Source organism: Longimicrobiales bacterium, from assembly GCA_035764935.1.
Taxonomy (GTDB): domain Bacteria; phylum Gemmatimonadota; class Gemmatimonadetes; order Longimicrobiales; family RSA9; genus DASTYK01.
In genome coordinates this window covers 1-46,889 of sequence record DASTYK010000187.1, presented here as the reverse complement: position 1 = coordinate 46,889, position 46,889 = coordinate 1, and the positions used below count along the sequence as shown (strand labels likewise).

Sequence of the window (46,889 nt, the reverse complement as noted above, 5' to 3'; positions counted from 1 at the left end):
TTCGGTGACGAGCTCAAGCCGAACGCTGCCGCCGCGGTGCGTCACCTCAAGTACGAGGGCGTGCGCTGGATCACGGTTCTATCGGGTGATCATCCCGACGCCGTGCGCGCCATCGCGTCCGAGATCGGTGCCGACGAGGTGCGCGCCGGCCTGCTGCCGCACGAAAAGGTGGAGGCGGTGCGCGTGCTGCGCGAAAGCTCCGTGGGTGTCGCAATGGTCGGCGACGGCGTGAACGACGCACCGGCGATGGCCGCCGCCACGATCGGCGTCGCCATGGGCGCGATCGGAACCGACGTCGCCATCGAGACCGCCGACGTCGTGCTCATGAGCGACGACATCGAGAAGGTCGATTACGTCATCCATCTCGGGAAGCGCGCCCGCCGCGTGGTGCGGCAGAACGTGTTCTTCAGCATCGGCTGGATGGCCATGCTCGTCGTCGTGGCGCTGACCATCGGAATTCCGCTGCCGCTCGCGGTCGTCGGACACGAGGGAAGCACACTGCTCGTCGCCGCCAACGGGCTGCGCCTGCTCGGCGGCAGGCCGCACCCGCCGGTGGTGCCGCCCGGCGCGCGGCGGCGCGTGCACGGCCCGCGTCGCACCCCGACAGTGAGCCGACCCTGAACCGGTCGAGGATCTGATGCGCCCACTCGCCGCGTGCTGTTGCGTTCTGCTCGTCGCTGCCGCCATACCCGCGTCCGCTCAGGCGCCGCCTATCGGCCATGGCAGCGCGCTCGAGCGCCTGACGCGTCCGTTCGACGCGGGCGCGGCACACTACTCGAGCTACGATCGCACCGGCGGCAACGACGACTGGGTCGCGATCGCGCCCGGCGAGACCCCGACGCTAATGGAGCACGACGGTGCCGGCGTCGTGCGACGCCTGTGGGTGACCGTCTCGCCGCGCAATGATCGTGAGCTCCAGCGTCAGATGATCGTGCGCGCGTACTGGGACGGCGAGGCCCAGCCTTCGGTGGAGGTGCCGCTGTCGGATTTCTTCGGGATGGGCTTCGGCGAGTGGAAGGATTTCACGTCGCTGCCGCTCAACATGACCAGCGGCGGTTACAACAGCTACTGGCCGATGCCGTTCCGGACGGGCGCGCGCATTACCATCACGAACACCGCACGCAGGGCCGCAGAACGCTTCTACTACAACATCGACGTCCTCACGTACGATCGACTGCCGGACGACGTCCTGTACTTCCACGCACAGTACCGGCAGCATCTCACCCAGGCGGGCAGCCCGGTTGCGGTCCTGGAGGCGCGCGGTCGCGGCCATTACGTGGGGACACTCGCGTCCATGCAGCCGCTTCAGGGGAGTCACCTCGGCTACCTCGAAGGCGACGAGCGGATCTACATCGACGGTGAGCGCCAGCCTTCATACATCGGCACCGGGACCGAGGACTACTTCTCCTCCGGCTGGTACTATGACACGGGCGAGTACAGCGCGCCGTACCACGGAGTCACGATCAAGGACGAGGAGAAGGGCCGCATCAACACCTACCGCTGGCACATCGAGGACCCGATCCCCTTCCGGCAGAGCTTCCGGTTCGACCTGGAGCACGGTGGCACCAATGACCAGCCTGGCGTGGAGTACGCGACCGTGGCGTTCTGGTATCAGACCGAGCCGCACGCGTCCTTTGTGAGTCTGCCACGCGACCTGTTACCGCTCAGCCGCCTGGCGACACCGGAGATCGAGGCGGAGGCGTTGCTTTCGTCGGCTTCCGTGACGGGCGGTGAGCTGCAGGTCCAGCAGATGGGTGCGTTCGACAGCGGCTGGGGCGGTGAGGCACAGCTCTGGTGGGTCGGTGCGCGACCGGGAAACCGGCTGTCGCTGCAGCTCCCGGTGCCGGCCGCGGGTACATACGAGCTCGTCGGCTTCTTCACACGTGCGAACGACTACGGGATCTTCCAGCTCAGGGTGAACGACGAGCCCCTGCAGCCGCTCGTCGACGGGTTCTCACGGACGGTCGAGCCGACCGGGCCGATCTCGTTCGGAAACGTGCGCCTGGCGGCCGGGACCGCCACGGTGGTGGTGGAGCTGCTGGGGAAGGATGCGAGATCGTCGGGCTACTCCGACGGGTACCTGGTCGGGATCGACGGGTTCGTGTTGCGGCGCGCGGAGTAGCGGCCACTCACGCCACAAGGATCCGGAGCACCAACGCGCCCGCCGCCAGTACCAGCATGACCAGCGGCGTGCCGGCGTTGCTCGCGTCGCGATGCACGAAGTGGGCGGTGAGTGCCGCCAGGAAATAGATCACCAGCCCCGCAGCGGCAGCGATGCCCAGCGGACGGATGAACACTCCCGCCACCAGGCCCGCCGCACTCACGAACAGTACTGCCGCCAGTGCGTCGAGCCGCTCCTCCGGTACCCCCACCCGGGCATAGCTCGCCACGACATCGCCTCGATGCGACAGCTTCCGGGCACCCGCATACACGAGCAGGGAGACCAGGAGGAGCGAAACGAACAAGTAGGCGTAAGACACGACGTGCCTCTCCTGACGGCTGTATGAGCGGAGTCAGTGTTCATACAGTAGACACCGGAGAGGCCTGATCTGTGACACGATCCGGCGGCGGTTCCGGACGGTGGCGTCAAAGCCAGCGCCGGGCGCCACCGGCTTCGTTAGTCGCTTCGCAGCGACTCCACCGGATTCACCGCGCTCGCCCGCCGTGCCGGCATGTAGCTCGCCAGCATGCCGATCGCGAGCATCATCAGCGACATCAGCACGAACACGATCGGATCGACAGCGCTGATGCCGAACAGCAGTGCGTCGAGCAGGCGTGTCGATGCCAGGGCTGCCGCCGTCCCCAGCACGACGCCGATCAGCACGACGCGTGCGCCTTGCGAGACCACGAGGCGCCGCACAGCACCCGTCGTCGCACCGAACGCCATGCGTACGCCGATCTCGCGCGTGCGCTGCGCGACGACGTAGGACAGCACGCCGTAGAGGCCGATGACGCCGAGCAGCAGCGCCAGTCCGGCGACGACGGCGAGTGTCAGCATCGTGAAGGAGAGCTGGATCATCGAGCGCTCGGCCAGGAATTCCATGGTGTACTCGCGGTACGCGGGCGCCTCCGGCGCGACCTCGCGCACGAGTGCACGGACCTCGGGCGTGAGCCGGTCCGCACGCGGCGACTTCACGACGTAGGCAGGCGACCCCATTGCCCAGGTGTCGGGCGCCGGCCCGGTCAGCGGCGCATACACCAGTGCCGAGCCTTCCTCGCGCCAGTCGTTCTGCTTCACGTCCTCGACCACGCCGACGACCTGGAACGCGACAGGTCCATCCGGCTGCACCCAGCGCAGCCGCTGCCCGACGGCGTTGCGCCCCGGCCAGAAGCGCTCGGCAGCGGAGCGGCTGATGATCACGCTGTTGTTCGGCCGCACGGCCTCGTCACTCGTGAACGCGCGACCCGACAGCATCTCGATGCCCATCACCTCGAAGTAGTCGCCTCCGGCGAAGTTGACATCGAGAAGTGCGCCGCCGCTCTCGTCCGTCATGTCGTCGCTGAGGAAGCGTGTGCCGCCCGTGCCTTCGTCCAGTGGCAGGTTGTTGACGATGCCGACGCCGGTCACGCCGGGCAGCCCGCGCAGCCGCTGCATGAAGTCCAGGTGCATGGCGCCGAACGAGGGCCCGTCGACCAGGTGCTCCTGGTCCGGTGCGAACTGGAAGGTGTAGATGTCCTCGATCTCGTAGCCCGGGTCCACGCTGCGCAGCCGGTCGAAGCTCTGCAGCAGCAGTGCGGCGCCGATCAGCAGCACGAGCGCCAGCGAGGTCTGCCCGACGACCAGCACGTCGCGCCCCAGTCGGCTGCGGCCGGTGGAGCCGCGCCCCCCCTCCCGCAGCCGCACCAGGTCGGGTGCGGACGCGCGCAGGGCCGGCACCAACCCACACGCGAGCCCCGCAACCAGCACGAGCACGAACGCGGCGGCAATGGTGGTGCCGTCCAGGCCCACGCTGCTCAGCCGTGGAATGCCGTCCGGCGCCGCACGAACGAACAGTGGCAGCGTCACGGCGCTCAGCAGGACCGCGAGCACACCAGCGGGCAGCGCGACCAGGAACGCCTCGGCAAGCTGCAGGCGCACGAGCGCACCGCGACCGGCGCCGATCGCGCGACGCACGGCCATGTCGCGGCGCCGTGTCTCCGCGCGCACCATGAACAGGTTCGCGACGTTGACGCACGCGATGACGAGCACGATTCCGACTCCGGCGAGGAGCACCCAGAGCGACGTCCGCGTAGTCGTGCCCACGACGCGATCGAGCAGCGGCTCCACGATCGCGCGGTGCTGTTCCATGACACGGGCGTAGTTCGGTGAGCCGCCAAATCGTTCCGGCAGCTCCCGTGACAGCTTCGTCAGCTCGTCGGCGAGACCGGCGTGCGTGACGCCCGGCTTCATGCGGCCGATCATGCCCAGGCCGAACTGACCTGGCTGCACGTCCTCCAGCTCGAAGACCGAAGCGACCCACAGCAGCGTCTCGTCCGATGGGAACGTGAACTCGGGCGGCATCACGCCGATGATGCGCTTCATCCCGTCCGAGACGAAGTACGATCTCCCGATCACGGAGGGATCGCGCCCGAACCAGCTGCTCCAGAGTCGATCACTGATGACGACGACGTCGTCACCATCCTCCGCCACCGGCAGGCGCCCGAGCTGCGGCTGGATGCCGAGCGTCGTGTAGATCTCGTTGGTCGGCCATGCCATGGGGATGCGCTCGACGCGGTCGTCGGTGCGCAGCGTCGACGTGCCGGCCGCGAAGACGAACACGTCCTCGAGCAGCTGCGACTGCTCGCCGTAGTGCAGATAGAATTCGAGGCCGGGCCCGAACTCCTCCGGCAGGTCGGAACCCGGTGCGGTACCCAGGATCGCGACCAGCCGGTTCGCCGCAGGGAAGGGAAGCGGCTCCAGGATCACCGTCTTCACCACGTTGAACATGCCCGTCACCGCGCCGAGCGCGAGGGCGAGGGTCGTCATGGTCGCAATGAGGAAGCCGGGTGCACGCAACAGCGCGCGCCAGGCATGGCGGATATCGCGCAACTTGTCCTCCGGGCAGCAGGTCAGGCGGATCGGCGGGACGACCCCGCACGGATGCACGGGCGCGCGGTGCGCGACAATGGCGCTGGGGCGGATGTCGTGAGATGCGACGCCGCACGCGCTGCGGTGGGGTCCGGCGCTCGGCCTTGGCGAGCGGGACCAGCGGGACGCACCGGCCGGTGATGCGCCCCGCCCCTGATGTCTACCTGTCGATCCGCTCGAACCACACACGCGGCGTCCGCACGATCGACATGTGCAGCCCCGTGACCGTGTCCCGCGCATCGCGCGCGAACTGGAGATGCAGCGGGATCTCCACCCCGGCGAACGCGTCGTCGCCGACGGCGCGCAGGCGAACGTCTCCGTTTCTGTGGTGCGTTGCGACCAGCGTGTCGCCGCGCAGCTCGACCATGTACACCGTCGCCGCCTCGTCGCTGAAGTAGCGACCGGTGTATGCCCGCAGCTCGTCCGTTGAGGGACCTGCCACCAGCCGGTGCAGCGCGAACGTCTGACCGCTGAAGGAAACGGTGGCGCTCTCGACTCTGCCGTCGCCTGCGCGCCGGAACGCCAGTCGGTCCACCTTCGTCGGGTCGTTTGCAGTATGATGATCTGGAACTGAAGCATGCAGGTCGGGTGGCGCGAGGGGAAAGTTTCAGCCTTGCCGGGATTCCGCCGGCGGAACGTCGTAACGAACAGGCGGGAATCCCGACAGAACGGTAGGTTGAGCCATGCGACGTACGCCCCGCCGCGCGACGTCGTTGCTTCATCGATCCGGTGCGCGGAGCACCCGAACCCGATCAGCAGATCATGCAGAAGCTTACCGACGACCTGTTCAAGGCCGCCCGCCCGCTCTGGGACGCGCAGCTCGAGCACCCGTTCGTGCGCGGCATCGCCGACGGCACGCTGGATCCGGACGTCTTCAGGAACTGGGTCCGCCAGGATTACCTGTACCTGAAGGAGTATTCGCGCATGTTCGCGTGGGGTGCGGCGAAGTCCAATCGCCTGGATTCCATGCAGTGGTACGCGAAAATTCTCGATCTGACGCTGAACCTGGAGATGGGGCTGCATCGTGCGTACGCGGAACGCTTCGGCATCAGCCCGGACGAGCTGGAACGTGAGCCGGTGTGGCCGACGACGCGTGCGTACACGGACTTCCTCGTGCGCACCGCCGCGGACGGCGACATGGCCGACCTGGTGGCCGCGCTGCTGCCGTGCGCATGGGGCTACGCGTACGTGGCGGCTGACATGGCGAAGCTGGGCACACCCGCGGACGCGCGGTACGCCGACTGGATCGCGATGTACGTGTCGGAGGAGTTCATCGCCGCCCGCGACTGGCTGATCGAGGAGATGAACCGGCTCGGCGCAGGCGCTTCGGGGGAGAAGCGACAGCGGCTGATCGACATCTTCGTGCTGTCGTCCAGGTACGAGTGGATGTTCTGGGAGATGTGCTGGCGGCGTGAGGCGTGGGCGCCAGACGAGGTGCAGGGAAGAGAAGCGGCCGCGGTCACGCGATGACCGGCTCATGAACGCGATCACGTTCGCCGATATCGAGACGCTGCACTACGGCACCGTCCCCGATCCCATCCTCCGCGACGACGCAGACGTCATCGTGCGAGTCGAGGCCGCCGGCATCTGCGGCTCCGATCTGCATCCGTACCTCGGACGCGAGCGCGGACTCGACCCCGGCACGGTCATGGGTCACGAGTTCACCGGGCACGTGGTCGAAATCGGATCGGCGGTGAAACGCTTCGGCGTCGGTGATCGGGTCGTTGCGCCGTTCACCACCAGCTGCGGAGCGTGCTGGGCGTGCGCCGTCGGCCTGACGGCACGCTGCGTCCGCGGGCAGCTCTTCGGATGGGTGCAGAACGGCACGGGGCTGCATGGCGCACAGGCGGAGTTCGTGCGTGTGCCGCTAGCGGATTCGACGCTCGTGCGTGTACCCCACACCCTGCCGGATGCCGGCGTCGCACTGCTGGCCGGCGATGTGCTCGCGACGGCGATGTTCGCTGCGGAGATGGCGCAGGTCGGTGCAGACGACGTCGTTGCGATCGTCGGCTGCGGTCCTGTCGGCGTGCTCGCGGTGCGGGCCGCGATTGCGCGCGGTGCCCGCCACGTCTTCGCGCTGGACGCGGTCACCTCACGCCTCCAGCTCGCTGCAGCGTTCGGTGCAACGCCGCTGTCGATCCGCGAAGATGATTTCGTCGCGCGCGTGCGCGAGGTGACGGATCGCCCGGGTGCGGACTGCGCCATCGAGGCCGTCGGCTCTCCCGAGGCGACACGCACGGCCGCGGACATGCTGCGGCCGGGCGGCAGGCTCGCCGCTGTCGGAGTACACACGGAACCGAGCCTCGCGCTTTCGCCCGGTGAGCTGTACGACCGCAACCTCGCCTACGTGGCGGGAAGATGCCCGGCGCGACGGCTGCTCCCTGATGCGCTCGTTCTCGCCGGACGCGAGGTCGACCTGCTCGCACGCCTGATCACGCACCGGCTGCCGCTGGCCAGGGGCGTGGACGCGTATCGAGCCCTGGCAGCGCGGGAGGAAGGGTGGGGCAAGGTGGTGCTGGAGATGTGAACGTGTCGCGGAACGCCTCCACGCAGGGTCGAGAGGCGCCTGCATCCGGCCTCGCGAATGTTCTATCTTGACGGCATGGATCACACCAAAGCGCACGTCGGCCGCTCCGCCGACGCAGTCGAGCCGCTCGTTCCTCTCCTCCGCGACCGCCGCATCGTCGTCCTCGCCGGCGCCGGCATGAGCACCGAGTCCGGTATCCCCGACTACCGCGGCGCCGGTGCGCCGAGCCGGCGCGCTCCCGTGCAGTACCAGGAGTTCGTGCGCAGCGATTCGGCACGCGCACGCTACTGGTCGCGCAGCACGATCGGCTGGCCGCGCATGCGCGATGCGCTGCCGAACAGCGGACACCAGGCGCTCGCCCGGATGGAGGAGGCAGGCCACGTCACCGGACTCATCACGCAGAACGTCGACGGGCTGCACCAGGCCGCCGGCAGTCGCAACATGGTCGAGCTGCACGGCTCGCTCGCACTCGTTCGCTGCATCGCCTGCAGCACGCCCGTGGCACGCGACGACTTCCAGCAGCGCCTGCTCGAGCTCAATGCCGACTGGCCACCGCTGCTGTTTCCCGACATGGTCGAGATCCGCCCCGATGGCGACGCGGAGCTGCCCGAGGAAACGATGGAGGACTTCCGCGTGCCGGCATGCGACGTGTGCGGCGGGATCATGAAGCCAGACGTCGTATTCTTCGGTGAGAACGTGGCGGCACCCGTACTGGCGGACGCGTGGCGCGTGTTCGAGCAGGGCGACGTCCTGCTCGTGACCGGTTCCTCCCTCGCCGTGTACTCCGGCCGGCGCTTTATCGACCGCGCAATGCGCGACGGTGTGCCGATCGCCGTCGTCAACCGCGGACCCACACGCGCAGACGACGTCGCCGAGGTCAAGGTGGACGGCTCACTCGGCATCGTGCTGCCCGCACTGGCGGACGCGCTCGCTAACGTGCGCTGAGGCACATCCTGGCGCCCTTTTCCGGCCACAGCCGCGACAGATAAGGGCAGGGCGATGGCCGGTTCGGCGCCGGTCCTCGCCCTGTCGCGTTTCGCCCCCCTTGTGTCCGCCGGCGGCTCCCGTTATCTACAACCATATGGTTGTAGGTCACCGCGCACTCTCCGATGCGGAGCTCGATCGACTGTTCCGCGCACTCGCCGACGCAACGCGTCGCGACATCGTCCGGCGTGTGCTCACGGGAGAGCCCGCATCGGTGTCGTCGCTGGCCGCCCGCTACGACATGTCGTTTGCGGCGGTGCAGAAGCATGTGGCGGTCCTGGAGGAGGCAGGTCTCGTGACCAAGCAGCCGCACGGCCGTGAACGCCGCGTCCGCGGCAACCCGGAGCAGCTGGCCCGGGCGCGTGAGCTGCTCGCACAGCTCGAGGAGCTGTGGCGGGCGCGGTTCAGTCAGATCGACAGACTCTTCGACAACCCTGAAGCGCAGGAGTGATGATCATGCCGATCAAGGATGTACGTTCCAACCCCGAAGATCTCACGCTCACTGTCACTGCCGAGTACCCGGTGACCGTGGAGCGTCTCTGGGACGCCTTCGCGGACCCGCGGCAGTTCGAGAAGTTCTGGGGGCCTGAACAGTGGCCCGCCACGTTCACGCGACATGACATGGCGCCGGGCGGCCAGTCGCTCTACTACATGACGGGACCCGATGGGACCCGGTCGCACGGCTGGTTCCGCTTCCTTTCCGTAAATCCCTGTCGCGGTTTCGAGGTGGAGGACGGCTTCGGCAAGGAGGACGGCACCCCCGACGAGTCGATGCCGACCATGCGCATGGTCTACACGTTTGCGTCCCTGCCGTCCGGCGGCTCCACGTTCACGTCGGTCGCATACTTCCCGAGCCTCGAGGCGATGGAGAATCTCGTCGCGATGGGAATGGTCGAGGGCATGAAGTCCGCTCTGGGTCAGCTCGACGACGTCCTGGCCGATCTTTCCGCCTTCGCTGCCAGCCGTCCGACGGAGGCTCAGATTCTGAGCGACACACAGGTGCGCATCAGCCGGGTGATCCGGGGCAGCGTGGAGCAGGTGTGGCGCGCGCATCACGAGCCCGCGCTCCTGCAGCGCTGGCTGCTCGGCCCGGAGGGCTGGACGATGCCCGTCTGCGAGCTCGCTTCGGAGGTGGGCGGCCGCTACCGCTACGAGTGGGAGAACACGGACGGCAGCCAGCGCTTCGGCTTCGAAGGCGAGGTGCTGGAGTCGGAGCCGCCGTATCGGGAGGTGACGAGCGAGCGCATGACCGGCATGGATGGTCCCGCGACCACCAACGAGATGACACTGACGCCGGTCGGAGCAGGCACACTGCTGAGCATCGTCATCACGTACCCGAGCGCCGAGGTGCGCGACGCGGCACTCGGGACGGGCATGGTCGGCGGCATGGAGCAGAGCTACGCGCGGCTGGAGGACAGCGTGCTGGAGGCGGCGGTGGCGTAGCTCGAGGCGCTACATTCCGCGCATGGCGCGCCTCCTGTTCGATTTCCCCGGCTGCGACGGCACCCCGCACCGCCGCATGTTCGAGCGGCCGCTCGAGGTGCTGCAGGCGACGTCGCTCGAGCAGGTCCTGCCGGCGTTGCATGCAGCCGGGGAAGCCGCACGCTCTGGCTGCTGGGTCGCGGGCTTCGTGTCCTACGAGGCTGCGCCCGCATTCGACGATGCACTCTGCACGCACGAGCGCGGGCACCTCCCGCTGCTCTGGCTCGGCATCTTCGAGTGCGGGCACCCGGCACCCGCCGCGGCTGCGGCGCCACAGGCCCCTGCGCTCCAGTGGATGCCGGCCACGACGGACGCGCAGTACGACGTTGCCTTTGCACGCATCCGCGAGGCGCTCCTGGCCGGCGAGTCGTACCAGGTCAACTACACGACGCGCCTGCATGCGACGCTGCCCGCCGATTTCGACGTCGATGCAGCGTGCGCGGCCCTGCACCGCGCGCAGGGGCACGGCTACCATGCGGACCTGGACCTGGGCGCGGTGCGCATCCTGTCGGCATCACCCGAGCTGTTCTTTGCGCGCAGCGGGCGCACCATCACGACACGCCCCATGAAGGGAACGCACGCGCGCGGCCGCTGGTCGGGCGAGGACGAAGAGCTCGCACGCTCACTGCGCGCGTCGGAGAAGGAACGGGCGGAGAACCTCATGATCGTGGACCTGCTCCGCAACGACCTGGGTCGCATCGCCCGCACGGGCACGGTGCGGGTGCCGTCGCTGCACGTCGTGGAGCGCTATCCCACGGTGCTGCAGATGACTTCGACCGTGACTGCGGAGCTGCGCGACGATTGCAGCCTCGTCGAGATCTTCGGCGCGCTCTTTCCCTGCGGCTCCGTCACCGGCGCACCGAAGATCTCCACGATGCGGCTGATCCGGGAGCTCGAGCCTTCACCGCGGGAAGTGTACTGCGGCGCGATCGGTATCATCGAGCCCGGAGGCGACTGCACGTTCTCCGTTCCCATTCGCACGATGTGGATCGATCACGAACGGGGCGTTGCCGAGTATGGCGTGGGCAGCGGCATTACGATCGACGCGACAGCGTCGCGCGAAGCCGAGGAGCTGAAGGAAAAGAGCCGGATCCTGTGGGCCGCGCAGCCGGACTTCTCGCTCATCGAAACGATGCGCCTGGAAGACGGACGGATCGCACGCCTGGAGCGACACCTGGCACGACTGGCGGAGTCGTGTGCGTACTTCGGCCGGCGGTTTCCCGAGGAGGAGGTGCGGGAGCGGCTCGCGGCGCTTTGCGACGAAGCGCCGGGCGCCGGCAGCGTACCGCAGACCGGACCGCGACGGCGTCGCGTCCGGCTCACGCTGTCCCGAACCGGCGCCGTCGGCGTCGACGTCGCTCGGCTGGATGACTTCGACTGCGGACCCGACCTGGTTCCCGCCGAAGGCGCTGGTGGCGGGATGGAGTCCTCGCACGGCGATGCGCGCCGGCGATTCATCGGCATCGCACCCCGCGCGATCGACTCGCGTGACGTCTTCGTCTATCACAAGACATCGCTGCGCTCCGTCTACGAACACGCTCTGGCAGCAGCGCCCGGCTGCTTCGACGTCCTCCTCGGCAATGAGCGCGACGAGGCAACCGAGTTCACGCGCGGCAACCTGGTCGCGCTGATCCAGGGCGAGCTGATCACCCCGCCGCGAACGGCCGGGCTGCTCGGCGGGTGCCTGCGTGCCGAGCTGCTCGAGCAGGGCGTCGTGCGGGAACGCACCATTCCTCTCGATGACGTGCGAAGGGCGGAGCGGCTGTGGTTCGTGAACAGTCTGCGGGGCGCGATGGAGGTGACGGTTGAGCCGCGGGCCATCGCAGGTGCGGAAGCCGCGGAAGTCGCGTAGCTCGTAGAAGTCGCGGATGTCACGGCCATGAGGGGCCGCGTCCGCAACCGGATTCGAGGGATGGTGCTGCCGCCGACACACGGGGGATTCACAGCCAACGTTGCTGGCGTTCGCCCCCGCCGCGACGCGTGCAACATTGCCTTCGATAATCAAAGCCAACGTTGCTGGCGTTCGCTCCCGCCGTAACGCGCGCAACGTTGCCTTTGATTATCCAAGCCAACGTTGCTCGCATTCGCCCCCGCCCCGACTCGCGCAACATTGCCTTCGATCTCGCCGCTGCCGGGAGCTCGCGACCCTCATCCTGCCCGCGAGCAGCCACGAGCCTGCTGCGGGGCATCCTCCTGGCACGCGGCGAGCATCAGCACCGCAGCCAGCCTGTGGATCGACGCGCGGATCATGTTCCCGCCCGGATCATGCCGGGGAAATCCTACCGACCGCGCCGCTGCTGCTCCTCGTGCAGGCAGGCGCGCTCGGCCCGCTCGCGCTCCAGGCTGTTGCGGGACCACTCGGTCGGGATGGCCGCCATGCACTGGTTGTAGGTCGGATGATCAGCAGCGCGGAAGCTCGGTGCGCTCGTGGCGGTCCGGATCAGCGCGACCACGACCAGCACGATGACGAGCACAAGCAGCACTGCGGTCAGTTTGCGTCCGGGCACGGCCAGCTCCGTAAACTGTTGGAAACAATCGGCGCTCGCGGGTAATGTAGGACCGATGAGAGGATTTGCGAGAGACCTGGCGCGCCGGGCACGTGCGGCTGGCGCTGGCTGGACGGCTGGCCTGCTGATCGTGCTTGCGGCGGCCTGTGGCGCACCCGCGGGCTACGGTGACGGCAACGAGGGAGCAGCTGCCGGCGCGCTCACCGAGCGGCCGGGCGGGCCAGGCTCGGCGGCCAGCGCTGAGCTCCGCTCGAGCGATCCCGCGCTGTCGGGCGGCGAGGTCCGCTCGCCAACAATCGACCTGCCGCTGGTATCCGTCGACGGCCGCCTGCTGACCCAGGTGACCGTGGAAGGCGTGGGAACGCACTGGTTCATCATCGATACGGCGGCGGGCAGGTCACTGATCTCGGCGGACCTGCGCCGCGAGCTGGACGTCCCTGACTCTGATGTCCGCCTCTCCCTGGTGACGGGGGCCACGGGTCAGAGCATCATGGAGTTCGTGCGCCTGCCCGCGCTGCACGTCGGCAATGCGGCCCACGAGACGCCCTGGGTCATTGTCGCGGACATCCCGGACTTCCGCAGGTACGGCGAGCGCGAGGTGAACGGCATCCTCGGCGTCGATGTGCTCGCCGACTACGACGTCGTTTTCGATGTTCCGAGTGGGGTGCTGCGGCTGCACCCGCGCGATGGCAGTGCGGAGCAGCGGCTCGGCTCGGCCACCAGCGGTGTTCCGTTCCACTCCAGCGTGGCCGATGGCTTCATTCAGTTCACGGCGGTGCTGCACGGCGACTCCGTCCCCGCGCTGCTCGATACGGGTGCACAGACCGGCACGATGAACTGGCGGGCGGCCGCGCTTGCTGGTGTCGCTGCAGACAGTGACGGAGTTCGGGAGGATGCGCGCGGTGCGCGCGGGATGAACGGCCGCAGCATGGCCGCACACCGCTACACGTTCGACAGCCTGTGCATCGGCGGGCGCTGCCTGCCGCCCACCGAGCTGCGCATCCTCGATCTGCCCGTATTCGACGCGATCGGCGGCAAGGACGCTCCGGCCGTGCTGTTCGGCGTCGACGTGCTGTACGACTGCGCCCTGCTGCTGTCGTACAGCACGAAACGCCTGCACGTCTGCGTCTAGCCGCTGCTCACTGCTCGGGCGACGCCTGCGCCCCCCACGGCTCGTCCGCTGTCGGACCGTACATGGACGGGACCGGCACGTCGAGGAGTCGCAGGTACACGCTGAGCTGGCCGCGATGGTGCACGAGGTGGTTGATGTGCTGCCGCACGACGACCTGGCGGGGCAGAGTCAACAGCACCTGGTCCCCCATCTTCAGCGACCATGGCACGGACATGTCGCCGTCCTTCGCCTCCTGGATCGCCAGGCGCGCCTCCTGGACACCCCGGTCGAAGCGTGCGAGCAGCGCTTCCGTCGTCTCGAAGCTGTAGCCTCCGCCCTTCGTCAGGTCCAGCTCGGTTTCGCGCAGCATCGTGGTCGTCCATGACGGCATCGACGCGACGAGCTGTGCCAGGTGTCCGAGCGGGAATGATTTCGGGTGCGGCTTCCACTCGCCACGGTGCGCCGGCACGCGCTCCAGTGCCCGGCGCGTCGTACGCATCTCCTCGTCGAACTCGGGCAGCAGGTCCCGGATGAAGCTCATGCAGTCCTCCCGGTTGTATCGCAGGGTGAATGTTACCGTGGGGCGTTCGTGCGCAGCCGATCACGGAACTGCGCATGACAGGCGACGCATCCGCGCTGCACCTCGTTCAGCAGCGTGAGCACCCGCTCGCTGCTGCCGCCCTGCGCGGCTTCGTGCAGGCGCACCGATGCCTCGTGCACCTCCTCGTCCAGCCGCTCGAACTCAGCCATTTCCTCGCCCAGCGTCGCCTGGATGCGCGCGATGTCATCCTGTGCGATGGGCGGATGATGCGCGATCGCCTCCGCAGCGTGGGCAACCAGGACCGTGCTGTCCGTCATCAGCGCGTGCGTCAGCGCGATCATGTCCGTGCCGAGCTGCTGCATGATCGGCAGCAGCGGGCGCGGCTCGCCCGTGCCGGCATGCGCGTGCACATTGTCAGCGGAGGCACGCTGCGCTGCATCGTGTGCATCATGCGACGCACTGTCAGCGACCTGCGTCGCGCCCGGCGTGCTCACTGGTGCATTGCCGACCCCTTCCGCCTCCTCTCCGCCGGTGTCGCACCCTCCCACCATCAGGGCCAGTCCCACTGCCGCCGCAAGCTCCACGAATCCGCGCATCATGCCTCTCTGCTGAAATCAACCTTCATCACGGACGAACTGCACCTCGCCCTCGATCTTCACCTTGTTGGCGACCAGCACGCCACCGGTTTCCAGCGCCTGGTTCCACTTGAGCCCCCACTCGCGACGGTCGATCTCGCCGCGGAACGTGAAGCCCGCGCGCGTCTTGCCCCATGGATCCGTGCCGCGCCCGAGATACTCGCAATCCAGCGGGATCTCCATGGTCGTATCAGCGATCTGGAGGTCGCCGACCACCTTGAACGTGTCGCCTTCCTCCTTCGGCGGCGAACCTTCGATCCGCTTGCTGCGGAACGTGATCTCGGGATACTTCTCCGCGTCGAAGAAGTCTGCACTGCGCAGGTGCTTGTCGCGATCCTCGACGCCGGTGTCGATGCTGGCGACGTTGATCCGCACGTCCACGCCCGCGTCCTTCGGGTTGTCGCGATCCCCGCGCAGCGTGGCCTGCAGCTCCTTGAAGCGGCCGCGGACCGTTGTCATCATCATGTGCTTCACGGAAAATTCGGCGCTCGAGTGCGTCGGGTCGAGCTGCCAGGTGGGCGTTCCGACCTGCTGCGCGGTTCCGGCCATGGGTGCCTCCATCTGCGTGGGTTCAGCGTCTCCGCATCGTGTGCTGGAGACCGCGCACGTGAGGCGAACGGCATGCCAGCCGGCCCTCTTCGAAGCGGGTTTGCGGTTGGTGGGGCGGGCCGCAATACCAGAAACGGGGCAAACTGGCTATCTTTGTGGCTTCCTGTACCCCCGGAGGAGCATGGTCCCCAACGACGGTCCGCCCGAAGAGTTCCTGTTCGAAACCGCTTCCCTGTACCAGCGATCCGGCTTCAAGAGCGGCGAGCTGCTGCGTGAGGCGTTCCCCGGCCTGGGCGGATCCGAGCTCAGGGAGCTGCTCGTCGACGTCGTGCGCGGCTACGTGCTGCCGCAGCTCGACCAGGACGTGCAGGTGCTGCAGATCCCGAGTGTCCACAACCCGGTGCGCGCGACCAATGTCAGCGGGCAGTCGGTGACCTGGACCGCCGAGTTCGGCACCGGACCCGCCCTGACGCCCAAGGTGGTGCGCGTCTCGACGGCGGACATCTACACGGCCGCGCGCAAGCGGAAGATCGCCATACCGCAGGAGAACGACTGAGATCGGGGTGCGGCTCGCGATGAAGCGACGTCCGCGCCGCGCCATGCTCGCGCTCACCGTCGCACTCGTCCTCGCCGTCGGCTTGCTCGCGGCCGCCGTCCTCGGTCGCGAGCCCTCGCACGAGCGCACCTGGAACCTCGCCCAGTCGCGGCTGCCGATCGTGCGCACGGATGGCGACCTGGTCCGCATCAGCAACATCCGCGATTTCCGCCACGCTCCTGACGGCACGTCCGAGGCGCGCTGGACCGAGGGTGAGTACGACCTCGCACAGCTCGAGCGCGTGTGGTTCGCGCTGTCCCCGTTCATTCCGCGCTTCCGGGGGATTGCGCATCCGTTCCTGTCGTTCGAGTTCGCCGATGGGCGAACACTGGCGGTGTCCGTCGAGGCGCGCAGGGAGGAAGGTGAAGAGTACTCGCCGCTGCGGGGATTGCTGCGGCGCTACGAGACGATGGTCGTGATCGGCACGGAGCCGGACCTGCTCGGCCTGCGCGTGATCGCGTGGGACGACCCGCTATACTTCTTCCCGGTGCGCGTCACGCCAGCACAGGCGCAGCACCTGTTCCGCCGCCTGGTCGACGACGCGCAGCGCATCGAGCACACGCCGACGTGGTACAACACGCTCACCAACAACTGCACCAGCACGATCGTCGATGCCGTCAACGAGCTCGCGGCAGACGACGCCGCCCTCGGGCCGCTCGTCGGTCTGCTGCCGGGCTACTCGCTGGATGCCGCTTACGAACGTGGCTGGATCGATACGGACCTGTCGCTCGAGGAGACCCGGCGCGCGCGCCGCGTCAATGAGCGGATCGCTGCGGCCATCGGCGATCCCGACTTCTCGCGCGCGATCCGGACCAGTCCCATCGGTCGGTGACGCGCCTCAGTTGACGCCCTCGAAGCGCGGCCAGATCTGCTGCAGCGGTGCGAGCGGCTCGCGCGCGATCGTGATCGGAACATCCCGTTCTTCTGGCACGCCCCACGGACGACGCACGCGCGTGAACTCCTGCGCACTGCGGAAGTAGCTGCCTTCCAGCTCGCTCGCCTCTTCGCCCGCCACGATCGTGATCTCGCCGGGCAGCTCACCGGGTCCCCAGAACCAGTAACTGCCGACCGGAGCGATCGCGTCCGGCAACGCATCGCCGCCGAACCAGTCGATCGCACCCGCACGGCCGTAGTTGGTCGCGAGCACGACGGCGCGCTGCTGCTCTTCCGGCGAGAGCGAGGCCCACGCGGCCTCGACCGCAGCGACCTGCTCCTCCCAGCCGAGCATGTCCGCGTAGTCCTGCGGCAGCGAGATCACCGCGCCCGTGTTCGTCGTCGTTCCGGCCCCAAGCCAGCCGGCATAGCGCGCCATGGGTTCGGGGGGCAGAACGGGAAGCCCGAGCGGCAGCGTGATCGCGCCCCATCCGACGACGAGAAGCCACAGGATCGCCACGGCGGCAGTGCGCGCGCGCACGCGACGGGCGCTGCGTGAGGACGTCGCATGCTGCAGCCGGACGTCGAGGCGACCCAGGCCGATGCCGATCAGCGCCGGCCAGATCGGCGCGATGTAGTAGGGCTTGCCGCGCGCAAGCAGCATCAGCACGAATGCAGCCAGTGCGGCGATCACGACCAGGCGGAGCCCGTCGTCCTCGTGCCGGGCCGGTGTGGGTGCGGCGCCGCGGACTCGCAGGGTGGTCAGTGCCGCAGCGACGGCGAACAGCAGCACGGGTCCCACCATGAGGAACTGCTCAGCGAAAAACGCGACGGGGGAAACGTGCACGAGCTGCACGTCCGCCAGGTCCTGGACCTGCTTCAGGAACGGCCAGCCAAGCACGATCTGTCCGATGATGCTCGGGCTCCCCACGAGCAGCGCGAGCATGCCCGCGAGCCAGGGCCAGCGCGTGCGCAGCGCACGCCGCTCGGGTGTCGCGAGAATCGCCACGAGGATCGCAGCGCCGAGTACCAGGATCGTGAACTTGGTCAGGAGACCCAGCCCGAGCACGGCGCCCAGCGTGAGCCAGCAGCGCCGTGGCTCCGCGGCAGCCGGAACCAGGGCGAGCACCCACAGCGCGGCCGTCCACCAGAGCTGGTCGAAGACGACCGGCTGGAAGAGGGAGCCGGTGCGCAGAAATACCGGTGCGGTCGCGATGCAGAGCGCCGCGATCGCCTGGACGGCGTGCCCGCCGCCGCTGCGTCGCGCGAACGCTGCCGCAAACACGACCAGCGCCGCGTGTGCCGCCGCGATCGGCACGTGCGTCAGCAGCTCGATGTTGCCGAAAAGGGTGAATGCGCGTGCGACGATCGCGATGAATGGGGGAAAGTCCATCGCGAACAGGCGCAGGTGCTCGCCCATCGCATAGTACAGCAGCGCGTCCCGATGCGGCCCGTACGGGCCGAATGCAACGACCGCCAGGTGAACGACGAACGTGAGCGCAGCGACAATCTTGCCCATGGAAATCCTCGCGCCCACGTTTGCAGTGTTTCGCGGAATATATCTCTCCACCTCGCAGATGACCCGCGGTCCAGTGACCTGCGGGCCGCCGACGAAAGGACAGGCCATGCCACAGGAACCGGCGTCCGCGGCCCTCTTCGGCGCGGTGCTCCAGGAAAGCGTGCGGGATGCCGCGGCCCGGCACGGCACCGACGCTGTCCGGCACGCCCTCATGGGCTGGTTTCTGAAGCACGAAGCGGAGATACGCAGGAAATTCCCGCCCGACAGCCGGGAGGTCCGGCTGCTCGATGCGTATCGCGCCGAGCGGGCCGGCACGAGCTCCTGAGCCAGTTTCCAGACACCGGGTCGCAATCCGCTCCGCACCACCCCGGGCCGCTCCGCGCGGCGTGTCGCCTAGCCTGGCCTCCGTTCGTCTTAACGCGTGGCTCTCGACGGACGCCACCAGCACCACCGACACGACGGGCCCGCACATCGCGCGCGGCCACGTGATCTGCATCCCTGACCCCGGAGGTACGCATGAAATCCGTCAGCCCCTATCTGAACTTCCCCGGCAATGCCGAAGAGGCCTTCGAGTTCTACCGCTCGGTCCTGGGCGGCGAGTTCACGAACGTGACGCGGTTCCGTGACATGGGTGGCGAGCAGATGGGCTTCAAGGGCAAGGACCTCGACCTGATCGCCAACATCGGGTTGCCGATCGCACCGAATACCGTGCTCATGGCGTCGGACGTGCCCGCCAGCATGGAAAAGGTCAACGTCGGGAACAACTTCTACATCGCTCTCGAGACGGACTCCGCGGACGAGGCCCACCGCATCTTCGAGGCGCTCGGCGAAGGCGGCAAGGAGGGCATGCCGATGCAGCGCACCGCGTGGGCGGAAACCTACGGCGACCTGACGGACCGTTACGGCATCCGCTGGATGGTGATGTACACGGGCGACGTGCAGTTCGGCTAGCACAGCGGGCCGGCCTCAGCCGGCCGCTCCGTCGTGCCGGTAGCGGCATACGCGGCTGCATGCACGCCGCGTACGGCCCGGCCGGACGGATCGATCACGTCACCGAGCGACGCGTCCCAGGCCAGCGCTTCCGGCGTGCTGCACGCGACGGAAGCGCCGCCCGGGACGCAGCGCGCACATGCGTCATGCGGGAACCGTTCGGCAAACAGCGCCCGGTACAGGTACGCCTCCGGCGTGGTCGGCGTGTTGTACGGGAAGCGGACGTTCGCATGCTCGAGCACGCGCGGACTGATCTCGCGCGCCGCGAACGCGCGCACGCTGTCGATCCACTCGTAACCGACGCCGTCGGAGAACTGCTCCTTCTGCCGCCACGCGACTGCTTGCGGAAGGTCGGTCGCGAACGCCTCGCGCAGCACGTGCTTCTCCATGCGGTCGCCGCCGGCCATCTTGAGTTCCGGTGGTATCTGCATCGCGACGTCGAGGAACTCGCGGTCCAGGAACGGCACGCGCGCTTCCACGCCCCACGCCGCCATGGCCTTGTTCGCCCGCAGACAGTCGTACATGTGCAGCCGGTCGAGCTTGCGCACGGTCTCCTCGTGCAGCGCACGCGCGTCCGGCGCGCGGTGGAAGTACAGGTAGCCGCCGAAGATCTCGTCCGCACCCTCTCCCGAGAGCACCATCTTCACGCCCATCGCACGAATGCGACGCGCCATCAGGTACATCGGCGTCGCCGCGCGGATGGTCGTGACGTCGTACGTCTCGAGGTGGTAGACGACGTCCGCGAGTGCGTCGAGGCCTTCTTCCACGGTGAAGTGGAACTCGTGGTGCGCCGAGTCGATGTGGCGCGCGACGTCGCGCGCGGCCGCGAGGTCGGGTGCACCGTCCAGGCCGATGGAGAACGTGTGCAGGCGCGGCCACCACGCGGCCGCGCGACCGTCCTCCTCGATGCGGCGGTCGGCGAACGTACGGGCGGTGGCTGCGATGATGGAGGAGTCGAGCCCGCCGGAGAGCAGCACGCCGTAGGGCACGTCGCACATGAGCTGGCGCTCGACGGCGGCACGCAGTGCAGTGCGGATGCGGCCGGGCGCCGGTGCCGCATCGGCAGCGGCCGGTGCCGGGTGCTCTGCGTCCGCCCCGGTAGCGCCCGGTGCCCGATGCGCCGACTCCGGCGTCACCATCACCGCTTCGATCCGGGCCGGATGCGACGCGGCGCCGCCCGCCACAGCCCCAAACTCCCGCCACGCAGGCTCGTAATACCGCCGCAGCGCACCGCTCCCGCTGTCGAGGACATGTCCCGGCGGAAACTCGTGGATGGACGTGCACACGGGCACGAGCGCCTTCATCTCCGATGCGACCCAGGTGTTGCCCGCATCGTCGCTGCCCATGTAGAGCGGCATCACACCGATCGGGTCGCGCGCGATGACGTAGCGCCCGCGCGCCTCGTCGAAGAGCACGAACGCAAAGATGCCGTTCAGCATCCCGATGAAATCGGAGCCCTGCTCCCGGTACAGCGCCAGAATGATCTCGCAGTCGGAGTCGGTCTGGAAGGCGTACGGCGCACGCAGGCCGTGGCGCAGCGCACGGTGGTTGTAGATCTCGCCGTTCACCGCCAGTGCCTGCGTGCCTTCCGCGTTGCGCAGCGGCTGCGCGCCGTGCAGCACGTCCACGATTGCGAGGCGCTCGTGAGCGAGCACCGCGTGCGTGCCGGTGTACACGCCCGACCAGTCGGGGCCCCTGTGCTGCTGCAGCCGCGACAGGCGGACCACCTCGCGACGTCGGGGCGAGACGTCGCTTTCCAGGTTGAGTACGGCGAGGATCGAACACATCGATGGTGCTCCCGCGCATGGGCACAAAAAAAGGGCTCCACGGTGACCGTGGAGCCCTGGATCGCAAGCGCACGCTGACCTAACGCAACGACGCTCCCGGTTCGCGGCTCCACGAGGGACGCGAATTGAGGAAATTGCCGTTGCGATTCAGGCGCTTGCTCATGTCTGCACACTAGCGGCAGCGCTGGCGGCGGACAAGGCGGGTACGGAAAGCGGGTGCGATGTCAGGATTCTCCCTACAGGATTTGGGGGATCGCACCCGGGCCCCCTTCCATTCCCGGTCGCATTTTCCGACTATTAAGAGTTGCCGGCGGCCTTCCTCCCCGCGCCGGGCGCTTCTCCATTGCACAAAGGTCCGGCGAGGATGCCGATGACAGCGAGTCTCCGTGCGCACGTAGTGCGCGACTCCTCTGCGGGTGGGGCGGGCGCGGTGCCGGTGCGCGCGCTGCTCTTTTCGATCGCTGCGCTCCTGATCCCGCTGGTGCTGCCGCGCATCACGCCGGAAAGCTGGACGACGGGGCAGCCGTTGCTCTGGCTGGCGGCGCTGATTCCGCCCTTTCTCCTGTCGTACTACAAGGGCTGGGTGGGCGCTGCGCTGGCGTTTGCCATCGGCATGGCCGTGCTGTCGCTGTGGAACGGCACGGTCTCCGTCCTGGGCGGCACGGCTCCCGACGATCCGCTCTTCCTGTACCTGGGCTCTGCATACATCGTCGTGACGCTCGCGGCCGGGTGGGTCACCGAGCTGCTGCACCGGGCGCGGCGCGACGCATTGCGCAGCGCGAGCGACCTGGTCCTGTCGATCAGTGACGGGGGCGTGGTGACGTGGGCCAGCGAATCGTGCGGGCGCGTGCTCGGCATCGCGACCGAGTCGCTGACGGGTCAGCGCTTCGACGCGCTGGTGCACACGCAGGACGCACCGGCCGCGCGGGCCATGCTGGCGCCGGACACGGAGTCGGGGCTGTCGTCGCGCCGGGAGCTGCGCTTCCCCCTGCCGAAGGGCGGGGTTCGCACGATCGAGCTGTTCCGTGAGGATCGTATCGCAGCACATGGCAGGAGCAGGACGGAGCTGCGCGGCCGTGACATCACGGAGCTCAAGCTGGTCGAGCAGCAGACGCGCCGTGCCGCGCAGATGGAGATGCTGGGCCGGATCACGTCGGGGATTGCACCGGACTTCAACAACATCGTGACCACGATCCAGGGCCACGCCGCGGTGCTGGCTCACGAGCTGCGCGACACCCCGCAGTGGAACGGCATCAATGAGATCCAGGTTGCAGGCGACAGGCTCACGGCGCTGATCCATCAGCTCCTTGCCTATACGCGCATGCAGCACCTGAACCCGGTAACAGTGAACCTGCAGGCGACAATGCAGGCGCTGTTGCCGGCGCTGCGCGGTACGCTGGGCGAGAGCATTCACGTGCACGTCTCGATCGACGACCGTACGCCCCACGTGCACGTGGACAGTGCCGAGCTGCGCAGTGCGCTGCTCACGCTGGCGAGCCGCGCCCGCAGCGCGATGCCGGATGGCGGCAACCTGACGGTCCAGGTAGCACCTGCAGAGCTCACGCCGGATCGCAGCCGGAGCTTTCCGTATCCGGTGCAGGCGGGCCAGTATGCGATGCTTGCAATCTCGGACTCGGGTCCGCGCCTTGGCGCCGACGTGCTGGAGCACATCTTCCAGCCGTTCACGGGCGAGGAGGCGACCGGTCTCGAGCTGGCGAGCGTGTACGGCTTCGTGAAGCAGAGCGGCGGCTACATCTGGGCGGACGCAGGTCGCCAGGCGGGCACGCTCTTCACGATCTATCTGCCGGTCGCCGCGCAGGATGCCGTGGAGATCGAGGCTGCACGTCACGAGCCGCCCGCAACGCGCATCATGGTGGTCGAGGACGACGTCGCCGTGCGTTCGCTGGTGCGCGTGCTCCTGCTGCGCCGGGGGTACAGCGTCCTCGAGGCGAGCGACGGCCAGGACGCCTTCGAGGTGATCTCACGGCTCGATCAGCCTCTGGACCTGCTGATCACCGACATCGTGATGCCACGCGTGCGCGGTGATGCGCTGGTCGAGATGGTGCGGTCGCATCAGCCCGACGTGCGTGTGCTGCTGATGTCGGGCTATGGGGCCGACCCGGATATCGCGGGCAGGACGGCGCGCGCGCAGTTCCTGCACAAGCCGTTCTCGCCGGACGAGCTGCTGCGTGCCGTACACTCCACGCTCGTCAACGGCAGCCGCCTCACGCTGAACTGAGCACTTCGGCCGACGTGAGCGTCGGACGCACGGTTACTGTGACCAGCGTCCCGACGCTCACGACATCAGCTCATCGACCGCCTGGAGCAGCGCGGGCGGTGAGAAGGGCTTCTCGAGGAACTCGCCCTCCGTAACGTCCAGGTCTTCACCTGCGTAGCCGGACACGAACAGAATCGGGACATCGCTGCCGCTTTCACGCAGCCGCTCGGCGAGCTCGAGGCCGTTCATGCCGCGCATCATCACGTCCGTGATCACCAGGTCGATGCCGGCACCGCGCTCGCTCATGACACGGAGCGCCTGCTCGCCGTTCACGGCTTCGACGACGATCCAGCCGCGCAGCTCGAGAATGCGCGTCGTCAGGCGGCGCACGGCGTCCTCGTCGTCGACGACGAGTGCTGTTCCCGTGAATGCGGCACGGCGCTGTTCCATCGTCTCCTCGGGCTTGAAATCGGCGACGCCCTCGGCCGCGGGCAGGTAGACCCGGAAGCAGGCACCGCGACCCTGCGCGCTTTCGAGCCGGATGTGGCCGCCGATCTGCCGGACGATGCCCCAGACCGTGCTCAGCCCCAGGCCGGTACCCTTGCCGCGCTCCTTGGTCGTGAAAAAGGGCTCGAAGATGCGCTCGCGCAGCTCGGGCGGAATCCCGGGACCATTGTCCGCGACCGAGAGCAGGACGTAGCGACCCGCTGGGACTTCGCCCGTCGCCGAGGCGGACGGCTCGGTCAGATCGGTGGGCTCAACGGTGATGCGGATGCGGCCCGGCCCGTTCACCGCGTCCGACGCATTGATCACGAGGTTCGTGATCACCTGCTCCAGCTGCGTCGGATCGGCGAGCACGGGCGGCGTGCGGGCGATGGACGTCTCGATGACCACGTCGTCCGATACGAGCCGCTCCAGCATGCGACGCAGGTCCGCCAGGACTTCGGCCGGGTCGATCAGTCCCGGCTGTGAGCGGTTGCGGCGGCTGAATGTGAGGAGCTGGCGTGTCAGTGCCTGGCCACGCGCCACCGCTCGCTCGATCTCGTCCAGGTCCCCCACCGCTTCGGCGTCCGTGATCTGCTCGCGGGCAAGCGTGGCAAACCCGCCAATGCTGGTCAGCAGGTTATTGAAGTCGTGTGCAGCACCGCCGGCGAGGCGTCCCACCGCCTCCAGGCGCTGGACATGGTGGAGCTGCTCCTCGACGCGACGTTGCTGCGTGATGTCGGTCAGCGTGACGACCCGTGTGCGCGCGCCTCCGACGACGTCCTCGACACCGAAGCGAACGAGCGTCCACGGGTCATCCTGGTCCTCACCTTCCAGGTCCAGGCGCGCTTCCATCACCGTTGCGGTCTTCGGGCCATCTGTGCTCGTCCAGAGTGAGCGCGCCCGGTCGCGGTAAGGCTCGGCAAGGGCGTTCCACCACGCGACGCCGATCCAATCCTCTTCTGCCTGGTGCGTGAGTCGCGCCCACTCCGGGTTGACCGCGCGCACACTCCCGTCGATGTCGCACTCCGCAATCCCGACCGGCGCGACGGCGCGAAGACGTGACAGGCGCCTTTCGGTCTGCCGCGTTCGATGTTCGGACGAGCCGAGCAGGCGGCGTCCCCAGGCGGCCGCAGCCAGGCTGAGCAGCAGCAGCACCCCCCAGCCGGTCAGCTCGATCGTGTACGCGCGCTGCTCCGCACGCATCGCCGCGGTCACGTCGGCGCGGATCGCGTCTTCCAGCGCGGCGGCGGCCTGCTCCGCCTCCGAGAAGCGCATGCGCACGATGACGTCGTCGTGCTCCTCCAGCGCGAGCTGGTCCCGGAACGCATCCAGCGCCGTCCTGTATCCCGCGAGCTGGTCGAGCAGCCGCGGGTCGGCGGGCGGAGCACCGTCGAACCGGGCGATGCCGCTGCGTCCGCCCAGCCAGTTCAGCAGTGCGTATTCCGCTGCCCGAAGCTCAGCCAGTGGTGATGACTGGGCGAACGTGGCATCGCCGGCGGTCTGTCGTTCGTGGATCAGGTACGCGTGCAGCAGCCGGTGCCGGCTCTCTGCCGCGTTGTCCAGCGCAACGACGGTCTGCTCCAGCAGATCGCGGCTGCGGGAATGCACACTGTCGAGGAGGATGACCGACGCCGTGCCGAGCACGAGCAGTGCGATCGTCGGCCACCAGGGACGCAGCACGGGGATCCCGGCACCGAACATCCACGGGCGGGTCCTCAGCACGCGGCCTCCACGCCATCGTCCGCAGGCGCGGCGGCCGCACACACGATCTCGCGCCGCGTGAAGCCGTACTCGTCCACCAGTGCCTGGTGAGACTCCGTGCCGACGAGCTGCGCCAGCACCGAATCGAATGCGTCGGCAAGAGCACCGTCGCCAGGCCGGAAGGCGAGCGCCGCACACCCGCGAGCGGAACGGAGAGCCGCAGGCACCTCGTCGCGCAGCGCGAGCGACGAGTCGCTCTCCGCGATCATCCGCGCCGTGGGCGCCGAGATCGCGAGAGCCACGGCATCGCCCGACTTCACCGCAGCGACCGCAGTCGAGACGTCCGGCGCCGTCAGCCCCGTGTCCGCAGCAACTCGCAGCGCGCGCTGCTCCACGCTGCCCCGGATCACCGCGATCCGGCACGTGTCGCACGCGGACGCTCGATCGAGCAGCTCGTCGCGACGCACGACCAGCGCCGGCGCGAGGCACGCGGTGGGTCGCGAGAAGCGCACTTTGCGCGAGCGCTCCCCGGTGATGAACAGCCCCGATGCAATCACATCGATGCGTCCCTGCTCGAGCGCGGGGATCAGGTTGTCGAACTCGAGGGGGAACCACTGCAGTGAATCGATGGCGAGCGCGCCCGCGACACGACGCAGCATAGCAGGAGCCTCGCCGCGCGGCTCGCCCGCCGAATCGACGAACGCGAACGGCGGCTCGATCGCGAACCCGACGCGCAGCCCCACCTGCCGGGCGCGCGCGAGTGAGGTTTCCGGCACGTCTCCGGTCGTGCACGTCGTCGTCAGGAGCGCTCCGAGCACGGGCACCATGACCATGCCGGTCAGCGAGCACCGGCGGCGCTGCGCTCCGTCGAGGCTTCCCTTCATGAAAGCGTCTTCAGCGGTGTGTCTCTCCACTGATGCTGACACGCACCAGCCGGCGGGCCGCTCTGCTGACAACGGACCGCCGCGCGGTTGAGTGTCCGGCCGGTTCGGCCCGGAATCGGTGCCGCGGCAGGGAGGGGACCGGACGAATTGCGACAATCTCCATCGGCGCGTCGACTCGCGCAACCGGCTGGCGTACGGGGCGCGGCCCTCGAGCGACTGCCGGCAGCTCGACGGAACGTACCGCTACGGTCGCACGGCGGTGGGCGGCGTTTCGACGTGCGGCCACGCCGGCATCAGCGTCGTTCTGCGCCGGTCGCGATTGACGGCGAAGAAGCGCGAGCGTGTCGCGGATTCCCTGGTGAGGTCGTTGACCACGGTGACAGTGATGCGGTAGCGGCCGCTGGGCAGGGCCGTCTCGACGCGCCGGAGCTCGGTCGCAACCGCATCGCTGTGCGCATCCGACTCACCGGCGAAGCGGATGCTCACGGGGCGGAAGTCCGACTTCTCGTCTTCGCCGCCGGCATCCTCGATGGCGATCTCCGTCGAGTACGGCGTGCCATGGGGCAGATTGTAGATCTCGTAGTACACGTCGAAGCTGCTGCCCGGAAACTGCGTGGTGGGCAGCAGTGCGAGCGTGTGCCCTCGTCGCTGCCAGCCGATCGTCGGATCAGGCTGGCCGAGCGCGACGTCGCTCAGCATCAGCGCCTTGCCGCTGTAGTCCGGAATCGGGAAATGCGATCCGTACAGCTGGCCCACGCCCGGTGTGGTCGCATCCGACATGATCACCCGCTGGAACATGTGTCGCGACGGCGTCGCCTGCATCTCGATGTAGGTGGAGAGCACGTGCTCGTCCGGCAGCTCGCGTGAAACGCTGACGAACACGGAATCGTCGCGCCGCTCGACGACGCCCGTGGACGTGTCGGCGAGGACGAGCGTGACGTCGAAGCGGTAGCGGACACCTTCACCCGCATCCTCGTGGTCCAGGTGGCGCGCCTGGACGGCGTACGCCGCGACCACGGCGGTCCTGCCGGGTCCGCCGCGAAACGTGTAGAGGTCGTAGAAGAAGGGAAGAGGTCCGAAAACACGTCCGGGGCGGAGGGCGTTTCCGCTTCCCGTGGCCAGGATGACCGGGGCGCGCGGGGAAGGGCCCGACCGGAACGCGTCCTCGCTCCAGGTGGCCAGGACGCCCGCCTCCTGCAGGCTCAGGCGGCCCGGGTCGGACCCCATGACCGCATCGCTCCGGGCCGCGCCCCGCGCGAGGCCGATGGTGCCGGCGGAGATGCAGAGCAGAAGGAGCGGAAGTCGGCGCATCGGGCTCGAGGTGGCGGAACCGTGGCGTGCTGGAGGATAACCGGAACTGCGGGAAATGGTCCAGCGCGCACGGCGAGCGGCGACGCGGTCAGATACCCGGCGCACGGCGAGCGGCGTCGCCGTCAGGTCCCCCACATCTCACCGTGCTGCGGCGCGTGGCACAGTTCCGGCAAGGCGCGCCGCTGGCAGCTTCCTTTCTCCCCTGCCGGAGGGATCCATGGCGGAAGAAGTGCATGTCCACAACACGAATCCACCTTCCAGTGGCGGCGGTGGTGCCGGGTGGATCGTGGGACTGCTGGCCGTGATCGTGCTCGCCCTCGTCATCTGGCTGTTCTTCGTACGGGGCGGCGACACGGGCGGCGTGCCGGAGCAGGTCGACGTCGACGTAAACGTGCCGAGCCCGACGGCACCGAACTAGTCCACCACCCGATCTGCCGCCGGCGCGGAGCAGGCGCCGGCGGCAATGGCTCGCCATCGTGGGATCCGCACCGGCATGGCGAGCTGGTGCGACCTGTACGTTGCGCACGGCGCTGACGTTCCGGTCCGCGCCGCTACCGGGCTGTTGCCTTGCGCACCGCGGGCGCGACCTCGGTCCCGAGCAGCTCGATTGCCTGCAGCACGCTCCTGTGGGGCAGCGTGCCCACGGTGAGCTGCAGCAGGAAGCGCTGGTGGCCGAAGATCTCGTGCTGGTAGAGGATCTTGTCGATCACCTGCTGCGGGCTGCCGACGAAGTTCGCGCCGTGCAACGCTGCCGAAGCGTCGAACTGCATGCGCGTCATCGGCGGCCATCCGCGCTCACGTCCGATCTGATCCATCGTCGCCTTGAACGCTGGAAAGGCTTCGTCGGCCGCGGCCTTTGAGTCCCGCGCGAGGAATCCGTGCGAGTTGATGCTAAGGGCGGGAGTTGCGTGGCCGGCGCGCTGCGCAGCCTCGCGGTGAATCGCGGCGAAGGGCGCAAAGCGCGCCGGCTCACCGCCGATGATCGCGAGTGCCATCGGCAGGCCCAGCGTGCCCGCACGGGCGGCTGAGCCCGGGTTGCCGCCTACCGCGAGCCAGACCGGGAGCGGGTCCTGCACCGCGCGCGGGTAGATGCCCGGCCGGAGAGCGGCGCGCGATGTCTGCCGGTCCACGTCACGTGCCGCTCGCTGCGGATGCGCAGCAGCAGCTCCAGCTTTTCCGCGAACACCTCGTCGTAGTCGTCGAGGCTGAAGCCGAACAGCGGAAACGACTCGATGAACGAGCCGCGGCCCGCCATGATCTCTGCACGGCCATCGGAGAGCAGGTCCAGCGTCGCGAACTGCTGGTAGACGCGCACCGGATCGTCCGAGCTGAGCACGCTGACTGCGCTGGTCAGGCGGATGCGCTTCGTGCGCGTGGCCGCGGCGGCGAGCACGATGGCGGGCGCCGACACCGTGAAATCCGGGCGGTGGTGCTCCCCCACGCCGAACACGTCGAGCCCGACCTGGTCCGCAAGCTCGATCTCCTCGATCAGGTCGTGCAGGCGCTGCTGTGCGCTGATCGTCCTGCCCGTGCTGACGTCCGGCGTCGCTTCGCCGAACGTGTAGATCCCGATCTCCAAGCCTGCCTCCTGAGCGGTGAGCCCACAATGTAACGCGGCCGCAGTGCCCCGGGGATTCGCGCATCCTGCGGGCAGGCCCGGCGGCGCGGACTCGTCGCAAGCCGTATCGGTGCTATTATCGACCCATGATCGAGAGGATCCGCGGCATCGACATACAGGCGGAGGGCACGGGCATCTCGCGTCCCCTCAGCGAAAACGTGAACCTGCTCGGCGGCCTGCTGGGCAGCGTGGTCGAGGAGCGGGCCGGCAGCGACATGCTCGCGCTGGTCGAGGAGCTGCGCACGCTCTGCAAACGGGCGTTGCAGGAAGACGATCCCGCGCTGCGCGAACGGGCCGCAGAACGCCTGCGCACGCTGAGCACCGGCGAGCTGCAGTGGCTGCTGCGCGCGTTCGCCGCATTCTTTCACCTCGTGAACCAGGCGGAGCGCCAGGAGATCCTGCGCGTGAACCGCGAGCGCTCGCCGCGCCACCCTGACGATGCACCGCGCCCCGAGTCCATCGACGATGCTGTCAGGCGGCTGCACGGTGCGGGCGTCTCGCTCGGCGAGCTGCGCGCCATGCTCGCCCGCATCGACATCCAGCCCACGTTCACGGCGCACCCGACGGAGGCCCGACGTCGCACCATCCTGCTCAAGCAGCGCCGCATTGCAGAGCTCCTGACGGCGTTGCGCAGGCCGGATGCAACGAGTGGCGAAGTGGACGAGGCTGCCGACGCGATCTACGCCCAGATCATGCTGCTCGCAGCGACCGACGTCGTGCGCGAGGAGCGGCCGAGCGTGCACGACGAGGTGGAGCAGGGACTCTTCTTCCTGCGCAGCACCGTCTGGGACGTGGCGCCCCGGATCCATCGCGACCTGGCGCGCGCGCTGGAACGCTACTACGGCGCCCGCGTCCAGGTGCCGGCCGTGCTGCGCTGGCGCTCCTGGATCGGTGGGGACCGGGACGGGAACCCCTTCGTGACGGCCGATGTGACCCGCTGGACGCTCGAACGTCATCGGCGTACGGCGCTCGAGCTGCACCACGCGGAGCTGGACGCACTGCACGAAGAGCTCAGCATCGCGCATCGCAGCACCGACCTGCCTGCCTCGCTGCGGGCTGCACTCGCGCGGCACGGAGCGCTGTCGGCCGGCGGCGAGGCGGAGGAGCCGTACCGCCGGCTGATCGACTCGATGAAGCGACGCATCGCGTCGCTGCTCGGTGGCGACGGTGACTCCGCAGAGCCGCCAGCGCCATACGACGCGACGCAGTACCGCGCCGACCTCGACGCCATTGCCGACGCACTCGCCGAGCGCGGCTACGACACCATCGTGCGCAGCGGCCGCATCGCCCGCCTGCGCGTGCTCGCCGCCACCTTCGGCTTTCACCTTGCCGCGATCGACGTTCGCCAGCACAGCGCAATTCACGAGCAGGCCGTCGCGGCGCTGCTCGAGACCGCCGGGATCTGCGACGATTACGCGGAGCGGACCGAGCCGGAACGCGTCGCGCTCCTCGAGCGTGTGCTGCGGATGCCGCAGAAGCTCGTCGGCGCAGACGACGTCCCGGACGCTGCCCGCGACGCACTCGAAACCTTCGCCGTTGTGGCCGACGCGCGGCTGCGCGATCCGGAGGCCGTGGGCAGCTTCATCGTCAGCATGACCCACGACGTGAGCGACCTGCTCGAGCCCATGCTGCTCGCAAAGGAAAGCGGGCTGCTGCGCGTGGGCGACGATGCGCTGGAGAGCGACCTGGACTTCGTGCCGCTCTTCGAAACGATCGACGACCTCGCACACGCCGGCGACTACATGCGCGCGCTCTTCGCGAATCCCGTGTATCGCATGCAGCTGCAGGCGCGCGGCCGGTTCCAGGAGCTCATGCTCGGCTACTCCGACAGCAACAAGGACGGCGGCTACTGGATGGCCAACTGGGCGTTGCACCGCGCCCAGGATGCACTCGGCCGTGTCTGCCGCGAGCACGACGTCGAGTTCAGGCTGTTCCACGGTCGCGGCGGCACCGTCGGTCGCGGCGGCGGGCGCGCCAACCTCGCGATCTCCGCGATGCCGGCACCCGCACAGAACGGCCGCATCCGACTGACCGAGCAGGGCGAGGTGATCTCGTTCCGGTATGCGCTGCCCGGCATTGCGCACCGGCACACCGAACAGCTGGTAAGCGCCGTGCTGCTCTCCACTGCGCCGCAGACACAGGCTGCCTCACCCGCCGACGAGAAAGCCTATGCGATCATGGACCGGATCGCACAGGCGTCCATGCGCGCGTACCGCGGACTCATCGACGACCAGGCCTTCTGGCCCTGGTACATCCGCGTCACGCCCATCGAGCACATCAGCAGGCTGCCCATCGCGTCGCGACCCGTGTCACGCAAGTCCGCAGAAGACGTGGCGTTCGACGACCTGCGCGCGATCCCCTGGGGATTCGCCTGGACACAGACGCGCTACATCGTGCCGGGGTGGTACGGCATCGGCAGCGCGCTCGAGCAGTTGCTGCAGGAGGACGGGTCACTCGATCTGCTCCAGCGCCTGCACACGAGCTGGCCGTTCCTCGCCGCCGTGATCGAGAACGCCGAGCGCGAGATGGCGCGCTCCCGCCTGCCGATCGCCGAACACTACGCACGGCGCGTGGATGGAATGGACCTGCATCGGCGCATCGCGGAGGAGTTCGACCGCAGCAGCACGGCGCTGCTGCGCGTCACCCGCTCCGCCAGCCTGCTGGAACGCTCACCGGTGATCCGCCGCTCCATCGAGCTGCGCAACCCGTACACGGACGTGCTCAACCTGCTGCAGGTCGAGCTGCTCCAGCGCTACGACCGGGCGCGGCACACGGGGGAGGACGAAACCGACGAGCTCCGACGCCTGCTCTTCCTCAGCATCAACGGCATCGCCGCAGCGATGCAGAGCACCGGCTGACCACCCGCCATGACAGGAACAGGCAGGCTCGTTCGTCTCATGTGGTTAACGGAAAGTCGCGCGCGGCTGTCAAAACTCCTGGTGATTGCATGAAGACGATCTACTACACGGCTACCAGCCTCGACGGCTTCATCGCCGACCCGAACAACTCCCTGGAGTGGCTCTTCCAGCTCGAGGGGGAAGGCGAGGCGGATTACGTGCAGTTCATCCCGCGCATCGGCGCGATCGCGATGGGCTCGACCACGTACGAGTGGATCCTCGACCACGAGAAGCTGCTCGACGCCGGCAACACGCGCCCATGGCCGTACTCGCAGCCGACCTGGGTGTTCAGCACGCGCTCCCTGCCCGGTGTCGTCGGTGCCGATATCCGCTTCGTGAAGGGCGACGTCCGCCCGGTCCACGAGCAGATGGCCGCCGCCGCCGGCGGCAGGGACATCTGGCTCGTCGGTGGCGGCGACCTGGTCGGCCAGTTCTGGGACCACGGACTCCTCGACGAGCTGATCGTCACCATCGGCTCCGTCACGCTCGGTGCCGGCGCGCCCCTCCTCCCCCGCGCCATCACCACCCCGCCGATGCGCCTCGTTTCCGTCCAGCAGATGGGCCCCGGCTTCGCGCAGCTCCGCTACGAGGTGCAGAGGCCCGCGAAGTAACGCCACCGGTGACCGGCAGCCGACCCGCGTCCCAGGGCGCGGTCGGACGCCGGTGACCCCGCCGCCCACCACCCGCCGTCCCTCCCGAAGTGTCCGCCACCCGCCTCCCTCCACCCACCGCCCAAAGCCCGCCGTTCAGCCTTACAAGAGCCCTACCCGTCCCATCCTCTTGTCCGTCTACAGAACAACCCCCCATCATGGTGTCGACCATCTACAGGAGTCCCGGCACCGCCATGAGACTGATTTCTGCCATCCGCGAGCGCCTGCGCGCACTCTTCCTTGCCGAGCGCGAGAATGACGCGACCGCCGAGGAAATGGAGTTCCACGTCGAGATGGAGGCGCAGCGTCGCATGCGCGAGGACGGCCTGGGTGCACGAGAGGCCCGGCGACGCGCTTCCCTGGCGTTCGGGGGAGTGGACAAGCACCGCGAGGCGGTGCGTGAGGCGCGCGGTCTTGCGTGGCTCAGCAGCCTCAGGCTGGATGTGAAGCTCGGGTTCCGGATGTTGATCAAGTATCCGGGGCTGACGATTGCGGGCATACTGGCGATCGCGGTTGCGGTGGGCGTCGCGAGTGCGTGGTTCGAGTTCAGCGGATACATCTCCCGACCGTCGCTCGGTTTTCCGGACGCGGACCAGGTCGTCATCCTCGACAACTTCGACGATCGCAGCGGGGACAGCGACGCGCGGGCGCTGCACGATTTCGAGCTGTGGCGCGATGGTGTGCGGTCGCTGGAACAGCTGACTGCCGTGTCGCAGATGGACGCGCTGGTGACGGCGGAGGACGGGCGGTACGTGACCGCACGGGGCGCGCGTGCGACCCCGGACATGTTTGCACTCCTCGGGGTCCAGCCGATCCAGGGGCGGACGCTGCTGGCGTCGGACGTCGCCGCGGATGCGCCTGACGTGGTCGTGATCGGCTACGATCTCTGGCAGCGGCTGCTGGACGGCGGTGACGTGCGTGGTCGCATTCTGAGGGTTGGCCGCACGCCGATGACGATCGTGGGCGTGATGCCGGAGCGTTTTGGTTTTCCGTCCAACCAGGAGTTCTGGGTCCCGCTGCGCGATCGAGCCGTGCAGTTCGCGCGAGGGGAGGGTCCGTCGGTCCGGATCTTCGGTCGCATTGCTCCGGGGCGGACGCTGGAAGAAGCGCAGGCGGAGCTTGCGGCAATCGGTGAGCGCACGGCCCTGGAGTCGCCAGCAACGAACGAGTATCTCCGTCCGCGTGTGCGGTATCTCGAGAGTGCACTCGGTGGAAGCATGCGGACGGTCGCCACGCTGATGAACGTCCCGTTCCTGCTGTTTCTCGTGGTGGTGTGCGGCAACGTTGCGTCGCTGGTCATCGCGCGGACGTCGACGCGAATGAACGAGATTGCGCTGCGCAGCGCGATCGGCGCGAGCCGGGGGCGCATCGTCGCACAGCTCGTTGCGGAAGCACTCGTGCTCACGACGGCGGGAGTGGCGCTGGGGCTCGCGATGACGTGGTACGGCATGGAGCATGGCATGCCGATCTTCTGGGAGGTGCAGCAGTCGCGCCCGCCGTACTGGTTCGACGGCGGCCTGTCGTGGCAGACCCTCGCGTACGGGGGGCTGCTCGCAGTGGTCGCGGCGCTCATGATCGGCGGCATCCCTGCGCTCAAGGCGACCGGCCCCCGCCTGCGCCAGCACCTGACCAGCGCGGGAGGCGGTGCCGCGGGGCTGCGGTTCGGCGCGATCTCGACCGGAATGATCGTGCTGCAGGTGGCGCTCTGTGTGGCTTTCCTGCCGATTGCATTCACGATGGCGCAGGGCGCAATCGCATCGACGGGCAGTGCCGCCGTCTTTCCTGCGGAGGAATACCTGACGGGCCGTATCGCGAGTGCCTCGAACCTTGAAGACTCGGCCGACCCGGCCCCCGCTGCCGACTCCGCAGCGGCACAGGGAGCAGACGCAGGCAGACGGGACGAGCTGCGCCGCCGGCTGCTCGCGGAGGCGTCCATCCAGGCGGTCGCATTCGCGAGCTGGCTGCCCGGCTTCAACCATCCCGTCGATGACCTGCTGTTCGAAGCGGACAGCAGCGAAGTCAAGGTGACGCGCACGCTGGAGATCGACCCGGAGTATTTCCGTGTGATGAACATGCGTGTCATCGCCGGACGGGGGTTCGGCACCGGCGACTATACGGACGAGCCGCGGGTGGCCATCGTCGACGAGGAATGGGCGGGCGAGAACCTGGCGGGGTCACCGCTCGGCCAGCGCTTCCGTTACCCGAAGCTGAACGGGGAGGCAGGGCTGCGCTGGTACGAGGTCGTTGGCGTCGTGCGGGGTGCGGAGGAGGCGATCGGACCTGGATCGGGCGTAGCGATCTTCGTCCCTCTCGACTCGTCCCGCCTCGCCGGGCTGCAGCTCTTCGCGCGTACGTCGGTGCCCCCCGCCACGCTGACGCCGCGCATCCACGATATCGTCGGCGCCATCGATCCCGACCTGAACGTGCAGAACCTGATGTCGCTCGACGCGCAGTGGCGACCGGTCGAGCGTGGAAATCTCCTGCTCGGCGGCCTCGTCACTGCGATCGCACTGGTCATCCTGCTTTTTGCGCTGAACGGCACGTACGCGCTGCTGTCGTTCACCGTATCCCGGCGTACGCGTGAGATCGCGGTGCGCGCGGCACTGGGTGCGGATCCGCGTCGCATCCTCCGCTCGATCTTCTCACGCGCCCTGCTCCAGATCGGGCTCGGCATCGTGATCGGTGCGGTGCTCGTGAGTTTTGCGGTACTCGAGGATCCGAATGGTCTGCCTCTCGTCGCAGGAGTGGCAGTACTGATGCTTCTCGCGGGCATCGCGGCATGCGTGTTGCCCGCTCGTCGTGCACTGCGGATCCAGCCGACGGAAGCACTGAAGGGGGAGTAGCATGGCCATAGCGGCTTCACTCGAGACAGGCAAACGACTTCCACTGATCCAGGTTCAGCCGCTGGACGGTGACGCGCTCGTGCCGCTGCGCCGGCCGGGCAGGCTCGCAACCGTGCTCGTAACGGTGCACCCCGGCTGCGAAACATGCGCGGCATACCTCGACGGGCTGGCACGGGTGCAGACCGAAATGGAGGAGTGGGACGGCCGACTCATCGCCACGCACGCGAGCGATGAACTCGCCGCCGCGGGCATCCCGGCACCAGCCGTTCTCATCGCAGACCAGTGGGGCGAGCTGTTCGTGGTCGAGCCCGCAGGCGACGACCATGCCTTCATCGAGCCCGACGAGGTCGTCTCCTGGCTTCGCTACCTCGCGATCCAGTGTCCGGAATGCCAGGGCGAGGCGCTGTAGGATAGCGGGCGCGTCGTACGTCACAGAAACGGGTACGTGATCATCCTGCAGCGGGAAACGTTGCACACCCTCGCCCGCTCATCGCTCCTGCATCCGGAGGTGATTCAGCAATGCGACGTCCGCACGCCTGCATCCACGCCGCAACAGCCCTCCTCCTCGCCCTCGCGCTCGCCGGCTGCGGCGACGCAGAGAACACGGATGACGCACCTGGCGACACGTCGAGTACTCGAGGCGCCGGCTGCCTCGATGCCGAGGCGCAGGCTCTGATCGACCGCTTCGGGCGCTCACTGCAGCAGGTCTCGCTGCTCGCGCCCGATTCACTGCTCGATGCCTCGCTGCGGGAGCACTACGGCGCGCTGGTCACGCCCGCGCTGCTGGAGCAATGGATCGATGATCCTGCAACGGCGCCCGGCAGGCTCACGTCGAGCCCGTGGCCGGACCACATCGAGGTGGCGTCGTCCGCTGCTGCAGGGGACGCGTGCGTCGTGCAGGGGGAGATCGTGTATGCGACGAGCACCGACGCGACAGGGAATGATGCACTGCGCGAACCAGTGACCATTCGCCTCGACAGTGGCGACGGCTGGCGGATCAGCGGCTTCGAGCAGGAGAACGGCGCCGCACGGGCCGGCGGAGTGTCCGCGCCGGGCGCGGATCCCGGCGCCGGGGCGTCCGATACGGAGACGGCGCCGGACGACGGTGCGGACGCCGGCGAGGCCGACCCGCAACAGGCCGCCGCGGTCATCCGCAGCTACTACCAGGCGATCGCGGCGGGCGAGTATGCGCGCGCGTATCGGCTCTGGAGCAACGACGGTGCGGCGAGCGGGCAGACGCTGCAGGAGTTCACGCGCGGGTACGCAGAAACCGCGAGTGTGCAGGCGGACGTCGGGACACCGACCGACGTGCAGGGCGCCGCAGGGTCCGTATACGTCGAGGTGCCCGTCGTCGTGCGGGCCGTCACCACGGAGGGTGAGCGGCAGCACTTCGAGGGCACCTATACGCTGCGACGAAGCAACGTGGACGGCGCGACCGCAGAGCAGCGCGCCTGGCGGATCTACGACGCGACGATCTCCGCGGCGCGAGCCGATACCGACGAGCCGGACGCGTAAGCCGCGTCCGCACGACGATCCCCGACCAGCTCGGTCAGGTAGTCGATCACGTCATCCGCCGAGTACGACGTCCGATCTCCGAGGAACGGCCGCATGTTCGCGAGCTCGTTGCCCGTCGTGAGCAGGGCGCGCTCGTCGCCCTCCTCCCGGGTCTGCGGCAGCTCGATGTTCGCCATCAGGCCGTTGCACAGACACTTGCGTCCCTCTGCGTCCTCCGGCGCGCCACCCTTGCGGATCCAGTCCTTCTTCGGCTCCGCAGGGCAGCGATAGTCGATACGGCCGTCCTCGCGCTTGTACGCCGTGCGCAGGTAGCCGAGGTCGCAGATGCGTGTCCGCTGCTCGTACTGCTCCGTGATCGCGTTGGTGCCCGGCAGGTTCAGCACCTTGAACGGGAAACCCGTCGGCGACGCCCGCAGGTCCGTCTTCACATCCACCTCACCACCCCGGACCTGCGCGAGCGCGGAGCTCTTCAGGTTGTCTGCGAGACCACTCTCCTCGCAGAACGCGAACAGCGTACCGACCTGCACGCCCGCAGCTCCCGCGTCGACCGCCTGCTGAACGGCCTCGGGCGAGCCCGTGCCGCCAGCCATCCAGAACGGCTTGCCCAGCGCCTTCATCTCCGCGGGATCGACGACGTCGCGCGGGCCGTACATCGGCTCACCCGTCTCATCGACCGCCAGCTTGCCACGCGGTGGCGCATTGTGACCACCCGCGGTCGGACCCTCGACCACGAACCCGTCGATCTCGCCCGTCGACTTGCGCAGCAGCATCGTCGCCAGCGAGCTCGCCGCGACGATCGGCAGAAACTTCGGGCGCTTCAGCATCGGCGGGTTGCCGTCGAAGTGCTCCGCCGGATCGAAGGTCAGGTTGCGCGTCTCGCCCGCAGCCAGCCCCTCGACGTCGAAGCGCATGCTCGCCAGCTCGCCGCGCGCCATCGCGTCCAGCACACCCGGGATCTCACGCGGGATGCCCGCACCCATCAGTACGTAATCGACACCGGCCAGCATCGCGCCGTACAGCGTCGCCAGGTTCGGCATCTGCACCTTGGTCAGCAGGTTGATGCCGACCAGGCCATCATGATCCCGCTTCGCCAGGTGCACTTCCACGAAGCTCGCAAGCATCGTGATCTGCTCGCGCGCCTTGCTCACCTTCTCCCGCCACATCGGAAGCAGCTTGTACGGCACACCTTCGGGACGGCCGTCCGCAAGGAAGTACGACTTCAGTGTCCGCATGCTCACGTCCGGCAGCGGAAACCGATCCATCGCGCCACGAATGTCGAGTGCGTCCAGGCCGTCCTGCAGTCGCCGCACGAGCACGGAATCGATGCAGGTGCCGGAGACGACGCCCAGGTGCCCGCGCATCGACACCGCGCGCGCGAGCTTCCAGTTCGAAACGCCGATCCCCATGCCGCCCTGGATGATCAGAGGCAGTGCTGCTTCCATTAGCAAAATCCCCCGGATTGTGAGCGAGTACGTCAATTATAGCCTGTTTCTCGCGTCCGCGCGCCCCACCGGAGCAACTTGCGCGCCGGAACGCCGGACCCCCGAACTGCGCCAATCGTTTCCAACTTCCGTCAGCCCGCCGTTCGCACCCCTACCCACCGGTTGACATAGGTGACCGATTGGTCACATATTCCGCTCATGGACGATGTCTTCAGGGCACTCGCGGATCCGACACGCCGGCTGCTGCTGGATGCGCTTTACCAGCGCGACGGGCAGACGCTGGGCGAGCTGGAGTCGCGCGTGACGATGACCCGGTTCGGTGTGATGAAGCACCTGCGGGTGCTGGAGGAGGCAGGGCTGGTGGTCACGCGGCGGCGCGGTCGGGAGAAGCTGCACTTCCTGAACGCGGTGCCGATCCGGCTCATCCATGACCGGTGGGTGAGCAAGTATGCAGAGCGCTGGGCCGCGGGGCTCAGCGAGCTGAAGCAACGCCTGGAGGAGGGGAGCATGGAGAAGATCTTCGAGATCTACATCCGCACGACGCCGGAGCGACTGTGGGAGGCGATCACGAATCCGGAGCTGCGGCGGAAGTACAGCTTCGGCGTCGGCACGGAGTCGACCTGGGAGGCGGGATCGAGCTGGGAGAGCATTGCGGGGGAGGAGACGGTGGGGCCGGGCATGCGGATCAGCGAAGGGGAGAACCTGGAGGTCGATCCACCGCGCCGGCTGGTGCAGAGCTTCCGCGCGGTCTGGAGCGAGGAGGCGAAGGCGCAGGGAACGTCACGGGTCACGTGGGAGATCGAGCCGGTGGGCGACTCCTGCCGGCTGACGGTGACGCATGACCAGCTTCCGGAGGATGTGCTCGACGAGCTGTGGGGCGGCTGGCCGATGGTGCTGTCGGGGCTCAAGACCCTTCTCGAGACGGGCGAGGTGCTGACGACGCCCGGCTCGCTGATGTACCTGCGGCAGGAGACATGAGCTTCACGGCTCGAATGCAGCCTTTGCTTCGTGCCGCTCCTGCAGCAGCCTTTCCAGGAAGTCGATCTGCTGCTGCAGCTCGGCGACCTGCGCCTCCAGCCATTCGATGCGCTGCTCGGTCACGGGATCGGGCAGCGCGGCGGCCCTGGCGACCTGCTGCCCCCTGTTGCCGGCGGCTGCCGCGACGGGCTCCGCAGCATTCGGATTGAGCGCGGCGGCGGGCAGCGCGAGCACGTGGTCGAAGACGCGCCGTACCATGAGCACGGGGCCGGGGAGGTTGGGCGAAGGTCGCGTGATGCTGCCGACCCCGGTCAGCGCGGTCGCGAGCTTGTACGCGTCGCTGCGAGGAACGAGGAGCCGGAGATTTCGATCTCCCGCGGTCACGCGTACCCGGCCGTGCATCGGTCCGATGCGAAGGGCCACGCGCGTGATCTGCTTTGCGGGCACGTCCACCTGGCGCCATCCGCCGCCGCCTGCGGAGCGGAGGCAGAGCAGGCGGCGATCGGTCACGATGATGAGCCAGCTTCGCCGCAGCACGCGCACGCGGGCGATGCGGCCGCGGGCAATCGCGAGGATGCGCTCGTCGGCGCCGAGCACGGCGGGCAGGTCGCGCATCTCGCGCTGGTCCCACCAGCGGTTGCCTTCGCCCAGCTCCTGGAGCTGCTGATCGATGATGCCGCGATCGAGGGGCATGGGTGTGATCCCGCGCAGAGGTGGCGTTCGGGGTGCGAGCCGCTTGCTCGATGCCGCAACAATGAAATGAGGCGCGGCGCTGCGCCAGTCCGTGCAGGAGCGGTGCCGTCGCCCCCGACTTGAACCGCCGGACCCGCCCGCCGTACGTTGCCCGCAATCCGACACACTCCATCCGGGCGACGATCATGACGAGACTGCTCCGCACTGCCGCGATCTGCATCCTGCTCTTCGCGCCGGCCCCGCCGCTGGCCGCACAGTCGTTCACGCCGGAGGAAGTCCGGCGCTGGGAGCAGCAGGCGCAGGACATCGAGATCATCCGCGACCGCTGGGGCATCGCGCACGTGTACGGCGAGACGGATGCGGACGCCGTGTTCGGCATGGTCTACGCCCAGGCGGAGGACGACTTCAACCGGGTCGAGATGAACTACATCCTCTCGCTCGGTTACCTCGCCCAGGCAGAGGGCGAGGGCGGCATCTGGCATGATCTGCGTGCGCGCATGTACGCGGATCCGGATTCGCTGAAGGCGGCGTACTCGGCCAGCCCCGACTGGCTGAAGCGACTGATGGATTCCTGGGCCGCCGGCCTCAATTACTACCTGCACACGCACCCGGACGTCGAGCCTCGCGTGATCAGGCGCTTCGAGCCGTGGATGGCCCTCAGCTTCACGGAGGGCAGCATCGGCGGCGACATCGAGCGCATCTCCCTCGAGGATCTCGCCGCGTTCTACGGCGGAACGGATGCGCCGGAGCCGGTGCCTTCGCCGCTCGAGGAGATGCTCGGCTCACTCGACGGGCCGGCGCCCGAGCCGCGCGGCTCCAACGGGTTCGCCATTGCGCCCGAGCTCACGCGCAACGGCAACGCGCTGCTCTTCATCAACCCGCACACGTCGTTCTACTTCCGCTCCGAGCTGCAGATGACGAGCAACGAGGGATTGAACGCGTACGGTGCCGTGACCTGGGGGCAGTTCTTCATCTACCAGGGCTTCAGCGAGCGCGCCGGCTGGATGCACACGTCGAGTCGCGTCGACAACATCGACTGGTTCCTCGAGACGCCGGTCCGGCGCAACGGCCGTTACTTCTACCGGTACGGCGACGAGGAGCGCCCGATGACCTCGCGCACGATCACGATCCCGTACCGCACCGATCGCGGCCTGCAGGAGCGGACGTTCACCGCGTACTTCACGCACCGCGGTCCCATCGTGGGGCGCGAAGGGGAGCGCTGGCTGAGCGTGCACATCATGTGGCAGCCGGTGAATGCACTGATCCAGTCGTACAGCCGCACCAGGGCCGCCAACCTCGACGAGTACGTCGAGATCATGCGGCTGCACACCAACTCGTCGAACAACACGATCTTCGCCGATGCGGAAGGCAACATCGCGTACTTCCACTCGAACTACATCCCGCGTCGTGACCCGCGCTTCGACTGGTCGCAGCCGGTGGATGGAAGTGACCCCGCGACCGCGTACGACGGTGTGCTCTCCTACGAGGAGACGCCCAACGTGGTCAACCCGGACATCGGCTGGGTCTACAACGTGAACAACTGGCCGTGGTCCGCGGCGGGGCCGGACAGCCCCCGGCGCGAGGACTATCCCGCCTATGTCGAAACCACGACGGCGGAGTCGCCGCGCGGCAAGCACGCGCTGATGCTGCTCGAGGATCCGGATCCGTTCACGATGGCGTCGCTCACGGAGCTGGCGTACGACAGCTACCTGCCGTCGTTTGCCGAGATGGTGCCGGCGCTGCTCCAGGCCGTCGACGAGATCGACGCAGCGTGGCGCATCGTCCAGGCGGCCGAGGTGCTGCGCGACTGGGACTACCGCTGGGGGGTGAACTCGGTCGCAACGTCGCTCGCGGTGTTCTGGGGGGAGGACGTGCTTCGGGCCGTTGCCGCGGACGCGCGCGAGCGTGGAATGTCCGGTGAGGACTTCATCGCTCACGGCCACGCCGATGACGAGGTGCTGCTGTCATCGTTCGCGGGCGCAGTGGCCCGGCTGGAGGAGGACTTCGGCACGTGGCAGGTCCCGTGGTGGCACATCAACCGCTTCCAGCGCATCAGCCCGGAGATCGGCCCCAACTTCGACGACGCCAGGCACAGCATCCCGGTGCCGTTCACCTCCGCGCGCTGGGGCTCGCTGGCCTCGTTCGGCGCACGGCCCTACCCGAACACGAAGAAGTGGTACGGCACGAGCGGCAACAGCTTCGTTGCGGTCGTGGAGTTCGGGGACAGCGTACGGGCCAGGGCCGTCTCCGCGGGCGGCGAGAGCGGGGATCCGGCCTCGCCCCACTTCGACGACCAGGCAGCGATTTACGCCATGGGCGCACTGCGCGACGTGTATTTCTACCGTTCGGACGTCGAGGCGCACGCCGAGCGTCGCTACGCGCCCGGGCAGTAGCCGCTGACCGGTGGGGCGCCCGCGCGGGGGCGCCCCGGCGTTCAGAGCAGCTCTGTCTGCGCGCTCGTCACGGAACCGGTGCCGGGTGAAGTCCAGCCCTCGTGCTCCAGCAGCCACTGCTTGCGCCAGAGTCCGCCGCCATAGCCGGTCAGCGTGCCGTCCGCACCGATGACGCGGTGGCAGGGGATCACGATCGCGATGCGATTGTCGCCGTTCGCGCGCGCGACGGCGCGCACCGCGTTCGGCTCACCGATCGCGCGCGCCTGCTCGCCGTAGCTGCGCACGGTGCCGAAGGGAATCTCGCGCAGTGCGGCCCAGACGCGCTGCTGGAAGTCCGTGCCGGGCGTGGCGACCGGGGTCTCGAAGACGCGGCGCTCACCGGCGAAGTACTCCGCCAGCTCCCCTTCCATCCGGCGACTCACGTCGGTCGATCCGGGCAGAAAGGCACACCCCAGCTTCCGGCTGAGCCGTGTGAGCTGCGTTTCCAGCATGCGGCGATCCGTGAACTCCAGGATGCAAACCTGCTCGTCGGCAGTCCCGAGCAGCATCGGACCGAGGGGCGTCAGGACGCGCGAGAGGTGCACGACCGTCGTGTTCCGGCTGCGCGCCGGGGAGCGCCCGGTGATCTGGCGCAGCGCATCCTGGAAGCCGCTCAGCGAATCGTAGCCGTTGTCGAAGGCAGCGCGGGTGATGTCGGCGCCGCTCGCGAGCTGGCCCAGCGCGCGGGAAAGCCGCAGTGCGCGGTGGTACGCCTGGAAGGTCATCCCGTGATGGGTGCGGAACCAGCGGCGCAGCGCCGCGGGCTCGAGACCCCGGGCGCGCAGGTCGGCGTCGCGCAGCCGGTTCATCGGCGCACGCTCGATCTCGGCCAGCAGCAGACGGATCGGCTCCGGGGTGGCGCCGGGCGGCTCCATCGGGCGGCAGCGGAGGCAGGGCCGGAACCCGTGAGCCAGGGCAGCGCGCGCCGACGCGAAGAAATCGACGTTGCGCCGGTCCGGCTTCTTTGCGGGGCACGTGGGCCGGCAGAAGATGCCGGTCGTGCGGACCGCCGTGAAGAAGATGCCGTCGTAGCGGGTGTCACGCGCGAGCAGCGCACCGTACATCTCGTCCGCCGGCGGCAGCGTGCGTTCGATCGTCGTGTTCATCCGGGGCTCCCGGTGCTCCGTTCGAGGGTAGTGGCTCCCACGATGCTAACCTCCCGGGCTCCGCTGATCGACCGGAAACTGCACATCGAATCCGGAGACCCGTCATTCGTCCCCGCGGATGAACCGTGTCAGATTTCCAGGGGTAAGGTCGTCACACGGGTGATCCTCACGGCGTTACACTGTAGTGAGCCGGCGACGCCATCGCCCGCGCCGACCGCTGCGGCTCCGGGCTGGAGTCGCCGGCGGCCCGACCATGGCCGGCTCACCCGCCGCATTCGATTCGCAGGAGCCCTGGATGCACCGGCTGCACCGTTTCTCCTGGCTCGCGCTGCTGCTGCTTCCCGCCGGATGCGCATCCATCCGCGTGTGGTCGTCGCATGACGAAGTCAGGCAGCTGGTCGAGATGTACGAGCGCCGGGATTATTTCGGCCTGCGCACCGCACTCGAGCAGCAGCCGACGCTGGACGACGCGCGCGTCACGCTGCTCCGCGCTATCGTCGCTCACGCATTCAACGACCCCATCGAGTCCAACCGGCAGCTGGACCTGCTCGGCCCGGGTCTCGACGGAATCAACGGCAGCATGCGCGCGGTCGCCCACCGGCTACGCTACCGCAACCACTTCCGACTCCACGAGTACGCCGCTGCGGCCGCCGCAGCAGAGCACTTCTTCGCGCTCGAGAACCTCGACTCGCTGCTCCGGGCGGAAACGGAAAACGAGCTGCGCATCGCACGCGCCCTCGCGGACGTGGCGCCTCAGCGCGTCGTGCGGCGGACCTCCACCAGCATCCCGCGCGGCAGGTACGCGCGCGTGCCCGTCGTGATCGGTGACTCGCTCCGCTCCTACATGTTCGACACCGGGGCCAACCTGTCCGTCATGCGGCGCTCGGAGGCGGAGTCGCTGGGCCTCGAGATCCGCCACGCGGACGTGGAGATCGGCACGTCGACCGGAAAACGGTTCGTCGCCGATGTGACCGTGGCGCCGCGGCTGCGGCTCGGCGGGATCGAGATCGAGAACGTCGCGTTCCTCGTCGCTCCCGATGAGGTGCTCGGGCGCGATCCGCAGTTCTCCATCCCCGGCATCCTCGGCTTCCCCGTGCTCGACGCACTCGGCGAAGTCGAGTTCCGCCGCAATGGAGTGATGCACATCCCGAACAGGGTGCCGAGCTACGACGTCCACAACCTCGCGCTGCGCTTCCTCATGCCCGTCGTACAGCTCGAGGTGCTGAACGAGCAGGTCGTCTGCGACCTCGACACCGGCGCAACACACAGCGCGCTCTTCCTGCGTTTCTACGAGCGCATGAAGACCCGGATCCAGGACGAGGGCCGCCCCGACACCGTGCGCATCGCCGGCGTCGCAGGCGATCGACTCGTGCCGGCGTGGGTCCTCGACAACGTGACCCTCACGCTGGGCGAAACCTCGGCCCGGCTGTTCAACATGCCCGCCTATACCGTAGCCGTCGACTCGCTCATCGAGCGCGGCTCCGACTGCCGGCTCGGACTCGATGTGCTGAGCGGCTTCAACGGCTACATCGTCAACCTGCGCTCCATGTCACTGCTGCCGATCGCCGGCGTCGGCGATCGGCGCATCGCCAACGAGCCCCGCTGATCCGTCGCGTCAGCTCCGGCTCCACGGCGGCACGACACCGTTGGAACGGGCATACGCGATCAGCTGCCCGAGGTGCTCGTGCAGGTGCGTCGTCGTGATCACGGACAGATCCATCCCGCTCATCTGCGTGCCGAACACATCCAGCTGGCTCGACAGAAACGCATCGTCCGCCATCTCCATCCCGCCGCGCAGGTGCGCAAAGGAATCGCGCATCGCCTGCACCGCTTCCGCCTTGCTCACCTGCCGCCCCTCGTACGCCTGCACACTCGGGTAGTCGCCGCTCTTGATCCCCGTCTCCGCCGGCGCCGGGTGCCCCGCAAACGTCGGCAGGAAGTAGTTGTCCGCCGCAATGTGCATCACCACCTCGCCCACCGAGCGGACCCCCTCCGCCGGCCGCCAGGCGAACGCCTCCTCCGGCATCGCCTCCGCCAGCGAGATCAGCTTCTGCTCGACCTGCGAGAGATCCCGCAGCAGGGACGCGACGGCCGCAGGCTGAGCACCCGGGGCATGGCCGTGCTCCTGCGCCTGCAGGTTGATCGGAAGTGCGAGCGTCACGACCGCCGCACACGCGGCAAGGCCCAATCGATGATTCTGCATGTGAGTACTCCGGCTGCTGGGAGGGTGTGTTGCGCACCAGTGAATTCTCCCGATGCGACGACCGGCGGCAAGAGTTTGTGACGCCCGGTGGGACCGGAGGTGCCGGGTTATGGGGCAGGAGACGCGCATAGCGCTGTGGATCTCGGGCGGCCGGACACATCGCCGGCTGCACCGGACAGACGTCCGGTAGGCATCACTATTGATCTATATAGATGGTCGATATATATAGTTCGATCATACGGAACGGCGGATCACTTCCCGCCGGTACGGACCGCGGGCATCGCACGCCTGCGCGTCCGGGCCTGGCCAGCACGGACGAACGTATGAGCGACTCCTTCGACAGCCAGCTCACCACGCGGCGGATCAACGAGCTGCTGATCCTGTCCGTGCTGTCGCATGCGCCGATGCACGGCTATCAGATCGCTCTCGAAGTCGAGGAGCGGAGCGGCGGCTTCTTTCGCTTTCAGCACGGTACGCTGTACCCGATCCTGCACCGCCTCGAGGAAGACGGTGTGGTCGGAGGGGACTGGTCGGATCCGGCGCAGGGACGTGCCCGGAAGCAGTACTCCCTGACCAGGGCGGGGCGCCGTTATCTGACGAAGATCGCGCGTGAGTGGCGCGTGCTGGCGTCACAGGTGGCAGCGTTCATCGAACCGGAGGATGGCGATGCACAGGTTCGCTCCGGCGTTGCGTAGAGTGGCGCGCGAGCTGGATCTGCCGCGTAGTGCGCGCGCCGGGATCCTG

At 68.3% G+C, this 46,889-nt stretch carries 42 protein-coding genes; 24 read left to right on the top strand and 18 right to left on the bottom strand.

What is annotated here, in order from left to right; all coding sequences use genetic code 11:
• A partial coding sequence (locus VFU06_16755; protein ID HEU5211049.1) for an HAD-IC family P-type ATPase occupies positions 1 to 621 on the top strand: 621 nt, incomplete at its 5' end.
• A gap of 16 nt (positions 622 to 637) precedes the next feature.
• Positions 638 to 2,122, top strand: a complete 1,485-nt coding sequence (locus VFU06_16750; protein ID HEU5211048.1) for a glycoside hydrolase family 172 protein — start codon at positions 638 to 640, stop codon at positions 2,120 to 2,122.
• 7 nt (positions 2,123 to 2,129) lie between these two features.
• On the opposite strand, the gene VFU06_16745 is transcribed toward VFU06_16750, so the two are convergent.
• The 3 genes from VFU06_16745 to VFU06_16735 form a co-directional block, all read right to left on the bottom strand.
• Positions 2,130 to 2,480, bottom strand: coding sequence for a DoxX family protein (locus VFU06_16745; protein HEU5211047.1), 351 nt, complete (start codon positions 2,478 to 2,480; stop codon positions 2,130 to 2,132).
• Positions 2,481 to 2,617: 137 nt separating this feature from the next.
• Entirely contained in the window at positions 2,618 to 5,029 is a 2,412-nt protein-coding gene (locus VFU06_16740) for an ABC transporter permease (protein HEU5211046.1), read from the bottom strand.
• Positions 5,030 to 5,228: 199 nt separating this feature from the next.
• On the bottom strand, positions 5,229 to 5,603 hold the full coding sequence (locus VFU06_16735) for a hypothetical protein (protein ID HEU5211045.1): 375 nt from the start codon (positions 5,601 to 5,603) through the stop codon (positions 5,229 to 5,231).
• A gap of 227 nt (positions 5,604 to 5,830) precedes the next feature.
• Between VFU06_16735 and tenA the strand changes: the two genes are divergently transcribed.
• The 6 genes from tenA to VFU06_16705 all read left to right on the top strand — a co-directional run bounded on the left by tenA (position 5,831) and on the right by VFU06_16705 (position 11,913).
• Complete coding sequence (gene tenA / locus VFU06_16730; protein HEU5211044.1) at positions 5,831 to 6,538, top strand: thiaminase II; 708 nt, start codon at positions 5,831 to 5,833, stop codon at positions 6,536 to 6,538.
• A 7-nt stretch (positions 6,539 to 6,545) separates the two neighbouring features.
• Positions 6,546 to 7,595 carry an alcohol dehydrogenase catalytic domain-containing protein gene (locus VFU06_16725; GenBank protein ID HEU5211043.1) on the top strand — a complete coding sequence of 350 codons (1,050 nt, stop codon included), beginning with the start codon at positions 6,546 to 6,548 and terminating at the stop codon, positions 7,593 to 7,595.
• Positions 7,596 to 7,670: 75 nt separating this feature from the next.
• Entirely contained in the window at positions 7,671 to 8,540 is an 870-nt protein-coding gene (locus VFU06_16720; protein ID HEU5211042.1) for an NAD-dependent protein deacetylase, read from the top strand.
• A gap of 136 nt (positions 8,541 to 8,676) precedes the next feature.
• Positions 8,677 to 9,030, top strand: a complete 354-nt coding sequence (locus VFU06_16715; protein HEU5211041.1) for a metalloregulator ArsR/SmtB family transcription factor — start codon at positions 8,677 to 8,679, stop codon at positions 9,028 to 9,030.
• A 5-nt stretch (positions 9,031 to 9,035) separates the two neighbouring features.
• Positions 9,036 to 10,022 carry an SRPBCC family protein gene (locus VFU06_16710; GenBank protein HEU5211040.1) on the top strand — a complete coding sequence of 329 codons (987 nt, stop codon included), beginning with the start codon at positions 9,036 to 9,038 and terminating at the stop codon, positions 10,020 to 10,022.
• Between the two features lie 22 nt (positions 10,023 to 10,044).
• Positions 10,045 to 11,913: a chorismate-binding protein gene (locus tag VFU06_16705; GenBank protein HEU5211039.1), complete on the top strand. Its 1,869-nt coding sequence runs from the start codon at positions 10,045 to 10,047 to the stop codon at positions 11,911 to 11,913.
• 427 nt (positions 11,914 to 12,340) lie between these two features.
• Here VFU06_16705 and VFU06_16700 read toward each other — a convergent pair whose 3' ends face one another.
• Positions 12,341 to 12,568, bottom strand: coding sequence for a hypothetical protein (locus VFU06_16700; protein HEU5211038.1), 228 nt, complete (start codon positions 12,566 to 12,568; stop codon positions 12,341 to 12,343).
• A gap of 55 nt (positions 12,569 to 12,623) precedes the next feature.
• On the opposite strand from VFU06_16700, the gene VFU06_16695 reads away from it, so the two are divergent.
• On the top strand, positions 12,624 to 13,700 hold the full coding sequence (locus VFU06_16695; GenBank protein ID HEU5211037.1) for an aspartyl protease family protein: 1,077 nt from the start codon (positions 12,624 to 12,626) through the stop codon (positions 13,698 to 13,700).
• A 7-nt stretch (positions 13,701 to 13,707) separates the two neighbouring features.
• Here VFU06_16695 and VFU06_16690 read toward each other — a convergent pair whose 3' ends face one another.
• Genes VFU06_16690 through VFU06_16680 form a run of 3 tightly spaced genes read right to left on the bottom strand, consistent with a single transcriptional unit; the run spans position 13,708 to position 15,404 of the window.
• Positions 13,708 to 14,220, bottom strand: coding sequence for a DinB family protein (locus tag VFU06_16690; protein HEU5211036.1), 513 nt, complete (start codon positions 14,218 to 14,220; stop codon positions 13,708 to 13,710).
• A 32-nt stretch (positions 14,221 to 14,252) separates the two neighbouring features.
• Complete coding sequence (locus VFU06_16685) at positions 14,253 to 14,819, bottom strand: cytochrome c (GenBank protein HEU5211035.1); 567 nt, start codon at positions 14,817 to 14,819, stop codon at positions 14,253 to 14,255.
• Between the two features lie 15 nt (positions 14,820 to 14,834).
• On the bottom strand, positions 14,835 to 15,404 hold the full coding sequence (locus VFU06_16680; protein HEU5211034.1) for a YceI family protein: 570 nt from the start codon (positions 15,402 to 15,404) through the stop codon (positions 14,835 to 14,837).
• A 181-nt stretch (positions 15,405 to 15,585) separates the two neighbouring features.
• On the opposite strand from VFU06_16680, the gene VFU06_16675 reads away from it, so the two are divergent.
• A complete protein-coding gene (locus VFU06_16675) occupies positions 15,586 to 15,960 on the top strand; it encodes a hypothetical protein (GenBank protein ID HEU5211033.1) in 375 nt (124 codons plus the stop codon).
• Between the two features lie 19 nt (positions 15,961 to 15,979).
• Positions 15,980 to 16,831, top strand: a complete 852-nt coding sequence (locus tag VFU06_16670) for a DUF4105 domain-containing protein (protein HEU5211032.1) — start codon at positions 15,980 to 15,982, stop codon at positions 16,829 to 16,831.
• A 6-nt stretch (positions 16,832 to 16,837) separates the two neighbouring features.
• Here the strand turns inward: VFU06_16670 and VFU06_16665 are convergent, their stop codons facing one another.
• Positions 16,838 to 18,391 carry a glycosyltransferase family 39 protein gene (locus VFU06_16665; GenBank protein HEU5211031.1) on the bottom strand — a complete coding sequence of 518 codons (1,554 nt, stop codon included), beginning with the start codon at positions 18,389 to 18,391 and terminating at the stop codon, positions 16,838 to 16,840.
• Here VFU06_16665 and VFU06_16660 point away from each other — a divergent pair.
• Entirely contained in the window at positions 18,390 to 18,716 is a 327-nt protein-coding gene (locus VFU06_16660; protein HEU5211030.1) for a hypothetical protein, read from the top strand. The genes VFU06_16665 and VFU06_16660 overlap by 2 nt on opposite strands.
• Before the next feature lie 191 nt (positions 18,717 to 18,907).
• Entirely contained in the window at positions 18,908 to 19,342 is a 435-nt protein-coding gene (locus tag VFU06_16655; GenBank protein ID HEU5211029.1) for a VOC family protein, read from the top strand.
• Here the strand turns inward: VFU06_16655 and asnB are convergent.
• The gene (gene asnB / locus VFU06_16650) at positions 19,339 to 21,168 is read right to left on the bottom strand and encodes an asparagine synthase B (protein HEU5211028.1); all 1,830 of its coding nucleotides are present in this window, start codon (positions 21,166 to 21,168) and stop codon (positions 19,339 to 19,341) included. The two genes, VFU06_16655 and asnB, sit on opposite strands and share 4 nt — an antisense overlap.
• Positions 21,169 to 21,538: 370 nt before the next feature.
• Here asnB and VFU06_16645 point away from each other — a divergent pair, with 370 nt between their 5' ends.
• Positions 21,539 to 23,407 (top strand): response regulator, encoded by a 1,869-nt coding sequence (locus VFU06_16645; protein HEU5211027.1) that lies wholly within the window; start codon positions 21,539 to 21,541, stop codon positions 23,405 to 23,407.
• Between the two features lie 57 nt (positions 23,408 to 23,464).
• Here the strand turns inward: VFU06_16645 and VFU06_16640 are convergent, their stop codons facing one another.
• The 3 genes from VFU06_16640 to VFU06_16630 form a co-directional block, all read right to left on the bottom strand.
• Positions 23,465 to 25,594, bottom strand: coding sequence for an ATP-binding protein (locus VFU06_16640; GenBank protein ID HEU5211026.1), 2,130 nt, complete (start codon positions 25,592 to 25,594; stop codon positions 23,465 to 23,467).
• A complete protein-coding gene (locus VFU06_16635; protein HEU5211025.1) occupies positions 25,588 to 26,457 on the bottom strand; it encodes a transporter substrate-binding domain-containing protein in 870 nt (289 codons plus the stop codon). The genes VFU06_16640 and VFU06_16635 overlap by 7 nt, the downstream gene beginning before the upstream one ends.
• 243 nt (positions 26,458 to 26,700) lie before the next feature.
• Positions 26,701 to 27,768 (bottom strand): hypothetical protein, encoded by a 1,068-nt coding sequence (locus VFU06_16630; protein HEU5211024.1) that lies wholly within the window; start codon positions 27,766 to 27,768, stop codon positions 26,701 to 26,703.
• A gap of 217 nt (positions 27,769 to 27,985) precedes the next feature.
• Here VFU06_16630 and VFU06_16625 point away from each other — a divergent pair, with 217 nt between their 5' ends.
• Positions 27,986 to 28,186 (top strand): hypothetical protein, encoded by a 201-nt coding sequence (locus VFU06_16625; protein ID HEU5211023.1) that lies wholly within the window; start codon positions 27,986 to 27,988, stop codon positions 28,184 to 28,186.
• Positions 28,187 to 28,319: 133 nt separating this feature from the next.
• On the opposite strand, the gene VFU06_16620 is transcribed toward VFU06_16625, so the two are convergent.
• Together VFU06_16620 and VFU06_16615 are read right to left on the bottom strand one after the other, a co-directional pair.
• Positions 28,320 to 28,898, bottom strand: a complete 579-nt coding sequence (locus VFU06_16620; GenBank protein ID HEU5211022.1) for an LLM class flavin-dependent oxidoreductase — start codon at positions 28,896 to 28,898, stop codon at positions 28,320 to 28,322.
• The gene (locus tag VFU06_16615) at positions 28,811 to 29,347 is read right to left on the bottom strand and encodes an LLM class flavin-dependent oxidoreductase (protein HEU5211021.1); all 537 of its coding nucleotides are present in this window, start codon (positions 29,345 to 29,347) and stop codon (positions 28,811 to 28,813) included. The genes VFU06_16620 and VFU06_16615 overlap by 88 nt, the downstream gene beginning before the upstream one ends.
• A gap of 125 nt (positions 29,348 to 29,472) precedes the next feature.
• On the opposite strand from VFU06_16615, the gene ppc reads away from it, so the two are divergent.
• The 5 genes from ppc to VFU06_16590 all read left to right on the top strand — a co-directional run bounded on the left by ppc (position 29,473) and on the right by VFU06_16590 (position 37,291).
• Positions 29,473 to 32,244, top strand: a complete 2,772-nt coding sequence (gene ppc / locus VFU06_16610) for a phosphoenolpyruvate carboxylase (protein HEU5211020.1) — start codon at positions 29,473 to 29,475, stop codon at positions 32,242 to 32,244.
• An 89-nt stretch (positions 32,245 to 32,333) separates the two neighbouring features.
• Complete coding sequence (locus tag VFU06_16605) at positions 32,334 to 32,894, top strand: dihydrofolate reductase family protein (protein HEU5211019.1); 561 nt, start codon at positions 32,334 to 32,336, stop codon at positions 32,892 to 32,894.
• Between the two features lie 233 nt (positions 32,895 to 33,127).
• A complete protein-coding gene (locus VFU06_16600) occupies positions 33,128 to 35,776 on the top strand; it encodes an ABC transporter permease (protein ID HEU5211018.1) in 2,649 nt (882 codons plus the stop codon).
• 1 nt (position 35,777) lies between these two features.
• A complete protein-coding gene (locus tag VFU06_16595) occupies positions 35,778 to 36,185 on the top strand; it encodes a hypothetical protein (GenBank protein HEU5211017.1) in 408 nt (135 codons plus the stop codon).
• A gap of 110 nt (positions 36,186 to 36,295) precedes the next feature.
• Positions 36,296 to 37,291 (top strand): hypothetical protein, encoded by a 996-nt coding sequence (locus VFU06_16590; protein HEU5211016.1) that lies wholly within the window; start codon positions 36,296 to 36,298, stop codon positions 37,289 to 37,291.
• On the opposite strand, the gene VFU06_16585 is transcribed toward VFU06_16590, so the two are convergent.
• A complete protein-coding gene (locus tag VFU06_16585; protein ID HEU5211015.1) occupies positions 37,237 to 38,733 on the bottom strand; it encodes a nitronate monooxygenase in 1,497 nt (498 codons plus the stop codon). The genes VFU06_16590 and VFU06_16585 overlap by 55 nt on opposite strands.
• Before the next feature lie 171 nt (positions 38,734 to 38,904).
• On the opposite strand from VFU06_16585, the gene VFU06_16580 reads away from it, so the two are divergent.
• Positions 38,905 to 39,711: a metalloregulator ArsR/SmtB family transcription factor gene (locus tag VFU06_16580; GenBank protein HEU5211014.1), complete on the top strand. Its 807-nt coding sequence runs from the start codon at positions 38,905 to 38,907 to the stop codon at positions 39,709 to 39,711.
• A gap of 3 nt (positions 39,712 to 39,714) precedes the next feature.
• Here VFU06_16580 and VFU06_16575 read toward each other — a convergent pair whose 3' ends face one another.
• Positions 39,715 to 40,404 carry a PH domain-containing protein gene (locus VFU06_16575; GenBank protein ID HEU5211013.1) on the bottom strand — a complete coding sequence of 230 codons (690 nt, stop codon included), beginning with the start codon at positions 40,402 to 40,404 and terminating at the stop codon, positions 39,715 to 39,717.
• A gap of 185 nt (positions 40,405 to 40,589) precedes the next feature.
• On the opposite strand from VFU06_16575, the gene VFU06_16570 reads away from it, so the two are divergent.
• Positions 40,590 to 42,797: a penicillin acylase family protein gene (locus tag VFU06_16570; GenBank protein ID HEU5211012.1), complete on the top strand. Its 2,208-nt coding sequence runs from the start codon at positions 40,590 to 40,592 to the stop codon at positions 42,795 to 42,797.
• Positions 42,798 to 42,838: 41 nt separating this feature from the next.
• Here the strand turns inward: VFU06_16570 and VFU06_16565 are convergent, their stop codons facing one another.
• The gene (locus tag VFU06_16565; protein HEU5211011.1) at positions 42,839 to 43,942 is read right to left on the bottom strand and encodes a methylated-DNA--[protein]-cysteine S-methyltransferase; all 1,104 of its coding nucleotides are present in this window, start codon (positions 43,940 to 43,942) and stop codon (positions 42,839 to 42,841) included.
• A 295-nt stretch (positions 43,943 to 44,237) separates the two neighbouring features.
• On the opposite strand from VFU06_16565, the gene VFU06_16560 reads away from it, so the two are divergent.
• Positions 44,238 to 45,548 carry a pepsin/retropepsin-like aspartic protease family protein gene (locus VFU06_16560; GenBank protein ID HEU5211010.1) on the top strand — a complete coding sequence of 437 codons (1,311 nt, stop codon included), beginning with the start codon at positions 44,238 to 44,240 and terminating at the stop codon, positions 45,546 to 45,548.
• A 9-nt stretch (positions 45,549 to 45,557) separates the two neighbouring features.
• Here VFU06_16560 and VFU06_16555 read toward each other — a convergent pair whose 3' ends face one another.
• Positions 45,558 to 46,145 carry a DinB family protein gene (locus VFU06_16555; protein HEU5211009.1) on the bottom strand — a complete coding sequence of 196 codons (588 nt, stop codon included), beginning with the start codon at positions 46,143 to 46,145 and terminating at the stop codon, positions 45,558 to 45,560.
• Between the two features lie 323 nt (positions 46,146 to 46,468).
• Here VFU06_16555 and VFU06_16550 point away from each other — a divergent pair, with 323 nt between their 5' ends.
• Positions 46,469 to 46,840 (top strand): PadR family transcriptional regulator, encoded by a 372-nt coding sequence (locus tag VFU06_16550; GenBank protein ID HEU5211008.1) that lies wholly within the window; start codon positions 46,469 to 46,471, stop codon positions 46,838 to 46,840.
• The last annotated feature ends 49 nt before the right edge of the window (positions 46,841 to 46,889 follow it).

Bases quoted from the DNA above. Each gene is read 5' to 3' on its own strand.
- VFU06_16750 (HEU5211048.1), top strand. From the start codon at position 638: ATGCGCCCACTCGCCGCGTGCTGTTGCGTTCTGCTCGTCGCTGCCGCC.
- tenA (HEU5211044.1), top strand. From the start codon at position 5,831: ATGCAGAAGCTTACCGACGACCTGTTCAAGGCCGCCCGCCCGCTCTGG.
- VFU06_16725 (HEU5211043.1), top strand. From the start codon at position 6,546: ATGAACGCGATCACGTTCGCCGATATCGAGACGCTGCACTACGGCACC.
- VFU06_16720 (HEU5211042.1), top strand. From the start codon at position 7,671: ATGGATCACACCAAAGCGCACGTCGGCCGCTCCGCCGACGCAGTCGAG.
- VFU06_16715 (HEU5211041.1), top strand. From the start codon at position 8,677: ATGGTTGTAGGTCACCGCGCACTCTCCGATGCGGAGCTCGATCGACTG.
- VFU06_16710 (HEU5211040.1), top strand. From the start codon at position 9,036: ATGCCGATCAAGGATGTACGTTCCAACCCCGAAGATCTCACGCTCACT.
- VFU06_16705 (HEU5211039.1), top strand. From the start codon at position 10,045: ATGGCGCGCCTCCTGTTCGATTTCCCCGGCTGCGACGGCACCCCGCAC.
- VFU06_16695 (HEU5211037.1), top strand. From the start codon at position 12,624: ATGAGAGGATTTGCGAGAGACCTGGCGCGCCGGGCACGTGCGGCTGGC.
- VFU06_16690 (HEU5211036.1), bottom strand. From the start codon at position 14,220: ATGAGCTTCATCCGGGACCTGCTGCCCGAGTTCGACGAGGAGATGCGT.
- VFU06_16685 (HEU5211035.1), bottom strand. From the start codon at position 14,819: ATGATGCGCGGATTCGTGGAGCTTGCGGCGGCAGTGGGACTGGCCCTG.
- VFU06_16680 (HEU5211034.1), bottom strand. From the start codon at position 15,404: ATGGCCGGAACCGCGCAGCAGGTCGGAACGCCCACCTGGCAGCTCGAC.
- VFU06_16675 (HEU5211033.1), top strand. From the start codon at position 15,586: ATGGTCCCCAACGACGGTCCGCCCGAAGAGTTCCTGTTCGAAACCGCT.
- VFU06_16670 (HEU5211032.1), top strand. From the start codon at position 15,980: ATGAAGCGACGTCCGCGCCGCGCCATGCTCGCGCTCACCGTCGCACTC.
- VFU06_16660 (HEU5211030.1), top strand. From the start codon at position 18,390: ATGGAAATCCTCGCGCCCACGTTTGCAGTGTTTCGCGGAATATATCTC.
- VFU06_16665 (HEU5211031.1), bottom strand. From the start codon at position 18,391: ATGGGCAAGATTGTCGCTGCGCTCACGTTCGTCGTTCACCTGGCGGTC.
- VFU06_16655 (HEU5211029.1), top strand. From the start codon at position 18,908: ATGAAATCCGTCAGCCCCTATCTGAACTTCCCCGGCAATGCCGAAGAG.
- asnB (HEU5211028.1), bottom strand. From the start codon at position 21,168: ATGTGTTCGATCCTCGCCGTACTCAACCTGGAAAGCGACGTCTCGCCC.
- VFU06_16645 (HEU5211027.1), top strand. From the start codon at position 21,539: ATGACAGCGAGTCTCCGTGCGCACGTAGTGCGCGACTCCTCTGCGGGT.
- VFU06_16635 (HEU5211025.1), bottom strand. From the start codon at position 26,457: ATGAAGGGAAGCCTCGACGGAGCGCAGCGCCGCCGGTGCTCGCTGACC.
- VFU06_16630 (HEU5211024.1), bottom strand. From the start codon at position 27,768: ATGCGCCGACTTCCGCTCCTTCTGCTCTGCATCTCCGCCGGCACCATC.
- VFU06_16625 (HEU5211023.1), top strand. From the start codon at position 27,986: ATGGCGGAAGAAGTGCATGTCCACAACACGAATCCACCTTCCAGTGGC.
- ppc (HEU5211020.1), top strand. From the start codon at position 29,473: ATGATCGAGAGGATCCGCGGCATCGACATACAGGCGGAGGGCACGGGC.
- VFU06_16605 (HEU5211019.1), top strand. From the start codon at position 32,334: ATGAAGACGATCTACTACACGGCTACCAGCCTCGACGGCTTCATCGCC.
- VFU06_16600 (HEU5211018.1), top strand. From the start codon at position 33,128: ATGAGACTGATTTCTGCCATCCGCGAGCGCCTGCGCGCACTCTTCCTT.
- VFU06_16595 (HEU5211017.1), top strand. From the start codon at position 35,778: ATGGCCATAGCGGCTTCACTCGAGACAGGCAAACGACTTCCACTGATC.
- VFU06_16590 (HEU5211016.1), top strand. From the start codon at position 36,296: ATGCGACGTCCGCACGCCTGCATCCACGCCGCAACAGCCCTCCTCCTC.
- VFU06_16585 (HEU5211015.1), bottom strand. From the start codon at position 38,733: ATGGAAGCAGCACTGCCTCTGATCATCCAGGGCGGCATGGGGATCGGC.
- VFU06_16575 (HEU5211013.1), bottom strand. From the start codon at position 40,404: ATGCCCCTCGATCGCGGCATCATCGATCAGCAGCTCCAGGAGCTGGGC.
- VFU06_16570 (HEU5211012.1), top strand. From the start codon at position 40,590: ATGACGAGACTGCTCCGCACTGCCGCGATCTGCATCCTGCTCTTCGCG.
- VFU06_16565 (HEU5211011.1), bottom strand. From the start codon at position 43,942: ATGAACACGACGATCGAACGCACGCTGCCGCCGGCGGACGAGATGTAC.
- VFU06_16560 (HEU5211010.1), top strand. From the start codon at position 44,238: ATGCACCGGCTGCACCGTTTCTCCTGGCTCGCGCTGCTGCTGCTTCCC.
- VFU06_16555 (HEU5211009.1), bottom strand. From the start codon at position 46,145: ATGCAGAATCATCGATTGGGCCTTGCCGCGTGTGCGGCGGTCGTGACG.
- VFU06_16550 (HEU5211008.1), top strand. From the start codon at position 46,469: ATGAGCGACTCCTTCGACAGCCAGCTCACCACGCGGCGGATCAACGAG.